The 54,835-nt window shown below is 69.8% G+C and carries 59 protein-coding genes, 4 tRNA genes and 1 pseudogene (2 of these 64 only partly in view); 22 read left to right on the forward strand and 42 right to left on the reverse strand.

The window, feature by feature from the left end:
* The 3 genes in view from AB0937_RS08325 to AB0937_RS08335 are tightly spaced (at most 44 nt apart) and all read left to right on the forward strand, a layout consistent with a single transcriptional unit that may run on beyond the window.
* Positions 1-651: the 3' portion of a hypothetical protein gene (locus AB0937_RS08325; protein ID WP_366710366.1), read on the forward strand. Its footprint begins 321 nt before the window's first position; only the last 651 of its 972 coding nucleotides appear in the window; its start codon lies beyond the left edge, outside the window; the stop codon is at positions 649-651.
* Positions 648-1,154, forward strand: a complete 507-nt coding sequence (locus AB0937_RS08330; protein ID WP_366710368.1) for a Pycsar system effector family protein — start codon at positions 648-650, stop codon at positions 1,152-1,154. The genes AB0937_RS08325 and AB0937_RS08330 overlap by 4 nt, the downstream gene beginning before the upstream one ends.
* A 44-nt stretch (positions 1,155-1,198) precedes the next feature.
* Complete coding sequence (locus AB0937_RS08335; protein WP_366710370.1) at positions 1,199-2,191, forward strand: M48 family metalloprotease; 993 nt, start codon at positions 1,199-1,201, stop codon at positions 2,189-2,191.
* 55 nt (positions 2,192-2,246) lie between these two features.
* Here AB0937_RS08335 and AB0937_RS08340 read toward each other — a convergent pair whose 3' ends face one another.
* From AB0937_RS08340 to AB0937_RS08390, 11 genes are all read right to left on the reverse strand, one after another.
* A complete protein-coding gene (locus AB0937_RS08340) occupies positions 2,247-6,146 on the reverse strand; it encodes a DNA-directed RNA polymerase subunit beta' (protein WP_234849659.1) in 3,900 nt (1,299 codons plus the stop codon).
* A 94-nt stretch (positions 6,147-6,240) separates the two neighbouring features.
* A complete protein-coding gene (gene rpoB, locus AB0937_RS08345; RefSeq protein ID WP_234849660.1) occupies positions 6,241-9,726 on the reverse strand; it encodes a DNA-directed RNA polymerase subunit beta in 3,486 nt (1,161 codons plus the stop codon).
* Between the two features lie 571 nt (positions 9,727-10,297).
* Complete coding sequence (gene rplL, locus AB0937_RS08350) at positions 10,298-10,687, reverse strand: 50S ribosomal protein L7/L12 (RefSeq protein ID WP_033308983.1); 390 nt, start codon at positions 10,685-10,687, stop codon at positions 10,298-10,300.
* A 114-nt stretch (positions 10,688-10,801) separates the two neighbouring features.
* Positions 10,802-11,332 carry a 50S ribosomal protein L10 gene (gene rplJ / locus AB0937_RS08355; RefSeq protein WP_234849661.1) on the reverse strand — a complete coding sequence of 177 codons (531 nt, stop codon included), beginning with the start codon at positions 11,330-11,332 and terminating at the stop codon, positions 10,802-10,804.
* Positions 11,333-11,641: 309 nt separating this feature from the next.
* The gene (locus AB0937_RS08360) at positions 11,642-12,469 is read right to left on the reverse strand and encodes a DUF1396 domain-containing protein (protein WP_366710373.1); all 828 of its coding nucleotides are present in this window, start codon (positions 12,467-12,469) and stop codon (positions 11,642-11,644) included.
* 94 nt (positions 12,470-12,563) lie between these two features.
* Positions 12,564-13,418: a hypothetical protein gene (locus tag AB0937_RS08365; RefSeq protein WP_366710375.1), complete on the reverse strand. Its 855-nt coding sequence runs from the start codon at positions 13,416-13,418 to the stop codon at positions 12,564-12,566.
* A 129-nt stretch (positions 13,419-13,547) separates the two neighbouring features.
* On the reverse strand, positions 13,548-14,273 hold the full coding sequence (gene rplA, locus AB0937_RS08370; RefSeq protein ID WP_366710377.1) for a 50S ribosomal protein L1: 726 nt from the start codon (positions 14,271-14,273) through the stop codon (positions 13,548-13,550).
* Positions 14,274-14,350: 77 nt separating this feature from the next.
* On the reverse strand, positions 14,351-14,785 hold the full coding sequence (gene rplK / locus AB0937_RS08375) for a 50S ribosomal protein L11 (RefSeq protein ID WP_003992325.1): 435 nt from the start codon (positions 14,783-14,785) through the stop codon (positions 14,351-14,353).
* 166 nt (positions 14,786-14,951) lie between these two features.
* The gene (nusG, locus tag AB0937_RS08380; protein WP_366710380.1) at positions 14,952-15,776 is read right to left on the reverse strand and encodes a transcription termination/antitermination protein NusG; all 825 of its coding nucleotides are present in this window, start codon (positions 15,774-15,776) and stop codon (positions 14,952-14,954) included.
* Between the two features lie 80 nt (positions 15,777-15,856).
* The gene (gene secE, locus AB0937_RS08385) at positions 15,857-16,141 is read right to left on the reverse strand and encodes a preprotein translocase subunit SecE (RefSeq protein WP_030839741.1); all 285 of its coding nucleotides are present in this window, start codon (positions 16,139-16,141) and stop codon (positions 15,857-15,859) included.
* A 108-nt stretch (positions 16,142-16,249) separates the two neighbouring features.
* Positions 16,250-16,322: transfer RNA gene (locus AB0937_RS08390), tRNA-Trp, on the reverse strand.
* 307 nt (positions 16,323-16,629) lie between these two features.
* Here AB0937_RS08390 and AB0937_RS08395 point away from each other — a divergent pair.
* Both AB0937_RS08395 and AB0937_RS08400 read left to right on the forward strand, forming a co-directional pair.
* Positions 16,630-17,856 carry a pyridoxal phosphate-dependent aminotransferase gene (locus AB0937_RS08395; protein WP_366710382.1) on the forward strand — a complete coding sequence of 409 codons (1,227 nt, stop codon included), beginning with the start codon at positions 16,630-16,632 and terminating at the stop codon, positions 17,854-17,856.
* A gap of 136 nt (positions 17,857-17,992) precedes the next feature.
* On the forward strand, positions 17,993-19,024 hold the full coding sequence (locus AB0937_RS08400; RefSeq protein WP_366710384.1) for an adenosine deaminase: 1,032 nt from the start codon (positions 17,993-17,995) through the stop codon (positions 19,022-19,024).
* Between the two features lie 117 nt (positions 19,025-19,141).
* Here the strand turns inward: AB0937_RS08400 and AB0937_RS08405 are convergent, their stop codons facing one another.
* From AB0937_RS08405 to AB0937_RS08445, 9 genes are all read right to left on the reverse strand, one after another.
* Positions 19,142-20,197: a UDP-N-acetylmuramate dehydrogenase gene (locus AB0937_RS08405; protein ID WP_366710386.1), complete on the reverse strand. Its 1,056-nt coding sequence runs from the start codon at positions 20,195-20,197 to the stop codon at positions 19,142-19,144.
* Between the two features lie 92 nt (positions 20,198-20,289).
* Positions 20,290-20,670, reverse strand: a complete 381-nt coding sequence (locus AB0937_RS08410; RefSeq protein WP_366710388.1) for a DUF3291 domain-containing protein — start codon at positions 20,668-20,670, stop codon at positions 20,290-20,292.
* 30 nt (positions 20,671-20,700) lie between these two features.
* The gene (locus AB0937_RS08415) at positions 20,701-22,137 is read right to left on the reverse strand and encodes a DHA2 family efflux MFS transporter permease subunit (protein WP_366710389.1); all 1,437 of its coding nucleotides are present in this window, start codon (positions 22,135-22,137) and stop codon (positions 20,701-20,703) included.
* A gap of 91 nt (positions 22,138-22,228) precedes the next feature.
* Positions 22,229-22,783: a helix-turn-helix domain-containing protein gene (locus AB0937_RS08420; protein WP_366710390.1), complete on the reverse strand. Its 555-nt coding sequence runs from the start codon at positions 22,781-22,783 to the stop codon at positions 22,229-22,231.
* 112 nt (positions 22,784-22,895) lie between these two features.
* Complete coding sequence (locus tag AB0937_RS08425; RefSeq protein WP_366710656.1) at positions 22,896-23,324, reverse strand: MaoC family dehydratase; 429 nt, start codon at positions 23,322-23,324, stop codon at positions 22,896-22,898.
* An 8-nt stretch (positions 23,325-23,332) separates the two neighbouring features.
* Complete coding sequence (locus AB0937_RS08430) at positions 23,333-23,785, reverse strand: MaoC family dehydratase N-terminal domain-containing protein (protein WP_366710392.1); 453 nt, start codon at positions 23,783-23,785, stop codon at positions 23,333-23,335.
* A gap of 100 nt (positions 23,786-23,885) precedes the next feature.
* A complete protein-coding gene (gene rpmG, locus AB0937_RS08435; protein WP_003948671.1) occupies positions 23,886-24,050 on the reverse strand; it encodes a 50S ribosomal protein L33 in 165 nt (54 codons plus the stop codon).
* An 88-nt stretch (positions 24,051-24,138) separates the two neighbouring features.
* Positions 24,139-24,211 (reverse strand) — tRNA-Met (locus tag AB0937_RS08440).
* Between the two features lie 45 nt (positions 24,212-24,256).
* Positions 24,257-24,329: transfer RNA gene (locus AB0937_RS08445), tRNA-Thr, on the reverse strand.
* A 348-nt stretch (positions 24,330-24,677) separates the two neighbouring features.
* Here AB0937_RS08445 and AB0937_RS08450 point away from each other — a divergent pair.
* Together AB0937_RS08450 and AB0937_RS08455 are read left to right on the forward strand one after the other, a co-directional pair.
* Positions 24,678-25,937, forward strand: coding sequence for an amidohydrolase family protein (locus AB0937_RS08450; protein ID WP_366710394.1), 1,260 nt, complete (start codon positions 24,678-24,680; stop codon positions 25,935-25,937).
* Positions 25,938-26,151: 214 nt separating this feature from the next.
* Positions 26,152-26,808, forward strand: coding sequence for an NAD(P)H-binding protein (locus AB0937_RS08455; protein ID WP_366710395.1), 657 nt, complete (start codon positions 26,152-26,154; stop codon positions 26,806-26,808).
* Positions 26,809-26,836: 28 nt separating this feature from the next.
* On the opposite strand, the gene AB0937_RS08460 is transcribed toward AB0937_RS08455, so the two are convergent.
* Positions 26,837-27,049 (reverse strand): hypothetical protein, encoded by a 213-nt coding sequence (locus AB0937_RS08460; protein ID WP_053674492.1) that lies wholly within the window; start codon positions 27,047-27,049, stop codon positions 26,837-26,839.
* Positions 27,050-27,116: 67 nt separating this feature from the next.
* Here AB0937_RS08460 and AB0937_RS08465 point away from each other — a divergent pair.
* Positions 27,117-27,500, forward strand: a pseudogene (locus AB0937_RS08465) (MFS transporter); the annotation flags it as partial.
* A 131-nt stretch (positions 27,501-27,631) separates the two neighbouring features.
* On the opposite strand, the gene rox reads toward AB0937_RS08465, so the two are convergent.
* From rox to AB0937_RS08480, 3 genes are all read right to left on the reverse strand, one after another.
* The gene (gene rox / locus AB0937_RS08470; protein ID WP_366710396.1) at positions 27,632-29,083 is read right to left on the reverse strand and encodes a rifampin monooxygenase; all 1,452 of its coding nucleotides are present in this window, start codon (positions 29,081-29,083) and stop codon (positions 27,632-27,634) included.
* Between the two features lie 335 nt (positions 29,084-29,418).
* Positions 29,419-30,246: a hypothetical protein gene (locus AB0937_RS08475; protein WP_366710397.1), complete on the reverse strand. Its 828-nt coding sequence runs from the start codon at positions 30,244-30,246 to the stop codon at positions 29,419-29,421.
* A 254-nt stretch (positions 30,247-30,500) separates the two neighbouring features.
* A tRNA-Tyr gene (locus tag AB0937_RS08480) sits at positions 30,501-30,582 on the reverse strand.
* 219 nt (positions 30,583-30,801) lie between these two features.
* Here AB0937_RS08480 and AB0937_RS08485 point away from each other — a divergent pair.
* Positions 30,802-31,290 carry a YajQ family cyclic di-GMP-binding protein gene (locus tag AB0937_RS08485; RefSeq protein ID WP_033309004.1) on the forward strand — a complete coding sequence of 163 codons (489 nt, stop codon included), beginning with the start codon at positions 30,802-30,804 and terminating at the stop codon, positions 31,288-31,290.
* Positions 31,291-31,309: 19 nt separating this feature from the next.
* On the opposite strand, the gene AB0937_RS08490 is transcribed toward AB0937_RS08485, so the two are convergent.
* Complete coding sequence (locus AB0937_RS08490) at positions 31,310-32,668, reverse strand: tyrosine-type recombinase/integrase (protein ID WP_366710398.1); 1,359 nt, start codon at positions 32,666-32,668, stop codon at positions 31,310-31,312.
* Positions 32,661-33,488: a hypothetical protein gene (locus tag AB0937_RS08495; protein ID WP_366710399.1), complete on the reverse strand. Its 828-nt coding sequence runs from the start codon at positions 33,486-33,488 to the stop codon at positions 32,661-32,663. Before AB0937_RS08495 ends, AB0937_RS08490 begins: the two co-directional genes overlap by 8 nt.
* Positions 33,489-33,589: 101 nt before the next feature.
* Between AB0937_RS08495 and AB0937_RS08500 the strand changes: the two genes are divergently transcribed.
* From AB0937_RS08500 to AB0937_RS08545, 10 genes are all read left to right on the forward strand, one after another.
* Complete coding sequence (locus tag AB0937_RS08500; RefSeq protein ID WP_366710401.1) at positions 33,590-33,817, forward strand: helix-turn-helix domain-containing protein; 228 nt, start codon at positions 33,590-33,592, stop codon at positions 33,815-33,817.
* A 125-nt stretch (positions 33,818-33,942) separates the two neighbouring features.
* Positions 33,943-34,626, forward strand: coding sequence for a hypothetical protein (locus AB0937_RS08505; RefSeq protein WP_366710402.1), 684 nt, complete (start codon positions 33,943-33,945; stop codon positions 34,624-34,626).
* Entirely contained in the window at positions 34,623-35,054 is a 432-nt protein-coding gene (locus AB0937_RS08510) for a DUF2742 domain-containing protein (protein WP_366710403.1), read from the forward strand. The genes AB0937_RS08505 and AB0937_RS08510 overlap by 4 nt, the downstream gene beginning before the upstream one ends.
* Entirely contained in the window at positions 35,051-36,193 is a 1,143-nt protein-coding gene (locus AB0937_RS08515) for an AAA family ATPase (protein WP_366710404.1), read from the forward strand. Before AB0937_RS08510 ends, AB0937_RS08515 begins: the two co-directional genes overlap by 4 nt.
* 155 nt (positions 36,194-36,348) lie before the next feature.
* Positions 36,349-36,546, forward strand: coding sequence for a hypothetical protein (locus AB0937_RS08520; protein WP_366710406.1), 198 nt, complete (start codon positions 36,349-36,351; stop codon positions 36,544-36,546).
* A gap of 67 nt (positions 36,547-36,613) precedes the next feature.
* Positions 36,614-36,991, forward strand: coding sequence for a hypothetical protein (locus tag AB0937_RS08525; RefSeq protein WP_366710408.1), 378 nt, complete (start codon positions 36,614-36,616; stop codon positions 36,989-36,991).
* Positions 36,975-37,403: a helix-turn-helix domain-containing protein gene (locus AB0937_RS08530; protein ID WP_366710409.1), complete on the forward strand. Its 429-nt coding sequence runs from the start codon at positions 36,975-36,977 to the stop codon at positions 37,401-37,403. The genes AB0937_RS08525 and AB0937_RS08530 overlap by 17 nt, the downstream gene beginning before the upstream one ends.
* The gene (locus tag AB0937_RS08535) at positions 37,388-37,735 is read left to right on the forward strand and encodes a hypothetical protein (RefSeq protein ID WP_366710411.1); all 348 of its coding nucleotides are present in this window, start codon (positions 37,388-37,390) and stop codon (positions 37,733-37,735) included. The genes AB0937_RS08530 and AB0937_RS08535 overlap by 16 nt, the downstream gene beginning before the upstream one ends.
* Complete coding sequence (locus AB0937_RS08540) at positions 37,732-38,463, forward strand: hypothetical protein (protein ID WP_366710413.1); 732 nt, start codon at positions 37,732-37,734, stop codon at positions 38,461-38,463. Before AB0937_RS08535 ends, AB0937_RS08540 begins: the two co-directional genes overlap by 4 nt.
* Before the next feature lie 87 nt (positions 38,464-38,550).
* Positions 38,551-39,021, forward strand: coding sequence for a hypothetical protein (locus AB0937_RS08545; protein WP_366710414.1), 471 nt, complete (start codon positions 38,551-38,553; stop codon positions 39,019-39,021).
* Positions 39,022-39,089: 68 nt separating this feature from the next.
* On the opposite strand, the gene AB0937_RS08550 is transcribed toward AB0937_RS08545, so the two are convergent.
* Positions 39,090-39,854 carry a helix-turn-helix transcriptional regulator gene (locus tag AB0937_RS08550; protein WP_366710416.1) on the reverse strand — a complete coding sequence of 255 codons (765 nt, stop codon included), beginning with the start codon at positions 39,852-39,854 and terminating at the stop codon, positions 39,090-39,092.
* A gap of 239 nt (positions 39,855-40,093) precedes the next feature.
* On the opposite strand from AB0937_RS08550, the gene AB0937_RS08555 reads away from it, so the two are divergent.
* Both AB0937_RS08555 and AB0937_RS08560 read left to right on the forward strand, forming a co-directional pair.
* The gene (locus AB0937_RS08555) at positions 40,094-40,405 is read left to right on the forward strand and encodes a hypothetical protein (RefSeq protein ID WP_366710417.1); all 312 of its coding nucleotides are present in this window, start codon (positions 40,094-40,096) and stop codon (positions 40,403-40,405) included.
* Positions 40,406-40,561: 156 nt separating this feature from the next.
* On the forward strand, positions 40,562-41,014 hold the full coding sequence (locus AB0937_RS08560; RefSeq protein WP_366710658.1) for a hypothetical protein: 453 nt from the start codon (positions 40,562-40,564) through the stop codon (positions 41,012-41,014).
* A gap of 328 nt (positions 41,015-41,342) precedes the next feature.
* Here the strand turns inward: AB0937_RS08560 and AB0937_RS08565 are convergent, their stop codons facing one another.
* From AB0937_RS08565 to AB0937_RS08590, 6 genes are all read right to left on the reverse strand, one after another.
* On the reverse strand, positions 41,343-41,705 hold the full coding sequence (locus AB0937_RS08565) for a hypothetical protein (RefSeq protein WP_366710418.1): 363 nt from the start codon (positions 41,703-41,705) through the stop codon (positions 41,343-41,345).
* Positions 41,705-42,211 (reverse strand): hypothetical protein, encoded by a 507-nt coding sequence (locus AB0937_RS08570; protein WP_366710419.1) that lies wholly within the window; start codon positions 42,209-42,211, stop codon positions 41,705-41,707. The genes AB0937_RS08565 and AB0937_RS08570 overlap by 1 nt, the downstream gene beginning before the upstream one ends.
* Positions 42,212-42,223: 12 nt before the next feature.
* Complete coding sequence (locus AB0937_RS08575; RefSeq protein ID WP_366710421.1) at positions 42,224-42,370, reverse strand: hypothetical protein; 147 nt, start codon at positions 42,368-42,370, stop codon at positions 42,224-42,226.
* A complete protein-coding gene (locus AB0937_RS08580; RefSeq protein WP_366710422.1) occupies positions 42,367-43,158 on the reverse strand; it encodes a hypothetical protein in 792 nt (263 codons plus the stop codon). The genes AB0937_RS08575 and AB0937_RS08580 overlap by 4 nt, the downstream gene beginning before the upstream one ends.
* Positions 43,155-43,484 (reverse strand): hypothetical protein, encoded by a 330-nt coding sequence (locus AB0937_RS08585; protein WP_366710423.1) that lies wholly within the window; start codon positions 43,482-43,484, stop codon positions 43,155-43,157. The genes AB0937_RS08580 and AB0937_RS08585 overlap by 4 nt, the downstream gene beginning before the upstream one ends.
* Before the next feature lie 366 nt (positions 43,485-43,850).
* The gene (locus tag AB0937_RS08590) at positions 43,851-44,117 is read right to left on the reverse strand and encodes a GlsB/YeaQ/YmgE family stress response membrane protein (protein ID WP_366710424.1); all 267 of its coding nucleotides are present in this window, start codon (positions 44,115-44,117) and stop codon (positions 43,851-43,853) included.
* A 193-nt stretch (positions 44,118-44,310) separates the two neighbouring features.
* Between AB0937_RS08590 and AB0937_RS08595 the strand changes: the two genes are divergently transcribed.
* The gene (locus AB0937_RS08595; RefSeq protein WP_366710426.1) at positions 44,311-45,567 is read left to right on the forward strand and encodes an APC family permease; all 1,257 of its coding nucleotides are present in this window, start codon (positions 44,311-44,313) and stop codon (positions 45,565-45,567) included.
* 201 nt (positions 45,568-45,768) lie between these two features.
* On the opposite strand, the gene AB0937_RS08600 is transcribed toward AB0937_RS08595, so the two are convergent.
* From AB0937_RS08600 to AB0937_RS08640, 9 genes are all read right to left on the reverse strand, one after another.
* Complete coding sequence (locus AB0937_RS08600) at positions 45,769-46,161, reverse strand: YccF domain-containing protein (protein ID WP_366710427.1); 393 nt, start codon at positions 46,159-46,161, stop codon at positions 45,769-45,771.
* Positions 46,158-47,021, reverse strand: coding sequence for a zinc metalloprotease HtpX (htpX, locus tag AB0937_RS08605; RefSeq protein WP_030839782.1), 864 nt, complete (start codon positions 47,019-47,021; stop codon positions 46,158-46,160). The genes AB0937_RS08600 and htpX overlap by 4 nt, the downstream gene beginning before the upstream one ends.
* Before the next feature lie 278 nt (positions 47,022-47,299).
* Entirely contained in the window at positions 47,300-48,823 is a 1,524-nt protein-coding gene (locus tag AB0937_RS08610) for an NADH-quinone oxidoreductase subunit N (RefSeq protein ID WP_366710428.1), read from the reverse strand.
* Positions 48,820-50,394 (reverse strand): NADH-quinone oxidoreductase subunit M, encoded by a 1,575-nt coding sequence (locus AB0937_RS08615; RefSeq protein WP_366710429.1) that lies wholly within the window; start codon positions 50,392-50,394, stop codon positions 48,820-48,822. The genes AB0937_RS08610 and AB0937_RS08615 overlap by 4 nt, the downstream gene beginning before the upstream one ends.
* A 6-nt stretch (positions 50,395-50,400) precedes the next feature.
* Positions 50,401-52,395 (reverse strand): NADH-quinone oxidoreductase subunit L, encoded by a 1,995-nt coding sequence (locus AB0937_RS08620; RefSeq protein ID WP_366710430.1) that lies wholly within the window; start codon positions 52,393-52,395, stop codon positions 50,401-50,403.
* The gene (nuoK, locus tag AB0937_RS08625; protein ID WP_366710431.1) at positions 52,392-52,790 is read right to left on the reverse strand and encodes an NADH-quinone oxidoreductase subunit NuoK; all 399 of its coding nucleotides are present in this window, start codon (positions 52,788-52,790) and stop codon (positions 52,392-52,394) included. Before nuoK ends, AB0937_RS08620 begins: the two co-directional genes overlap by 4 nt.
* Complete coding sequence (locus tag AB0937_RS08630; protein WP_366710432.1) at positions 52,790-53,473, reverse strand: NADH-quinone oxidoreductase subunit J; 684 nt, start codon at positions 53,471-53,473, stop codon at positions 52,790-52,792. The genes nuoK and AB0937_RS08630 overlap by 1 nt, the downstream gene beginning before the upstream one ends.
* A complete protein-coding gene (locus AB0937_RS08635; RefSeq protein WP_366710433.1) occupies positions 53,470-54,195 on the reverse strand; it encodes a 4Fe-4S binding protein in 726 nt (241 codons plus the stop codon). Before AB0937_RS08635 ends, AB0937_RS08630 begins: the two co-directional genes overlap by 4 nt.
* A 2-nt stretch (positions 54,196-54,197) precedes the next feature.
* Positions 54,198-54,835 carry the 3' portion of a complex I subunit 1 family protein gene (locus AB0937_RS08640; RefSeq protein ID WP_366710434.1) on the reverse strand. The gene runs 331 nt beyond the window's last position, so the window shows 638 of its 969 coding nt (coding positions 332-969); its start codon lies beyond the right edge, outside the window; its stop codon occupies positions 54,198-54,200.

Genomic DNA, 54,835 nt, shown 5'->3' on the forward strand with positions numbered 1-54,835 from the left:
ACCGCCGACATCGGGTGGCGGGTCGCCGGCCCGGCGCGGTTCGTCCGCAGCCAGGAGCGGGACGTACCCGCCCTGCTCACCAGGGAGCTACTGCCGCTGCTGCGGGACGCCGGGCGTAGGCACCCCATCGATGCCAGCGCCGAGGCGGAGCGGGCCGTGCAGCAGGCGGTACGGGAGGCGACCTGGCTCGGCGAGGTCCAGGGCCTGAGCGTCACCTGCTCCATACGCCTGCGCCGCGACGCCACCGAGCGATTCCACCAGGCCCGGCTGCGCACAGCCCAGCACGAGGCGGAGGCCGCGAAGCCCGAGCACGAGGCGACCCTGCTCCGCGAAAGGTACGAGGCCGAACGCAGGGCCGAACAGATCCGCTTTTACGAACTCACCCTGGCCCGGGGCGGAACTGCCGCGCTCGCCCTGCACCTGGCGGCCCACCCCGACGAGACCCCACTCGTCCTGGAACACCTCCAAACAGGCCAGAACCGGTTGCTGGACACGCAGGTGAGCCTGATCAACCAGGCGCTGGAGGACAAGCATCTGGAGGACTACCAGTTGGACGAGCCCCGCAAGCTCGTCGCCGAGCGGATGAAGGCCATCCTGCGTACCACGGACCCGTCCAGACCGCCCGAGCCCGACCCGGGGTCCGGCACATGACCCCCTCGGACGACCCCGAGGTGCGGGCGGGCACCCAGCTGCTCTCCGACCTCAGGAACGAGATCGCCCGTGCCGACGCCAAGGCCACCGTTCTGGTCGGCGCGCTCGGCATCTCGGCGGGCGTGCTGGCCGCGCTCCTGACCAACCGCCACTGGAGTCCGGACCAACTCCCGGGGCCCGCCGCCCTGCTGTGGTGGGCGGGGACGGCTTCCCTGACCGTCGCTCTGTTCGCCCTCCTCCTGGCGGTACTGCCCCGCTACCGGAGAAGCCGCTGGACGCCCGGCCGGCCGCTCACCTACTTCGGCGACATACGGCGAGCCGCACAGGCCGGCCAGCTCGCCGCCGCCCTGGCGGAGACAGGCCGCGACCCCGGCCCCGGTCTGCGGGCCGCCCTCACCGAGACAAGCGGCATCGCCGCCCGCAAGCACTTCTGGATCCGGGCCGGACTGCTCTCGTTCGGCTGCGCGGTCGTCCTGCTGCCCGGCTCGATGCTCCTCACCTGAACGTCACCGCTCTCTGCCCCCGCACAGGAAGGACGGCCCCGCCCATGTCGTACGAGTCCGAGCTACCGCGGACGCCCGGCTCCTCTCCACCCACCTGCGACGACGAGCTCCCTCACCGCCCCGGCCGGGTCCACATCGCCGCCCGCCAACGCGGGGCGGACGCCACCGCTCTCGGCTCGCTGGTGCTGCACCTCCCGCATGGGACGGCCAGTCTGGGCGTCGTCTTCGTCATCTCGTCCGCCGTGAGCCACCTGAGCAATCTGCCGTGGCCGCTTCTCTTCGGAGGTTGGGCCCTCAGCGGAGCCCTGGCCTTCCACCGGCCTTGTGAGCGCCTCATGGCCCGGTGGCTGTTCGGCCTGCGCTACCCCACGCCGGAGGAGGACGAGCGACTGCTGCCCGTCTGGCGCGAGGTGACCGCCCGGGCCGGAGTGGACTCGAGCGGCTATCAGCTGTGGGTGGAGGAAAGCGACGACATCAACGCCCTGGCGGCGGCCGGTCACATCGTCGGTGTGACCAGTCATTCGCTGCGAGTCCTGCCGCCCGCCCAGCTCGGAGGCGTCCTCGCCCACGAACTGGGGCATCACACCCGGGGGCACGCGTGGGCCTCACTGCTGTCCGTCTGGTACGCGCTGCCGGCCCGGCTCGCCTGGCGTCTGCTGATTCTGCTGACCACCGGGCTGGGCCGGCTCCCGACCGGTGCGGCCGCCGTCGTGATCGGCGTGGCCGGCGCGGCCGTGATCGCGCTGGCGACCGCCACGTACGGACTGATCTTCCTGCCCCTGGCCACTCCGTACCTGGTCGCCGCGTTCTCCCGGCGGTCCGAGCTGCGGGCCGACGAGCATGCTGCGGGCCTTGGCTTCGCACCCCAGCTGATGGCGGTGCTGCACCAGGAACGCGACCGGGAGGAATCTCGCCGGGTCACTGCCCCGGGGCGAGCCTTCACAAGAGAGGGAGTGATCGCGCGGCTGCTCGACTCCCACCCCGACGTCCACACTCGGCTGCACCACTTGCAGAGCCATCTGAACAAGCGCCGGTGAAACGCCGAAGGGCGGCCACCCCGCAGGATGACCGCCCTCGACTCAAGCGACTCGCTTACTGGTTGTACGGACCGTAGTCGTAGTCCTCCAGCGGAACGGCCTGGCCGGAGCCCGTGCCGAACGGCGAGTAGTCGATGTCGTCGTAGCCGACGGCCGAGTACATCGCGGCCTTGGCCTCCTCGGTCGGCTCGACCCGGATGTTGCGGTAGCGGGACAGACCCGTACCGGCCGGGATGAGCTTACCGATGATGACGTTCTCCTTGAGGCCGATGAGGCTGTCGGACTTGGCGTTGATCGCCGCGTCCGTCAGGACTCGGGTCGTCTCCTGGAAGGAGGCGGCCGACAGCCAGGACTCCGTCGCCAGCGAGGCCTTGGTGATACCCATGAGCTGCGGACGACCCGAAGCCGGGTGACCGCCCTCCTGGACCACACGACGGTTCTCGTGCTCGAACTTCGAGCGCTCGACCAGCTCACCCGGCAGCAGCTCGGCGTCGCCGGACTCGATGATCGTCACACGGCGCAGCATCTGCCGGATGATGATCTCGATGTGCTTGTCGTGGATCGACACGCCCTGCGAGTTGTAGACCTTCTGGACCTCGCCGACCAGGTGGACCTGGACGGCACGCTGACCCAGGATGCGCAGCACGTCGTGCGGGTTGGTGGCACCCACGGTGAGCTTCTGGCCCACCTCGACGTGCTCGCCCTCGCTGACCAGGAGACGGGCACGCTTCGAGATCGGGAACGCCGTCTCGTCGCTGCCGTCGTCCGGGGTGACGACGATCTTCTTGGTCTTCTCGGTCTCCTCGATCCGCACGCGGCCCTGGGCCTCGGAGATCGGGGCGACACCCTTCGGGGTACGGGCCTCGAAGAGCTCGACGACACGCGGCAGACCCTGGGTGATGTCGTCACCGGCCACACCACCGGTGTGGAAGGTACGCATCGTCAGCTGGGTACCGGGCTCACCGATGGACTGGGCGGCGATGATGCCGACCGCCTCACCGATGTCGACCAGCTTGCCGGTGGCCAGCGAACGGCCGTAGCACATCGCGCAGGTGCCGACGGCGGACTCGCAGGTCAGGACCGAGCGGGTCTTGACCTCCTCGACGCCGCGCTGCACGAGCTCCTCGATGAGGACGTCGCCCAGGTCGGTGCCGGCCGGGGCCAGCACCTGACCGTCGACCACGATGTCCTCGGCGAGGCAGCGCGCGTACACGGACGTCTCGACGTCCTCGGTCTTGACCAGACCACCCTCGGCGTTCCGGTCCGCGATCTTGAGGCGCAGACCGCGCTCGGTGCCGCAGTCCTCCTCGCGAATGATGACGTCCTGGGAGACGTCGACCAGACGACGGGTGAGGTAACCCGAGTCGGCGGTACGCAGAGCGGTGTCCGCCAGACCCTTACGGGCACCGTGCGTGGAGATGAAGTACTCCAGCACGGACAGGCCCTCACGGAAGGACGCCTTGATGGGACGCGGGATCGTCTCGTTCTTCGCGTTCGACACCAGACCACGCATACCGGCGATCTGACGCATCTGCATCATGTTGCCTCGTGCACCCGAGTTCACCATCATGAAGATCGGGTTGGTCTTCGGGAAGTTGTCGTTCATCGCCTCGGCGACCTCGTTGGTCGCCTTGGTCCAGATCGCGATGAGCTCCTGCGTGCGCTCGTCCTTGGTGATCAGACCGCGCTCGTACTGCTTCTGGACCTTCTCGTCCTGCGCCTCGTAGCCGCGGACGATCTCCTTCTTCGCCTCGGGAACGACGACGTCGGAGATGGCCACGGTGACGCCGGAACGGGTCGCCCAGTAGAAGCCGGCCGCCTTCAGGTTGTCGAGCGTCGCCGCCACGATGACCTTCGGGTAGCGCTCGGCGAGGTCGTTGACGATCTCGGAGAGCTGCTTCTTGCCGACCTCGTAGTCGACGAACGGGTAGTCCTCGGGCAGCAGCTCGTTGAAGAGCGCGCGGCCCAGGGTGGTGTTCAGCCGGAAGCTGTCACCCTGCTGCCACTCGGGCTCGCCCTCCTCGCGCGCCGGCGGGGTCCAGCCGCGCGGCGGGATGGTGCCGACCGGGAAGCGGACGTCGATCTTCGACTGGAGCGACAGCTCGCCCGCGTCGAAGGCCATGATCGCCTCGGCGACCGAGGCGAAGGAACGGCCCTCGCCCTTGAGGTCGCGCATCTCGCCGTCGGTGGTGAGGAAGAACAGACCGAGGACCATGTCCTGGGTCGGCATCGTCACCGGACGGCCGTCGGCCGGCTTGAGGATGTTGTTCGAGGACAGCATCAGGATGCGGGCCTCGGCCTGCGCCTCCGCGGACAGCGGCAGGTGCACGGCCATCTGGTCACCGTCGAAGTCCGCGTTGAACGCGGTGCAGACGAGCGGGTGGATCTGGATGGCCTTGCCCTCGACCAGCTGCGGCTCGAATGCCTGGATGCCGAGGCGGTGCAGGGTGGGCGCACGGTTCAGCAGAACCGGGTGCTCCGCGATGACCTCTTCCAGCACGTCGTACACGACCGTGCGGCCGCGCTCGACCATGCGCTTGGCGCTCTTGATGTTCTGCGCGTGGTTCAGGTCGACCAGGCGCTTCATCACGAACGGCTTGAAGAGCTCCAGCGCCATCGCCTTCGGCAGACCGCACTGGTGCAGCTTCAGCTGCGGACCGACGACGATCACGGAACGCGCGGAGTAGTCCACACGCTTACCGAGCAGGTTCTGACGGAAGCGGCCCTGCTTACCCTTCAGCATGTCGCTGAGGGACTTCAGCGGGCGGTTACCGGGACCGGTGACCGGACGGCCACGGCGGCCGTTGTCGAACAGCGCGTCCACGGCCTCCTGGAGCATGCGCTTCTCGTTGTTCACGATGATCTCGGGCGCACCGAGGTCGAGAAGGCGCTTCAGGCGGTTGTTCCGGTTGATCACACGGCGGTACAGGTCGTTCAGGTCGGAGGTCGCGAAGCGGCCACCGTCCAGCTGCACCATGGGGCGGAGGTCCGGCGGGATGACCGGCACGCAGTCGAGCACCATGCCCTTGGGGCTGTTGCTGGTCTGCAGGAACGCGGAGACGACCTTCAGGCGCTTGAGCGCACGGGTCTTCTTCTGGCCCTTGCCGGTGCGGATGATCTCGCGGAGCTTCTCGGCCTCCTCGTCGAGGTCGAAGGACTCCAGGCGCTTCTGCAGCGCCGCGGCACCCATCGAGCCGTCGAAGTACGTGCCGAAGCGGTCACGCAGCTCGCGGTAGAGCAGTTCGTCGCCCTCGAGGTCCTGGACCTTGAGGTTCTTGAAGCGGTTCCACACCTCGTCGAGGCGGTCGATCTCGCGCTGCGCGCGGTCGCGCAGCTGCTTCATCTCGCGCTCGGCACCCTCGCGCACCTTGCGGCGCACGTCGGCCTTGGCGCCCTCGGCCTCCAGCTCGGCCAGGTCGGTCTCGAGCTTCTTGGCGCGGGCCTCCAGGTCGGCGTCGCGGCGCTGCTCGATCTGCTGGCGCTCGACGGAGACGTGGGCCTCCAGCGAGGGCAGGTCGCGCGTACGGCGCTCCTCGTCGACGTACGTGATCATGTACGCCGCGAAGTAGATGACCTTCTCGAGGTCCTTCGGCGCCAGGTCGAGCAGGTAGCCCAGGCGCGACGGAACACCCTTGAAGTACCAGATGTGCGTGACGGGCGCGGCCAGTTCGATGTGGCCCATCCGCTCACGGCGCACCTTGGCGCGCGTGACCTCGACGCCACAGCGCTCACAGATGATGCCCTTGAAGCGGACGCGCTTGTACTTGCCGCAGTAGCACTCCCAGTCCCGGGTCGGACCGAAGATCTTCTCGCAGAAGAGTCCGTCCTTTTCGGGCTTGAGGGTGCGGTAGTTGATGGTCTCGGGCTTCTTGACCTCGCCGTGGCTCCACTGACGGATGTCGTCAGCGGTGGCCAGACCGATCCGGAGCTCGTCGAAGAAGTTGACGTCGAGCACTATGCGTCAATCCCTCTCAGGGTTGTAAGTCATGGGGTCTGATACGGGGGTCCTGGGGCCGGCGGCCTTCATGACGAAGGCCGCCGAACTCCCGTCAGACCTCTTCGACGCTGCTCGGCTCACGCCGCGACAGGTCGATGCCAAGCTCCTCCGCAGCGCGGAAGACGTCCTCGTCGGTGTCGCGCATCTCGATGGACATGCCGTCCGAGGACAGCACCTCCACGTTGAGGCACAGGGACTGCATCTCCTTGATGAGCACCTTGAAGGACTCGGGGATGCCGGGCTCGGGGATGTTCTCGCCCTTGACGATGGCCTCGTAGACCTTCACGCGGCCGGTGACGTCGTCGGACTTGATGGTCAGCAGCTCCTGGAGGGCGTACGCGGCGCCGTAAGCCTCCAGCGCCCACACCTCCATCTCACCGAAGCGCTGGCCACCGAACTGGGCCTTACCACCCAGCGGCTGCTGGGTGATCATCGAGTACGGACCGGTCGACCGGGCGTGCAGCTTGTCGTCGACCAGGTGGTGCAGCTTGAGGATGTACATGTAGCCGACGGAGATCGGCTCCGGGAACGGCTCGCCGGAACGGCCGTCGAACAGCGGCGCCTTACCGGTCGGGAGCACCATGCGCTCGCCGTCGCGGTTCGGGATGGTGTGGTTCAGCAGACCGGCCAGCTCGTCCTCACGCGCACCGTCGAAGACGGGGGTGGCGACGTTCGTGCCCGGGGCGACCTGGTCGGCCTCGATGGCCTGCAGGCGCTGCGCCCAGTCGTCCGCGAGGCCGGAGACGTCCCAGCCGCGGCTGGCGAGCCAGCCGAGGTGGATCTCCAGGACCTGTCCCGGGTTCATTCGGGACGGCACACCCAGCGGGTTGAGGATGATGTCGACCGGGGTGCCGTCCTCCAGGAACGGCATGTCCTCGATCGGCAGGATCTTCGAGATGACGCCCTTGTTGCCGTGACGGCCGGCGAGCTTGTCACCGTCGGTGATCTTGCGCTTCTGCGCGACGTAGACGCGCACCAGCTGGTTCACACCGGGGGGAAGCTCGTCGCCCTCCTCGCGGTCGAAGACGCGGACGCCGATGACCTTGCCGGTCTCGCCGTGCGGCACCTTCAGCGAGGTGTCACGGACCTCACGGGCCTTCTCACCGAAGATCGCGCGCAGCAGGCGCTCCTCGGGGGTCAGCTCGGTCTCACCCTTGGGGGTCACCTTGCCGACGAGGATGTCGCCGGCGATGACCTCGGCACCGATGCGGATGATGCCGCGCTCGTCGAGGTCGGCGAGGACCTCCTCGGAGACGTTCGGGATGTCCCGGGTGATCTCCTCGGGGCCGAGCTTGGTGTCACGGGCGTCGACCTCGTGCTCCTCGATGTGGATCGAGGAGAGGACGTCGTCCTGCACGAGGCGCTGCGACAGGATGATCGCGTCCTCGTAGTTGTGACCCTCCCACGGCATGAACGCCACGAGCAGGTTCTTGCCCAGCGCCATCTCGCCGTTCTGGGTGGCCGGACCGTCGGCCAGGACCTGGCCCTCGATGATCCGGTCGCCCTCGTTGACGATGACCTTCTGGTTGACCGAGGTGCCCTGGTTGGAGCGGGCGAACTTGGCCAGGCGGTACGTGATGTACGTGCCGTCGTCGTTGGCGGTGGTGATGTAGTCCGCGGAGACCTCCTGGACCACACCGGGCTTCTCGGCCTTGACCACGTCGCCGGCGTCGACCGCGGAGCGGTACTCCATGCCGGTGCCGACGAGCGGGGCCTCGGACTTAATCAGCGGCACGGCCTGACGCATCATGTTCGCGCCCATGAGGGCACGGTTGGCGTCGTCGTGCTCGAGGAAGGGGATCATGGCGGTCGCGACCGACACCATCTGGCGCGGCGAGACGTCCATGTAGTCCACGTCCTCGCCACCGACGTAGTCGACCTCGCCGCCCTTGCGGCGGACGAGCACGCGCGCCTCGGCGAAGCGGAGGTCGTCGGTGAGCGGCGCGTTGGCCTGCGCGATGACGAAGCGGTCTTCCTCGTCGGCGGTCAGGTAGTCGACCTCGTCGGTGACCTGGCCCTCGAACACCTTGCGGTAGGGGGTCTCGACGAAACCGAACGCGTTGACCCGGCCGTAGGAGGCGAGCGAGCCGATCAGACCGATGTTCGGGCCTTCGGGCGTCTCGATCGGGCACATGCGGCCGTAGTGCGAGGGGTGCACGTCACGGACCTCGAAGCCGGCCCGCTCACGGGAGAGACCACCCGGGCCAAGGGCCGACAGACGGCGCTTGTGGGTGAGACCCGACAGCGGGTTGTTCTGGTCCATGAACTGCGACAGCTGGCTGGTGCCGAAGAACTCCTTGATGGAGGCGACGACCGGCCGGATGTTGATCAGGGTCTGCGGCGTGATCGCCTCGACGTCCTGGGTCGTCATCCGCTCGCGGACGACTCGCTCCATACGCGCCAGACCCGTACGGACCTGGTTCTGGATGAGCTCGCCGACGCTGCGCAGGCGGCGGTTGCCGAAGTGGTCGATGTCGTCGGTCTCGACGACGATGTTCGTACCGCTGTCGCCGACCGTCTCGGTCTCGCCCGCGTGCAGCTTCACCAGGTACTTGATCGTCGAGATGATGTCCTCGACGGTCAGGATGCCCGCGTCGAGCGGAGCGTCCGCACCCAGCTTCTTGTTGACCTTGTAGCGACCGACCTTGGCCAGGTCGTAGCGCTTGGGGTTGAAGTAGAGGTTCTCGAGCAGCGTCTGCGCGGCCTCACGCGTGGGGGGCTCGCCCGGACGCAGCTTGCGGTAGATGTCGAGCAGCGCGTCGTCCTGGCCCTGGGTGTGGTCCTTCTCCAGGGTGGCGCGCATGGACTCGTACTCGCCGAACTCCTCGAGGATCTGCTCGGTGGTCCAGCCGAGCGCCTTGAGCAGGACGGTGACGGACTGCTTGCGCTTGCGGTCGATGCGCACACCGACCATGTCGCGCTTGTCGATCTCCATCTCCAGCCAGGCACCCCGGGACGGGATGATCTTGGCGGAGAAGATGTCCTTGTCGGACGTCTTGTCGATGGAGGAGTCGAAGTAGACACCGGGCGAACGGACGAGCTGCGACACCACGACACGCTCGGTGCCGTTGATGACGAAGGTGCCCTTGTTCGTCATGAGCGGGAAGTCGCCCATGAAGACCGTCTGGGACTTGATCTCGCCGGTCTCGTTGTTCGTGAACTCGGCGGTGACGAAGAGCGGGGCCGCGTACGTGAAGTCGCGCTCCTTGCACTCGTCGATGGAGTTCTTCGGCGGCTCGAAGCGGTGGTCGCGGAAGGTCAGCGACATCGACCCGCTGAAGTCCTCGATCGGGGAGATCTCCTCGAAGATCTCCTCGAGCCCGGACTTGGTGGGGACGTCCTGACCGTTCTCGAGAGCCTCCTCGACCCGACTCTGCCAAGCGGTGTTGCCGAGGAGCCAGTCGAAGCTCTCGGTCTGCAGCGCGAGCAGGTTCGGAACCTCAAGAGGCTCCTTGATCTTTGCAAAAGAGATGCGCAGCGGGGCAGTGCTGGCGGCGTTGTTCGTATTCGCGGTCGAGGCGTTGCGCGAGGCGGCCAAGAGGGGGTCCTTCCGAGGGCTCGGACTCACTACGCGCGTACCGGCCCCTCTCCCGTACACGGAGACAAGCTGTGCCATGAGGGCCGAAAGGCCAGGTCAGGCATGTCTTGTCATCGATGCTCGGGCGAGGGCAGACCCCTGGTGACGGGCAGGGGACAGCTAACAGGCAGCGCAAAGGGTCAGTGTAGCCACTTGGCACACTGATGTCCAGTGCGGGTTCTGGAACCCGTGTTCACCCTCGTTGTTCCACTCCTGCGACAAGGCGCTGCCCTCAACGCACGTTGATACTGCCCTCTTCGCCGCCGATCCATGCCTCGGATTCGGATCCTGTGGCGACGCGTCCTGAGAATTGCGCGCTGCGTGCGGTTCGTCAAGGCCCCTCTGCCCGATCCGGGGCCGCCCGAAGACACGACGAAGATCACCATACCCCCCGTCACCGGGGCTTCAAGGCAACCGTGGCCCACCCCCGAGAACGCCGAAGAGCGACCACCCGGATGGATGATCGCTCTTCCGCGCTTACGCGTTACACGTCCATCGGGACGTGTCGTGGATCCTGACGGATCCGAGGGTGTTACTTGACCTCGACGGAGGCGCCGGCGCCCTTGAGGGACTCGGCGGCCTTCTCGGCGGCGTCCTTGGCGACCTTCTCGAGAACGGGCTTCGGGGCGCCGTCCACGAGGTCCTTGGCCTCCTTCAGACCCAGGGAGGTCAGCTCACGCACGACCTTGATGACCTGGATCTTCTTGTCGCCGGCACCGGTGAGGATGACGTCGAACTCGTCCTGCTCCTCAGCGGCCTCGGCGGCGGCGCCACCAGCGGCACCACCGGCGACGACGACCGGCGCGGCAGCGGCGGCGGTGACGTCGAACTTCTCCTCGAACGCCTTCACGAACTCGGAGAGCTCGATGAGGGTCATCTCCTCGAACTGCGCGAGCAGGTCTTCCTGGCTGAGCTTCGCCATGATGGCGGTCCTTCCACTAATTCGGCAGGTGCCGGATGTACATGTGAGGCGGGCGTACTACTGGCCCGCGACGGTCGCCGCGTTCAGGCAGCGGCGGCCGGGATGCGAGCCGAGTTACTCGGCACCGCCCTGCTCGTCCTGCTTGGCACGGAGCGCGTCCACGGTGCGGACGAGCTTCGACGGCAGCGCCTGGAAGACGGAGGCAGCCTGGGACTGCTTCGCCTTGAAGGCACCGGCCAGCTTGGAGAGCAGAACCTCGCGGGACTCGAGGTCCGCAAGCTTCTTGATCTCATCGGCGGACAACGCCTTGCCGTCAAGGACGCCGCCCTTGATGACGAGGTTGGGGTTGTCCTTGGCGAAGTCACGGAGACCCTTCGCCGCCTCGACCGGGTCACCGGTCACGAAGGCGACGGCCGACGAACCCGCAAAGAGGTCGTCCAGCGTCGTGATCCCGGCCTCGTTGGCCGCAATCTTGGTCAGCGTGTTCTTCGCCACACGGTACTGAGCGTTCTCACCGAGTGAACGACGCAGCTGCTGGAGCTGCGCGACGGTGAGACCGGTGTACGCGGTAACGACAGCAGCGTTGGAGTTGCGGAACTTGTCCCGCATCTCCTCGACGGCATCGACCTTGTCAGGCCTCGCCATGAGCCTCGGCCTCCTTCCGGGTGATTCGGACCGCGCGGACCCGAAGGAGGACTGGGGAAAACGAAACGCCCCGGCGCAAGCGCACGGGGCGTAGCTCGACCGACTGTACGCACGCACGAGGCGGCGTTCTCCGGGAGCTTCTCCTGTGTCACCTGCGCGGGCCGTCCGCCGTTTCAGCGGATCCTTCGGCCACCGCGCCCTCTGATGAGCGCGCGGTAACGACCAGCGGTCTTTGGCTTCTGTAGGAGAGTACGGGAACGGATCGCCGTCAAGCAAATCCGCCCGTACGGCTGATCAGTGCGGGGCGGTTCAGCCCTGATCCAGCTCCTTGAACATCTCGCTCAGGTCCGCGACGTCCTTGGCCGGCGGGGCCGTGACGGTGACCGGCTTGTTGTAGTCGAGGAAGGTGATGGTCATGTCCATCGGGCCCTTGTCGGCCTGGCCCTTCATGCGGAACTGCTTGGTGCGGTCCTCGCCGTCGACCCACATGTCCATCGTGAACTTGTCGATGCCGAGCTTCTCGTACTGCTTGATGCTCTTCTCGCGCTGCTTGCGGGTCTCCGCCTTCTCGTCCTTGAGCGAGGCGCGCAGGTCGTCCAGGGTGACCGTGCCCGAGTAGTGGGTGGTCTCGACGCCCTCGACCTTCTCGCTGCCGACCTTCTTCACATCCTTGGCGCCCGTGAGGAAGGTGGACTCGGCCGCCGGGTTCTGGTCGGCCTGGGTCGGCGACCCCATCTTGTCGATCTCCTTGGCCGCGTCGGAGCCGGACAGATCGAACTTCAGCCACTTCTTGCCGTCCATCTCCTTGGCCATCTCGGCTCCCCCACCGAGGTACATGGCCTTGTCGACGAGACGGATCTCGACGGATTCGCCGGCGGCCTGATCGGGCGCCTGCATCTTCATGCTCATGGCGATCGCGGGCTTGAGGCGCATGGACGCCTCGCCCTCGACGCGACCCGACTCCGGGACCGTGCCCTTCATGCGGTACTGGAGGGACGTGATGTCCTCCGTGTTCTTCGCCGCCTTGGCGACGGCCGCGGCGGGCGTCATCTCCGGCGACTTCTCGGATCCGCAGCCGACGGCACCGGCGGCGAGAAGCAGGGCGCACGCGCCGGCGGCAGGTATGGATGTCCTCATCGATTCCCCCCAAGGAATACAAGCTCGCTTCACAGCAAGGCGGCGAGCCTATCCCAGAGGGGCACACGTGATCTATCGGAAATCGGCGCAGGGGTCAGGGCGTGCCGGACTGCTTGCGCACCAGATCCTCGAAGTCGCCGGTGTCGGACGCCGGGGGCCGCGTGGCCCGGACCGGCACGCCGTAGTCGGCGTAGTGCGCGGTCTGGGTCATCCGGCCGGTGGCCGTCCGCGCCTTCTCGACCTTCTTGACCAGCAGGTGCCGCCGGTCGATCCAGATGTCGACGGTCTGGGTGGTGACACCCGCCTCGGTGAGCTGCTCGCGCAGGGCGGCGTCGGTGACGTCGGCCGCCGCCACCGTGCCGGACCAGTGCGTCGCGGACCGGCCGTGGACGGTCTCCTCTCCGACCTTCCTGACGTCGCCGGAGGACAGCAGCAGCTTCACGGACTGGTTGGGGGTGGTGCTGCGCATCTGGTCGCCGAGGTGGGCACCGGAGCCGCCGGCGAGGGCCTCGAGGTCTTCGTACGCGTACCGGATCCAGCGCTTGCCGCCGGTCTGCTCGGCGAACTTCTCGCCCAGCCGCGCGTAGTACGCCTCGGGCAGGTAGCGGGCCTCCATCGAGGTGGTGCCGAGCCGGCGCATGGTGTCGGCGACGGTGCCGCCGGTGTATCTGATGGTGAGGGTGCCGGTGAGGCCGTCGCTCCAGCCGAGGGTGCCGTCGGCCGTCATGGACATCAGCGAGCCCATGGTCGTCGTCGACTCGACCCGGGCGGACCGGGCGGACTCGGTGGCGCGCTCGGCGGAGCGCAGTGCGGCGAGGGCCCGGCCGTGCGCGGCGCGGTCGTCCCGGCCGGGGTGGGCGGAGGAGTCCTGGGACGTGCAGGCGGTCACCCCCGTCAATGTGGTCGCCGCGAGCACCACGCCCACGCGGCGCACGGTCGTGCCCTGCATACGTCCCCCCCCGTTCGCATCCGGTTCCCGCACGTTAACCCAGGCCACCGGCGTACGTACCGGAAAAGGGAACGGGCCCCGCACCTGTAAGAGGTGCGGGGCCCGTGACCGGTTGGGTGAGCCTCAGGCTCAGACCGCAGCCGGGTCCTCCTCGACGAGGAGGTTGCGGGTGCGGTTCGGGTCGACCGGAATGCCGGGGCCCATCGTGGTGCTGATGGCGGCCTTCTTGATGTAGCGACCCTTGGCGGCGGACGGCTTCAGACGGAGGATCTCCTCCAGCGCGGCGCCGTAGTTCTCCACCAGCTTGGTGTCGTCGAAGGACGACTTGCCGATGATGAAGTGCAGGTTCGCGTGCTTGTCGACACGGAACTCGATCTTGCCGCCCTTGATCTCGGTGACGGCCTTGGCCACGTCGGGGGTGACGGTGCCGGTCTTCGGGTTCGGCATCAGACCACGCGGACCGAGCACGCGGCCGAGGCGGCCGACCTTGCCCATGAGGTCCGGGGTGGCGACGACGGCGTCGAAGTCCAGACGGCCCTTCGACACCTCGTCGATCAGTTCGTCGGAGCCGACGATGTCGGCGCCCGCGGCCTCCGCGGCCGCAGCACGGTCACCGGTCGCGAAGACCAGGACCCGGGCGGTCTTGCCGGTGCCGTGCGGAAGGTTCACGGTGCCACGGACCATCTGGTCGGCCTTGCGCGGGTCGACACCCAGGCGGAAGGCGACCTCGACGGTGCCGTCGAACTTGGTCGTGGAGGTGTCCTTGGCGAGACGGACGGCCTCGAGCGGGGCGTAGAGCTTCTCCCGGTCGACCTTGGCGTCCGCAGCGCGAAGGGACTTGCTGCGCTTGCTCACTACTGCTCCTGTGGATTCTTAGGAGTCGTGGTCCGGGCCGAGCAGGCCCTGCCACTTCTGCTGATGGAGGTTGGGGCTCAGCCCTCGACCGTGACGCCCATGGAACGGGCGGTGCCGGCGATGATCTTCTCGGCGGCGTCCAGGTCGTTGGCGTTGAGGTCGGGCATCTTGGTCGTGGCGATCTCACGGACCTGGTCACGCGTGATCTTCGCGACCTTGGTCTTGTGCGGCTCGCCGGAGCCCTTCTCGATGCCCGCGGCCTTCAGGATCATCTTCGCGGCCGGCGGCGTCTTGGTGATGAAGGTGAAGGAACGGTCCTCGTAGACCGTGATCTCCACCGGGATCACCCAGCCACGCTGCGACTCGGTCGCGGCGTTGTAGGCCTTGCAGAACTCCATGATGTTCACGCCGTGCTGACCCAGCGCGGGGCCGACCGGCGGGGCCGGGTTGGCGGCACCGGCCTGGATCTGGAGCTTGATGAGCCCCGTGACCTTCTTCTTCTTGGGAGGCATAGCTCTCCGGGTCCTTTCGATTCGGGTCCTGCCCACGCCCGGGGACCACCCGGATGCAGGCATACCGCACAACGATAACGGGTATAGATGCGCGGCTGAAAACCGAGCAGGTCAGGCAAGCGCCGGAGCGATCGCCTGACCTGCGCGGAAGCGGTGAGTCCGGAAGTCAGTTCTTCTGGATCTGGTCGAAGGAGAGCTCGACCGGCGTCTCGCGGCCGAAGATCTCGACGAGGCCCTTGACCTTCTTCGAGTCCGGGTTGATCTCGTTGATGGTCGCCTGCAGCGTGGCGAACGGGCCGTCGGTGACGGTGACCGAGTCGCCGACCTCGAAGTCCAGCACCTGGACCTCGACCTTGCGCTGCGGAGCCGGCTTGCCCTCGGCCTCGGCGGCATCGCGGGCCGCCTTCTCCTCGGCCTCGGGGGCGAGCATCTTGACGATCTCGTCCAGGGTCAGCGGGTACGGGTCGTAGGCGTTGCCCACGAAGCCGGTGACGCCGGGGGTGTTGCGGACGACGCCCCAGGACTCGTTCGTCAGGTCCATGCGGACCAGGACGTAGCCCGGGAGCTTGTTCTGCTTGATCGTCTTGCGGTCGCCGTTCTTGATCTGGACGACCTCTTCCTGCGGCACCTCGGCCTGGAAGATGTAGTCCTCGACGTTCAGCGAGACGGCACGCTGCTCGAGGTTGGTCTTCACGCGGTTCTCGTAGCCGGCGTAGGTGTGGATGACGTACCACTCGCCGGGCAGGACCCGCAGTTCCTCGCGGAGCTTCTCGATCGGGTCGCGGTTGTCCTCGGGCTCTTCCTCGAGTTCTTCCGCGGCCTCTTCGGCGTCCTCGGTCTCCGCCTCGGCGGCGTCGTCCGCGACGGCGTCGGCAGCCTCGACCTCGGCGGAGGCCTCGGTGTCCTCGCTGTCCGCGCCCTCGACGTTGTCGAGCTCGTCCTCGACGGACTCGACCGGCTCGATGGCGTCGTTCACGTTCGGGTCAGACACGGTGGCTGCTTCTTCCTGGATACATAGGGGTGGAACATGCGAAAGGAGCGCCGGGTACCTCGGCGCTCTTCGCGGACTGCTCAGCCGAACACGTACTTCGCGGCGTTGCTGAGCCCATAGTCAATCACGGTGACCAGGCCGATCATGATGACAACGAAGATGATCACCACGGTCGTGTAGGTCGTCAGCTGGTTGCGGGTCGGCCAGACGACCTTGCGCAGCTCTGCGACGATCTGGCGGTAGAAGAGGGCGAGCCGCTTCAGCGGGCCCTTCTTGCCGCGCTTGCCGCCCTTGCGGGTCTTCTTGGACTCCGGCGCCTCGTCCTGGGCATCAGGCATGTCGATGGAGCCCACGGCGTCCGTCACTCGTCCTCACCTGATTCCGGGTCGTGGCCGTGCCGCGCCCGGTCTGAGCCGCACGGCGGTGCATTGCTGTACGTACATGCGCACACATCCTGGCGAAGGTGTGTGTAGCAGGGCCGGAGGGACTTGAACCCCCAACCGCTGGTTTTGGAGACCAGTGCTCTACCAATTGAGCTACGACCCTTTGTGGTGTCCCCCAACGTACCGCATCCATCCGGATGTTTGGTGTGCACCGAACGGGCGCGGCCTGCCGAAGGCCAACGAGGTGAGAGTGTACGTGCTCCGCGGCCGGTCGTCGAACAGAAAGGGCCCGGGGGAGGGCTCGTTGGCGGAAGATCGCCTCGCGGGCGGGGGCCGGACTGACGCGAATCCGCTGAAGATCGCGCAGGCCGAGCGGGCGATCCGCACGGTTGTTCAAGGGTTTGCCCGAGGTTGTTCAGTCTGTGAAACCCCCGTGCCGCGCGCGTTTCCGGTCTGGAACGATGGGGCCCATGAGCGCTGCAACCCCTCCCACCGAGCGCCGGGTCTCCGCCCGAGTCGGCGCGATCTCCGAGTCCGCCACCCTCGCCGTGGACGCCAAGGCCAAGGCCCTCAAGGCCGCCGGGCGGCCGGTGATCGGCTTCGGCGCCGGTGAGCCCGACTTCCCGACCCCGGACTACATCGTCGAGGCCGCGATCGAGGCCTGCAAGAACCCGAAGTTCCACCGCTACACGCCGGCCGGCGGCCTCCCCGAGCTGAAGGCCGCGATCGCCGCGAAGACGCTGCGCGACTCGGGCTACGAGCCGGACGTCTCGGAGATCCTCGTCACCAACGGCGGCAAGCAGGCCATCTACGAGGCCTTCGCCGCAATCCTCGACCCGGGCGACGAGGTCATCGTCCCCGCGCCGTACTGGACGACCTACCCGGAGTCGATCCGGTTGGCCGGGGGTGTCCCGGTGGAGGTCGTCGCCGACGAGACGACCGGCTACCGGGTGACCGTCGAGCAGCTGGAGGCGGCCCGCACGGAGAAGACGAAGGTCGTCCTCTTCGTCTCCCCGTCGAACCCGACCGGCGCGGTCTACAGCGAGACGGAGACCGAGGCGATCGGCCGCTGGGCCGTCGAGCACGGCCTGTGGGTGATGACCGACGAGATCTACGAGCACCTCGTCTACGGCGACGCCTCCGCCGTGTCGCTGCCCGCGGTGCTGCCCGAGCTGCGCGACAAGTGCGTCGTGGTGAACGGTGTCGCGAAGACGTATGCGATGACCGGCTGGCGCGTCGGGTGGATCATCGGCCCGAAGGACGTCGTCAAGGCCGCGACGAACCTCCAGTCGCACGCCACGTCCAACGTGTCCAACGTCGCCCAGGCAGCCGCGCTGGCCGCCGTGTCCGGGAACCTGGACGCCGTGGCGAAGATGCGCGAGGCCTTCGACCGGCGCCGCAAGACCATCGTGCGGATGCTGAACGAGATCGACGGCGTGGTGTGCCCGGAGCCGGAGGGCGCGTTCTACGCGTACCCGTCCGTGAAGGCCCTGGTCGGCAAGGAGATCCGGGGCCGGCGGCCCAAGGACACCGTCGAGCTGGCCGCGCTGATCCTGGAGGAGTCCGAGGTCGCGGTGGTGCCGGGTGAGGCGTTCGGCACGCCCGGTTACCTGCGGCTGTCCTACGCGCTGGGCGACGAGGACCTGGTCGAGGGTGTGAGCCGGATCCAGAAGCTGCTGGCGGAGGCGCGGGACTGACCTGCACCTCACGTGAGGTGGTGGCGGGCCGTTCCCCATGCGGGGAGCGGCCCGCTTTCTCGTGTGCTCGTGCGAGCAAGACCACGTTCGGGGAAACGACTTCCGGGGCAGCCGAGCGGTACGGCAAGATCCTGGGATGGAGCGTGAACGTGATGTCTCTGAGCTGCCGAAAGCCCATCTGCACCTGCACTTCACCGGGTCCATGCGGCCCACGACCGTGCTGGAACTGGCCGACAAGCACGGGGTGCGGCTGCCCGACGCGCTGACCGAGGCGCTGGTCGGCGGGGAGCCGCCGAGACTGCGGGCGACGGACGAACGGGGCTGGTTCCGCTTCCAGCGGCTGTACGACGCGGCGCGCTCGTGCCTGCGGGAGCCGGAGGACATCCAGCGGCTGGTGCGGGAGGCCGCGGAGGAGGATCTGCGGGACGGGTCGGGGTGGCTGGAGATCCAGGTCGACCCGACGTCGTACGCGCCGCGGCTGGGCGGGTTGATCCCGGCGCTGGAGATCATCCTGGACGCGGTGGAGACGACGTCGCGGGAGACCGGGCTCGGGATGCGGGTGCTGGTCGCGGCGAACCGGATGAAGCACCCGCTGGACGCGCGGACGCTGGCGCGGCTGGCGGCGCGGTACGCGGACCGGGGGGTCGTCGGGTTCGGGCTGTCGAACGACGAGCGGCGGGGCATGGCGCGGGACTTCGACCGGGCGTTCGGGATCGCGCGCGAGGCCGGGCTGTTGTCGGCGCCGCACGGCGGTGAGCTGGCCGGGCCGTCGTCGGTGCGGGACTGCCTGGACGACCTTGGGGCGAACCGGGTGGGGCACGGGGTGCGGGCGGCGGAGGATCCGCGGCTGATGAAGCGGCTGGCGGACCGGCAGGTGACGTGCGAGGTGTGTCCGGCGTCGAACGTGGCACTGGGGGTGTACGAGAAGCCGGAGGACGTGCCGCTGCGGACGTTGTTCGAGGCGGGGGTGCCGTTGGCGCTGGGCGCGGACGACCCGTTGCTGTTCGGGTCGCGGCTGGCGGCGCAGTACGAGATCGCGCGGCGGCATCACGGGTTCACGGACGCGGAGCTGGCGGAGGTGGCGCGGCAGTCGGTACGGGGGTCGGCGGCGCCGGAGGATGTGAAGACGAAGCTGCTGGCGGGGGTGGACGACTGGCTGGCCGGCTGACGGATCAGCTCAGCCTGCGGGCAGGCGTGCCGCCAGGGGCGGCACGGGTGGGCGCAGGCGGTACCCCGCTACGCCGGGCTGCGGACCCACCCCGGCCTCAGCCCGGGCGCCGGGTGCCTACAGGCTGACCCCCACCGTCACCGGCTCGTTGACCAGCGTGATGCCGAACGCCTCGTGCACTCCGGCCACGACCTCCCGGGCCAGCGCGAGGAGGTCCTCGGTCGTCGCACTCCCCCGGTTCGTCAGCGCCAGCGTGTGCTTCGTCGAGATGCGCGCCGGCCCCTCGCCGTAGCCCTTCGTGAAGCCCGCCTTGTCGATCAGCCAGGCCGCGGAGGTCTTGGTGCGGCCCTCGCCGGCGGGGTAGGCCGGGGGCTCCGCCTCGTCTCCGAGCCGGTCGCGGACCCGTGCGCGGAACGTCTCGAAGTCCGTGTCCGTGAGGATCGGGTTGGTGAAGAAGGAGCCTGCCGACCAGGTGTCGTGGTCCTCGGGGTCCAGGACCATGCCCTTGCCGGCGCGCAGCTTGAGCACCGTCTCGCGGGCCTGCGCGAGGGGGACGCGGTCGCCCGGTCGCACACCGAGGGCGCGAGCCGTCTCAGCGTAGCGGAGGGGGGCGGAGAGGCCCTCGGCGTCCTCCAGGCAGAAGCGGACGCGCAGGACGACGTAGCGCTCGGGGTCGGACTTGAAGCGGCTGTGCCGGTAGGAGAAGGCGCATTCCTCGTTGGAGAGGGTGACCGTCTCGCCGGTGCGGCGGTCGTAGGCGACGACCTCGGTGATCGTGGCGGAGACCTCCTGGCCGTACGCCCCGACGTTCTGGATGGGCGTCGCCCCCGCCGAGCCCGGGATGCCGGCCAGGCACTCGATGCCGGCCAGGCCCGCCTCGACCGTGCGGGCGACGGCGTCGGTCCATACCTCGCCGGCGGCCAGTTCCAGCGCCGTGCCGTCGAGGGAGAAGCCCCGGGTGGCGATGACGAGGGCGGTGCCGTCGAAGCCCTTGTCTCCGATGACCAGGTTCGAGCCGCCGCCGATGAGCAGCAGCGGGGTGCCCGTCTCGTCGGCTTCGCGGACGGCGGCGATCACTTCGTCGTCGGTCGTGGCGGTGATCAGCCGGGTCGCGGGGCCGCCCAGGCGGAAGGTCGTCAGCGGGGCGAGGGGGGCGTCGTGGAGTTCCTGCACGGGCCCAAGCGTACGAGACGGCACTGACGGGGTCGGGCGCACGTGCGTACGGCCCCGTTCCGCGGGGGAAGGGGCCGCGCGCGTGGTCGTGGTCAGGGCAGGCGGCGGAGCGCCTCGGACCAGGACAGGGGGAGGTCGTCGCTGCTCGCCTGCCAAGTGGTGTAGGCCGAGTCCTTCATCTGCGGGGCCAGCCTCTTGGAGGCCGGGCCGTGTGTGCCCGCGCGGGCGAAGGCGTGCAGGGCGTCCTTGGACTCCCAGGCCGACAGGGTCCAGAAGGTGCGCTTGAGGGGCGCGGCCTTCAGGGTGGCTCCGTAGGCGCCGGGGCTGCGGCGGATCTGACGCCAGACGGCGGGCGTACCGGCGAGGAACTTCAGCGCTCCCCACAGTGTGCGGGTCTCGAAGCGGGAGGCGAAGACGTACACCTCGGTGCCGTGGGGCGGGGTGTTCGGAACGGTCCAGGGAAGGGTGGGCATGCCACGTCTCCTTGCTCGGGTCCGGCGGGGTCAGTGGGTGGCCGTCTCCAGGACCGGTGCCGGTTCGGCCGGGGCGGGCTGCTGTCCGGTGCGCCGCCGGGTCGGTGTCAGCAGGGCGGCGATGCCGGCGAGGGCGACCACCGCGGAGCCCGTGACCAGGGCGGGCCGCATGCCGTCGACGAAGGTCTGGCCGGTCTCGTAACCGCCCTGGGCGGCGAAGATCGAGGCCATGATCGCGATGCCGAGGGCCCCGCCGACCTCGCGCAGGGCGTTGTTGGCGCCGGAGGCGATGCCCTGCTCCGTGGGGCGGACGCTGGACATCACCAGGTGGGATGCGGGGGCGAAGAACAGTGCCATGCCGATGCCGCTGATGATCAGCGCGGGCAGCTGGACCATGTAGGAGGCGTCGACCGTGGCCACCGCCGCCATGTAGCCGAGGCCCAGGGCTTGCAGGAAGAGGCCCGCCGCTACGACCGGGCGGCCGCCGATGCGGTCGGCCAGGATGCCGGCGATCGGGGCGACCAGCATCGGCATGCCGGTCCAGGGCAGCATCCTCAGGCCCGCCTCGGTGGGCGAGTAGCCGAGGACGCCCTGCATGTACTGGCTGAGCAGGAAGATCGAGCCGAACATGCCGAGGAACATCAGCAGGCTCGCCGCGTTGATGCCCGCGAAGGCACGGGAGCGGAACAGGCGCATCGGGAGCATGGGGTTCTTGGCGCGGGTGCTGTAGAGGATGAAGCCGACGAGCAGTGCCCCGCCCGCGAACAGCCCGGTCAGCACGAGGGACGAGGTCCAGCCGTCGGCGGGGCCGCGGACCAGGCCGTAGACGATGCCGAAGAGGCCGCCGCTGGCGAGCAGGGTTCCGGGGACGTCGAGCGGGGCTCCCGTGCCGTGCGACTCGGCGAGGCGGAGGCGGGCGAGCGGCAGCAGGGCCAGGCCGAGCGGGACGTTCAGCCAGAAGATCCACTGCCAGGAGATGTGTTCGGTGAGGCTGCCGCCGACGAGCGGTCCGGAGGCGACGGCAAGCCCGTTGACGGCGCCCCAGATGCCGTAGGCCATGCCTCGCTTGGCAGCGGGCACGGCGGCGGTCAGCAGGGTGAGCGTCAGCGGTATCATCACCGCCGCACCGGCGCCCTGGACGGCGCGGGCGGCGATGAGGGAGTCGATGCCGGGCGCCATCGCGGCGGCGGCGGAGGCGCCGGTGAAGACGGCGAGCCCCACGAGGAACAGCCGGCGGCGGCCGAAGCGGTCGCCGAGGGCCGCGCCGAACATCAGCAGGACGGCGAAGGTGAGCGTGTAGGCGCTCACGGTCCATTCCAGGTCGTGCAGGCCGCCGCCGAGGTCCTCGCGGATGGAGGGCAGGGCGGTGGTGACGACGAGGTTGTCGAGGGCCGCCATGAATCCGGCGACGCTGGTGATGACGAGGGCCCAGGCGGCTCCCCCGCGACGTGCGGTCTGCTGTGACATCGCTCCCCCATGGAGTGTGTGCGAGATCAATTAGTTATTGCTTACTAACTTTTGAGGCCGCGAAAAGGGCCTGTCTCCTGACCCTGCTGTGTCAGCCGTCGGCCTCCGGTGCGCCCAGCCCCGCCCAGACCCGGTGATCGGCCGGGAAACCCATGGCCACCAGGCAGTTGATGAGCATGCCCTGGGCCAGGAAGGTCGTCGTCTCGTGGGCGTCGGCGCCCAGCGGCAGGTGGATGGTGTCCCACAGTCGCATCCAGCCCGCGCGTACGGCTTCGCCGAACTCGCGGTCGCCCTCCTCCTCGGCGGCCGCGACGGCGAGGTACATCTGCATCTGCATCATCAGCCGCTCGGGCTGCTCCGAGATGGCCTCGACGTACGCGGCACCCATGGCATGGCGGGCCTCTTCACCCTCCAGCCCCTCGGCCGCCTCCGCGAACATCCGGATGGTGTCCTCGACGCACCGCTCGGCCGCCGCCAGGAAGATCGCCTTCTTGCCGGGGAAGAGCCGGAAGAGATAGGGCTGCGAGACGCCGACCCGGCGGGCGATCGCCTCGGTCGAGGTGCCGTGGTAACCACCGCGGGCGAACTCGGTCGTCGCGGCCCGGATGACGCTCTCGCGCCGCTCTTCCGCACTCATCCTTGCCATGCGAATGAAGTTAGTGCTCAATCACTAACTATGTCAAGCGGTGGTCCGGCCAGGTCATGCGTAAGGGGCGCACCACCGAGGTGGACGCCCCTTACGTCGTATCGCGGCCGGCTCAGGCCAGTCGCACGACCGCCCTGGACATGCCCAGCACCTTCTGACCGGCGCTGGTCGCCGTCAGGTCCACGCGGACCGTGTTGTCGTCGAGCTTGGCGGCGACCTTGCCGGCCACCTCGATCACGGCGCCCTGGTCGTCGTTCGGGACGACGACCGGCTTGGTGAAGCGGACGCCGTACTCGACGACCGCGCCCGGGTCGCCGGTCCAGTCCGTGACCACCCGGATCGCCTCGGCCATGGTGAACATGCCGTGCGCGATCACGTCCGCCAGGCCGACCTCCTTGGCGAACTTCTCGTTCCAGTGGATCGGGTTGAAGTCACCGGAGGCGCCCGCGTACTGCACGAGGGTGGCGCGGGTGACGGGGAAGGTCTGCGCGGGCAGTTCGGTGCCGACCTCGACGTCGGCGTAGGAGATCTTCGCGGTCATGGGGTCGCTCACGCCTCCTCGGCCGCGCGGGCCACGAGCTTGGTCCAGGCGGTCACGACGTGCTCGCCGGCCTCGTCGTGCACCTCGCCGCGGATGTCCACGATGTCGTTGCCCGCGAGGGACTTGATCGCCTCGATGGTCGAGGTCACCGAGAGCCGGTCGCCGGCGCGGACCGGGCGGCGGTAGGCGAACTTCTGGTCGCCGTGCACGACGCGGCTGTAGTCCAGGCCGAGCTGGGGGTCCTGGACGACCTCGCCCGCGGCCTTGAAGGTGATCGCGAACACGAAGGTCGGCGGGGCGATCACGTCGGGGTGACCGAGTGCCTTGGCGGCCTCCGCGTCCGTGTACGCCGGATTGGTGTCCCCGACCGCCTCGGCGAACTCACGGATCTTCTCCCGGCCCACCTCGTACGGCGCGGTGGGCGGGTACGTCCGCCCCACGAAGGACTGGTCGAGCGCCATGGCCCGGCACCTCCTGGTAGCTCTACTGATCGGTACGGGTACCTCAACGACGCGAGGCCGCCCCCGATCACTCGGGAACGGCCTCGCGTACGAGCCTGATTTATCGCGTCTCGCGGTGCGCGGTGTGCGCGTTGCAACGCGGGCAGTGCTTCTTCATCTCAAGACGGTCCGGGTTGTTACGCCGGTTCTTCTTGGTGATGTAGTTCCGCTCCTTGCACTCCACGCAGGCCAGCGTGATCTTCGGGCGGACGTCGGTGGCAGCCACGTGAGTGCTCCTAAGACGAACGGATGGACTATTAACGCAAGAAAGAGTAGCCGATCGAAGGACCGACCCCGCAATCGGCTACTGTGAGTAGCGGTGACCGGACTTGAACCGGTGACACAGCGATTATGAGCCGCTTGCTCTACCGACTGAGCTACACCGCTTTGATGTGGTCCGGGTCCGCCTTGCGACGGAACCAGTCACACCAGAGCCCCAAAACGGAATCGAACCGTTGACCTTCTCCTTACCATGGAGACGCTCTGCCGACTGAGCTATTGGGGCGAGCGATGAAGACATTACACGCTCGCCCGCCGTTCGCCCAAATCCGTTTCGCGGCCCCCGCCGCGGACGCCCGGACCGTCCTCCCGGCAGCCTCGTGCATGCCTCCCGCCCCATGAGGGAAGTGCCTCCTGCCCCATGAGGGGAGTGCCTCCTGCCCCAACGGGGCACCGCCTGACCCCACGAGGGGGCCACCGTCCGTCCCTTGCGGTGACCACCGGCGGATCCGGGCGGACCACGCCGGTACGACTATTGCGCTCCTCCCGGCGAGGGGCGTGAGGCCGCCCTAGGCTCGTCTCACTCTGCGTGATCACGCGTCCTCCCGCGCGCAGCCCGAGCCCCTGGAGTGCGATGCCCGACAGCCGGCCGCAGCCACCACCGCCCCCGTCGTCCTCGCCGGGTCCGGCAGATCCGTCGTCGCTGCTGCTGTGCGGAGCGCGGCTCACCGACGGCAGGACCGTGGACGTGCGGCTGGGCGGCGGGCGCATCGAGGCGGTCGGCACGGCCGGAAGCCTGCGAGCGGGCGCCACGCGCGCGTGCGGGGCGCGTGTGGACCTCAGCGGCTATCTGCTGCTGCCGGCTCCGGTCGAGCCGCACGCCCACGCCGACACGGCCCTGTCGGCCGACACCGAGGGGCCGGTCTCCTACGAGCCGCAGGACGTGCAGCGCCGGGCGACGGAGGCCGCGCTGCTCCAGCTCGGTCACGGGGCGACGGCGCTGCGGGCGCACGTGCGCGTCGGGGACGTCCAGGGCCTGGGCGCGCTGGCGGCCGTGCTGCAGGCGCGGCGGGCGCTGCGCGGGCTGGTGGAGCTGACGACGGTGGCCATGCCCCGGGTGCTCACCGGGGTGGCCGGCGCGGACGGGCTGGCGATGCTGCGGGACGCGGTGAAGATGGGCGCCACGGTGGTGGGCGGCCGTCCGGACCTCGACCCGGATCCGACGGGGTACGTGGAGGCGGTGCTGGAGACGGCCTCCGAGCACGGCTGCCCCGTCGACCTGCACACGGACGGCGGTGACCCGGCCCGGCTGGCCCGGCTCGCGGCCATGGCGGGCGGACTGCGTCCCGGGGTGACCCTCGGCCCGTGCGGCGACCTCGGCCGGCTGCCCTCCGAGGTGGCCTCGCGGACGGCCGACCAACTCGCGGCGGCCGGGGTGGCCGTGGTGTGCCTGCCGCAGGGCGGCTGCGGCGGCGTGGACCGGCGCGGGGCGGCTCCGGTACGGCTGCTGCGCGCGGCCGGGGTGCGGGTGGCCGCCGGGAGCGGGGCACTGCGGGACGTGTCCAACCCGGTGGGGCGCGGTGACCCGCTGGAGGCGGCGTTCCTGCTGGCCTCTCGCTACGGGCTGCCGCCCGAGGAGGCGTACGACGCGGTGAGCTCCTCGGCGCGGGCGGTGCTGGGGCTGCCGGAGGTGCGGGTGGAGGCGGGCTTCCCGGCCGAGCTGCTCGCGGTGCGCGGGGAACGGCTCGCTGGGGTGCTGTCCCTGGCGTACAGCCGGATCGTCGTGCACCAGGGGCGCGTGGTGGCGCGGACCAGCGCGGTGCGGGAGTACTGCAGTTCGGCGGCGTCGGTCGAGCTGGGGCTGCCGCGGCAGGGACGGGGGGAAGTGGGGTAGAGCCTGCGGCCGGGGCGGAGCCGGGTGTTGTAAGGGTTGCCGCGGCGGGGCGGGGGGAGGTGCCGTAAGGCCTGCGGCGGGGCGGGGCGTCGTAGGGGTTGCTGCGGGGCGGGGGAAGGTGCCGTAAGGCCTGCGGCGGGGCGTCGAAGGGGTTGCCGCGGGGCGGGGCCGAGTCGTGCGGCGTACGGTGCTGTCGAGGCGTACGGTCGAAGGCATGCGCATTGTCATCGCTGGTGGTCATGGTCAGATCGCGTTGCGGCTGGAGCGGCTGCTCGCCGCGCGCGGAGACGAGGTAGCGGGGATCATCCGGAAGGCCGAACAGGCCGACGACCTGCGGCAGGCCGGTGCCGAACCGGTCGTGCTCGACCTCGAGTCGGCGTCCGTGGAGGAGGTCGCGGAGCAGCTCAGGGGTGCCGACGCGGCGGTCTTCGCGGCGGGCGCTGGCCCGGGCAGCGGGGCGGCCCGGAAGGACACAGTGGACAAGGCCGCGGCGGTTCTCTTCGCGGACGCGGCGGTGAGCGCAGGGGTGCGGCGCTTCGTGGTCGTGTCGTCCATGGGCGCCGACCCGCGCCACCAGGGTGACGAGATCTTCGACGTGTATCTGCGCGCCAAGGGCGAGGCGGACGCGTACGTGCGTGGGCTGGACGCCCTGGACTGGACGATCCTGCGCCCCGGGCAGCTCACCGACGACGCCGGCACCGGCCTCGTACGGCTGGAGGCCCACACGGGCCGCGGCCCGATCCCGCGCGACGACGTGGCCGCCGTACTGGCGGAGCTGGTGGACACCCCGGCCACGGCCGGACTCACGCTGGAGCTGATCAGCGGGTCGGCGCCGGTGTCCGTGGCCGTCAAGTCGGTGGCGGGGAACTGAGGTTCGCTGTCGGCCGCTCGAGCGCGTCCTAGAACAGGGGCAGTTGGCCGGGGAAGTCCGGGACCGTGTAGCCGTCCAAGGACGGTTGTTCCGGGCCGGGGCGTGCCTGGCGGCGGGAACCCGGGCACGAGGTGAGTTCGCCGTGCTCGCGGGCGCCGGGCGGGTCGTGGCGCGCGTACCGCCCGGCGACGACGGCGATCTCGCGGCGGCACTCGGGGCAGAGTCTGCGGCGGGAGGACATGGGGTCAGTGTGCCGCGTGGACGGGCCCGCCATGCCTCTCCCCTGCGGGGCTGTCCCGTTTCCACGGATCTGCCTCGCGGTCAACTCCCCCAAGTACCGGCCGCCGGCGCGTGTCGTCGAGGTCGGCATGGCCAGGACCACCCGGGTCGAGTTCGAACTGCGCCCCGGCGCACGAGTGCGGGGCACGGTGCGCGCAGGGGACGCACAGCTGGATGACGCGCGGGTGACGCTGGTGGACGCGGCGGGCAACGTGGTCGCCACGACCCGCACTTGCCTCGATGGTTTTGATGGTTTTGATGGCTTCGATGGTGCCTACGCCTTTTCCGACCTGCTCACCGGTGCGTACACGGTCATCGCGACCGGCTACCCGCCCCGGGCGACGCCGCTGACCGTCCCGGGTGCCGGCGTGGACGACCACGGCATCGAACTGGCCCACGCCGACGGCGAGTAGACGGCCTGTGGGGTGAGGCGCCGGTGCGGGAGCGCAGCTCGGCCGGGTCGAGGGCGGTGAGCTCGGGGCGGCGGCGCACGCGGGGGTCGGGCTGCTCGCGTGCCCCACCCCACCGGCCGTACGCAGCCCGTTCAGCCGGTTGCGGCTCCGAACCACCTCGGCAGCCTGTCGAGCAGATCCCGCTGGTCGTCGCCGACCCAGGCCACGTGCCCGTCCGGTCGCAGCAGCACCGCCGGCACGTCGAGTTCCTCGCTGACGTCGGGTTCCTCGCTGACGTCGACGACATGGCCGATTCGGTCCGACCAGCCCGCCACCGACAGCCGGCCGCCGGTCCGGTCGAGCAGCAGTCCGCGCCCGTCGCGCATCCGCTCGTAGAGGCGGCCCCGCTTCAAGCGCACGTCCCGCAGTCGCCGGCCTAGGAGTTCGTGACCCTCACCGCAGTCGTAGCGGACGTCGATCGCGGTGACCTTCTCGATCAGGTACCGGTTCACCTCCTCGAAGTCCATCAGCTCCGCCAGCAGCCGCCGCACGGCCTGCGGTCCCGGCTCGGGCGCCAGCAGGTGCATCTGCGCCCGGGTGTTGTCCAGGACGGAGGCGGCCACCGGGTGGCGTTCGGAGTGGTAACTGTCCAGCAGGCCCTCCGGTGCCCGGCCGCGCAGTTCCGCGGCCAGCTTCCAGCCGAGGTTGAACGCGTCCTGGATTCCGAGGTTGAGCCCCTGCCCGCCGGTCGGCGGGTGGATGTGCGCGGCGTCGCCGGCCAGCAGTACACGGCCCGTGCGGTAACGCTCGGCCTGCCGAGTGGCGTCGCCGAAGCGGGAGAGCCAGCGCGGGGAGTGCACGCCGAAGTCGGTGCCGGCGTACTTCCGCAGCTGCCGCCTGAACTCGTCGAGGGTCGGCGGGACCGTCCGGTCCTCGGCCACCCCCTCGGCGGGCACGATGACGCGGTGCACCCCGTCCCGCACCGGCATGGCGCCGAACCGGAAGTGGGTCTTGCGGACCTCCGCCGTCACGGCCGCCAGTTCCTCCGGCGACGCGGCCACCGCCATCTCGCCCATCAGCGTCTCCACCCTGGAGGGCTCACCGGGGAAACCGACGCCGAGCAGCTCGCGCACCGTGCTGCGGCCGCCGTCGCACCCCACGAGGTAGCGGGCGCGCAACCGTGCGCCGTCCGCCAGTTCGGCCGTCACACCGTCCTCGTCCTGGCTCAGCCCGACCAGTTCGCAGCCGCGCCGGACCTCGGCGCCGAGTTCGGTGGCGTGCTCGGCGAGCAGACGGTCGGTGACGGGCTGCGGGATGCCGAGGACGTACCCGTGCGCGGTGTCCAGCCGGTCGGGTGACGGCTTGACGAGGCCGGCGAAGAAGCCGCCGAGCGGGTGCTTGCGGCCCTCGGCGAGGAAGCGCTCCAGAAGACCGCGCTGGTCGAGCACCTCGATGCTGCGCACGTGGAGGCCGAGCGCACGCACGTACGCGGCCGGTTCGGCCTCCCTCTCCAGCACGCGCACATGACGCACGCCGTGCAGCCGCAGCTCCCCGGCCAGCATCATTCCGGTCGGACCGCCGCCGGCAATGACCACATCGATCAAGGAAGACCCCGTTTTCGCCCGTTTCTGACTTCGGAGCGAAGATTCTGCGGCACTACGGGGGTCTTGCCGCAAGGTCCCCCTTGCGCTATACGTTGAGAGTGGCAAGGAGCTGATGAGTCCTTGCCTTTCCTATTGGCGCCACGCCGTTTCTTCTCTGACGTCTTTCTCGCGCCGCCGACGCCTCTTTCTCACTGCGCATCGGGTCGGGATCCTTTATCCGCCAGGCTTTGGCCCCTCTTCGTGACGCCGAGCCCCGCTGTGGATGTAACGGCAGGTCAGGACGTCCGGGGTCCTGGGAAGACGGGGCGCGGGATCCCGACCCGCCGCTGTTTACGTCAGCTCACGTCGACGTAGTCGGCTGCGCTGGTGGCGACGCCGGTCGTGGAATTGCCGTAATAGACCCAGCGGTACGAGCCGTCGACCGAGGCGGTGACCGTGGTCTTCAGGCCCCCGGTGCTGCTGGTGGTGGTCTTCTTCACCGTCTTGAACGTGTCGCTGCCCTTGGCGCGGAATTGGAGGCTCACCGTACGGCCGCTGTAGCCGTCGTACTTCTTGGTGCTCCAGTTCGCCCGGGTCAGCTTGCCCGTGACGGTGATCGTCTTACCCTTGGTGACCGGCTCCGGCGAGGCATTGGTGGTTGCCTTGGCCGCGCGCTTGAGCTGGGCGGTCGTGGACCGCGTCTCCAGTTCGCCGGTCTTGAGGCCGCCGTCGGCCTTCCACAGCTTCAGTGAGACGCCGACCTTCCAGGTCGTGGCGTCGCTGTTGGAGTCGACGTGCTCCTGGCTCGGGTGCGGGTCGATGTAGAGGGTTCCCTCGCAGCGAGCGTGCTTGGAGTCGGTCTCGTAGCAGGTGTAGCTGCCCGGCTGGATGAAGTTCTCACCGGTGTCGGCCGCGGTCTTGATGCTGCCCCGGTAGAGGAAGGGGTACGCGTCGTAGCGGGAGGGGTCGGCGGTGCTGTAGCCGGAGGGCAGTGCGATGGCGAAGCTGATCGACGGCTCCACCACCTTCGACGTGCCGACGACGATCGGCTTGCCGTTGTTGATGACGATGTCCGACACGGTGATACCGGTGTCCGCCGCTTGAGCCGTCGGCGCATTCAGCACCGAGAGCCCCAGCGCCCCCACGAGCGTGGCCACCGCAACGGTTCGTCTGCCTGTTTTCATTGCACCTCTTCAGGAGGATGGCGTTACGAGAGGCGGCAGCCTAACTGACGCGTTCATGCCCTCTACCTGGTCGGCTGAGTGATCATGCTCACTGGGGGGCGTGCGCCGCTCGGGGGGGGCGGGGCTCGGGCAGCAGGAGGTGGGGCGCGTGGGGCTGCGTCCACGCCCGGCCCCTCGCGGAAGGACCAGGACGGGGCAACGAAAAACCCCCTCCGACCAGGTGACTACCTGATGAGAGGGGGTCTTCCCCAGTGTGGCGGCGCCAGGATTCGAACCTGGGAAGGCTGAGCCGGCAGATTTACAGTCTGCTCCCTTTGGCCGCTCGGGCACACCGCCGGGGTCGCTGCCCTTCGAGCCGCTTTTCCGCGGCTCTCCGTGGCAACGACGTAAACAATACCTGATGCCGAGGGGTGCTTCGCCACCCGATTGATCGGCGCTCCGGCGGCCGGGGGTGGCTAGGCTGGTCCGGATGCGGCCCATGCCCGAAGGGGCCCTGCGGCCGTCCGCATACGCCGGTACGCACGATACGCACCCTGATACAAGGAGCCACAGGACATGGCCGACTCCAGTTTCGACATCGTCTCGAAGGTCGAGCGGCAGGAGGTCGACAACGCACTCAACCAGGCCGCCAAGGAGATCTCGCAGCGCTACGACTTCAAGGGCGTGGGTGCCTCGATCTCGTGGTCCGGTGAGCAGATCCTCATGGAGGCGAACTCCGAGGACCGGGTGAAGGCCATCCTCGACGTCTTCCAGTCCAAGCTGATCAAGCGGGGCATCTCGCTGAAGGCCCTGGACGCGGGCGAGCCCCAGCTCTCCGGCAAGGAGTACAAGATCTTCTCGTCGATCAAGGAGGGCATCTCCCAGGAGAACGCGAAGAAGGTGGCGAAGACCATCCGTGACGAGGGCCCCAAGGGCGTGAAGGCTCAGGTGCAGGGCGAGGAGCTGCGGGTCAGCTCCAAGAGCCGTGACGATCTGCAGGCCGTCATCACCCTGCTGAAGGGCAAGGACTTCGACTTCGCGATGCAGTTCGTGAACTACCGGTGACCTGAGTCGCTGACCTGCACTATCCGGAAATGATCTCGGCGCGAGGGCACAACGCGGGCACATCGCCGAGGACGGCCTCCACGGCTGCCCGTGTCGTGTCCTCGTCGTCGGGCCACAGATGGGTGTAGATGTCGAGCGTGATCGACGGCTTCGAGTGGCCCAGTCGCCGCTGAACCGTCTTCACGCTCTCGCGGTTCTTGATCAGCGCTGAGGCGTAGAAGTGGCGCAGGTCGTGCATGCTCGCCCCGTCCGGCACGCGCACGGGTGCGGGCTCCTGACCTTCCGGCCGGCCCCGCTGCACCCATGCCGCGTACGCCTCGGCGTAGGCCTTGCCGAGGGCCTCGTTCGCCCGCTCCTCCATGCGCGCCCAGACGTGGGACCAGCTGGCGCGCTTGATGACGTCGCTGCGGTCGGTCGTGAACAGCAGGTGCGCCTTCCGGCGGCGCGGCTTGCGCGGATCCGTCCGGTCCTCGATGTCCACCGCAGTCGCCGGGTACTGCTGGAGGTGCGCGGCCAGGGCGTCGACCGCGAGGCCGACCAGCGGCACCGTGCGGTAGCTCTCATGGGTCTTGGGCTCGCCCAGGTACGGCTCAGGCGTCTCGTCCTCGGCAGCGTCCGTGTCCTTGTCCGGCACGATGAGCTGTTGGCGCACCGTCACCTCGCGGCGCAGGAAGTCGATGCAGTCGACCTCCAAGCCGAACACCTCGCCCTGCCGCAGGCCGGAAGCCACGGCCAGCAGGATCATGGCCCGGTACCGGGGCGGGGCCGCCTCGATCAGAGCGCGCACCGCCTCCCTGTGCAGGGGCACGATCTCCGGGCGCCGCACCTCGGGCAACTTGATGCCGGCGCACGGGTTCACCGCGATCGTGCGGTCCCGGACGGCCGTGTGCATCACAGTCACGAGGTAGGCGAACGTGATCCGCAGGGTGGAAGGGGCGAGGACCTGCGACCGGTCCTTGACCCAGGCCTGAACCTCCGACGGACGGATGGACACGATGGGCCGATCCCCGAACGTCGGGTAGATGTGAATCCGTAGGGCCCGCTCGACACGTGAGGCGGTGCCGCTGCGGTGCACCGCCGAGGACCGCCAGCGCTCGGCGACCGCGCGGAAGCTCTCCTTGCCGGCCGCCGGGTCGACGTACACGCCGCGGGCGAGGTCGGCCTCAATCGTGGCCGCGCGCGTGTCGGCCTGGCTGCGCTTGGCGAAGTTCTCCTTCTGCTGCTTCCCCGCCGCGTCGTACCAACGGACCTGCCAGCGCTTGCCCTTGCCGTGGTCACTGCTGGGCACCAGGACGCGCGTCTTGCTGGAGTGCTCGGCGCAGGGTTCGGCGCCCTGCTTCGGGCGGGAGAGGTGCCACCGGTCGTAGACGTTAGCCATCGGAGTCCCCCTGCTCAAACGCTTCCCAGTCGAGGCTCTCGGGCTCGCCGCGCTTCTCCTCGTAAGCACGGATGGCCGGCGCAAGTTCTTCGATCAGGGCTCGGGTGATGTGCCCTCGCGCGGCTTGCAAGGCCCGAGGCGAGTCCGGCAGATCAGGCCGCTCGCCTAGTCGTGCCTCCCGTTCTGCGACCAGGCCGCGTCCCCACAGTTCGCGAGCCGCATAGGCGACGTAATGGGCTGTGGTGCCGAGCTTCTTCGCAGCCTTGGCCTCGGCCTCGTCAGGCGGAGCCACATGCTTCGCGAGCGCCCCATGCGGCCACCGCTCGGCGCTTCGACTCGCCCAAGCTGCGACAGCCTCGATCACGTCGTCGGCTGACGGCCGGTTCGCAAGGTGCCACCGGCCCGGGCCGTGACGCATCGCCCCTGGCTCATCCCAGCCACCCCTGATCGCTCGCCACAGCTCCTCTGGGAAGACAGCAGTGGCATCAGTCAGCCAGGTGGTTCGATCAGGGAGCAGTTCGCGAAGCGGCTTGCCGTACAGCAGCGGGAGCAGCAGGAGTTCCACGGCGCTCAGGGAGCGACGACCCAACTCCGTCTGACCCACCGTCGTGCGGTGCCACGTCAGGCCCAACTGCTGAGCCTGCTGGGCAACCTGCTCGGTCGTCCTCTTCTCACTCTTACGGATCTCGGCGAGACGTTGGCCAAGCGCCACGGAGAACGAGGGAGCTTGGTCAAGCATGTGCGCCCAGAGATCCGCCGCATCCTTCCGTGCCGTGGAACCGTCACGCGGAGTGGATTCGTGACTCTCTTCGCTCTCCATGAAGCGAGCGTATCCACATCACTGTTCGCTTGACAAGTAGACGCGGGATTGAAGAGTATGAAGCGAGAGACGACGCAATGTCGCTCGCTTCAACCGGAGGCATGATGCCCGCGAGTCCTGAGCTCACGCTCCCGACAGACCCGGACGCCCTGCTCACGCCGAAGCAGGTCAGCGCACTGACTCAGCTGGATGAGCAGACCCTCGCCAACATGCGCTGGCGGAAGACGGGCCCGACCTACCTGAAGTTCGGCGACGGCCGTAGCGCGCCCGTTCGCTACCGCCGGCGAGACGTCCTCGCCTGGTTCGAGTCCAGCGCCATCGCCGCATGAAAGCGGCCCCCAGCAGGTGCGCCAACACCTCGCGCCGGGGGCCTATCCGATCCCAGAAACGCCAAAGGCCCGGCGTAGACCTCTCACAGCCGACCGGGCCCCCGACAGAAACGGATGTGCCCAGTATGCAGCAGCACGCCATGATCCCGCCCGTCGCCCTCGGCACGAACGGCCACCTCCCGGCCATCGTCGCCCAGGCCGCCGAGCCCGCTGGCCTGCTCACCGTGCCGCAGCAGACCCTCTCGTACGACGAGGGCCTCGGCGCCCACCGCACGGCCCCGATCGAGTCGGCCATGCGGGACATCGACGACGAGCACACCCCCGACGAGAACGCGGCCGTGCCGCTGCTCGGCGCCGAGGTCGTCGTCACCAACTGGAAGCCCTCGGAGCCCTTGCAGGAAGACGGGATGTTCCGGCCCGGCACGGCGGTGGAGGGTCGGTTCACCCAGCTGTGGCTGATGTACGGCACGTCGACCGGCACGGTGTCCCCGGCGAAGGCGCGGGAGATCGCGCGGGAGATGCGCGACTTCGCGGCCCGGCTGGAGGTGCTGTGCGACGTGGCCGACGAGATCGCCACGGACGACTACGAGGCCGACGTCGACGCCCACCTCGACGCGGTCGCCGCCGAGTACCCGGACTGCCCGCGGTGCCGGAACAAGATGGACCTCCCCGGCAAGTCCCGGGCCACCCCGGACCGTGAGATCGAGATCTGCGGACCGTGCTGCTCCGACGAGGCCATGAGGGAGGCGGCCGGCCTTCCGTGGCCCGCCGTCTCCGAGTGGCCCGTGGCCCGCGAGGCCGGCGCGTGACCGGCCGCTCCGCCCGTACCCGCCTGGCCAACACGGCCGGGCGGGTACGCCTGCACGCCGTCCCGCCGAACGCCACGGCAGGGCAGATCACTCACATGCGGGCGTGCGCTCAGGTGGAGGCGCTCCGGGTGGGTGACTGGCCCGAGTACGGCAGCGTCGAATGGCTTCAGCTTCCGTCGGACGACCCGCGGGTGTACGTCGCCACGCTGGAGGCCGCCGAGCTGCACCGCATGCACGTCGAACGGATCTACTCCGACGCGCAGACGCAGGCCCTGAACGTCCTTCAGACGGCCGCCGAAGTCCGTGCCGCTCACGCGGGGACGATGCGCACCCGGCCGCCGCACAAGCTCACGCCGACGCCGGGGTGGCCGCCGATCGCGGTCCCCGGCCAGCCCGGCAAGTACCTGACCATGGAGACCAGCGCGTGACTTCGTACGCCGTGCCCCCGCCGCCTGCCCATGTGCGTGCCCCTCTTGGGCACGGCACGGGGTCGGGGGCGCCCGTCGCTCCAGCCGACGGCATCGACTGGAGCGACGTTCAGCCGGGCGACACCGCGCCGCCCGCTGCGCCGGCCGCCGACGCCCTGCCCTCGTTCAAGACGGGCGGGGCGTTCTTCCAGGACGTTCCGGAGATCCCGCCGGCCGTCTGGGGGCACGGCGGTGACGTCCTGTGGGCCGAGGGCGAAGCGCTGCTCATCGCCGCTCCACAGGGTGTGGGTAAGACCACGGTTGCCCACCAACTGGTCCGCGCTCGCCTCGGGCTTCAGGGTGACGTCCTCGGCTTCCCCGTCGTACCGGGGCGCCGCGTGCTGCTGCTCGCCATGGACCGCCCCTCGCAGACCCGCCGTGCCGGACACCGCATCTTCGCCGCGGACGACCCCGCGTACCTCAATGACCACCTGGTCGTGTGGGAGGGGCCGCCGCCGTACGACCTCGCCCAGCGCACGGACATCCTCGCCGCGATGTGCGACCGGGTCGGGGCCGACACCGTGGTCCTCGACTCGCTGAAGGACGCCGCGGTCGGGCTCTCCGACGATGCCGTGGGCGCCGGGTACAACCGCGCCCGACAGAAGGCCCTCGCCGCCGGCGTCCAGGTGCTGGAGCTGCACCACGTCGTCAAGCGTGGCTCCAACGGCGCCGCCCCGAACACGATGGCCGACATCTACGGGTCGACGTGGATCACCTCGGGCGCGGGTTCCGTGGTCCTGCTGTGGGGTGAAGCGGGCGACCCGGTCGTGTCGTTCCGCCACCTCAAGCAGCCCATGGACGAGGTGGGGCCACTCCAGCTCGTCCACGACCACGGCGCAGGGACGACCCGCGTCCGGCACGCGGCGGATCTGCTGGAGATGGCCCGCCTCGGGGGCGTGCACGGCGTTACGGCCGCTGCCGCCGCTGAAGCCGTCTTCGAGACCAAGAAGCCCACCGCCGCTCAGCGGGAGAAGGCTCGGCGCCGTCTGGACAAGCTGGTCACCTCTGGCCACCTCGTACGGGTCGAGCCCGCAGCGCCGGGTGATCCCGCCCGGTACTACCAGGCTCACGCCGACCCTCACGCAGCGAAATCGCCGTGACCCCCCACGCCACCCTCACGACCCCTCACGCTGCGGGAAATCTCGCAGCTCACAGCCTCACGCAGCCCCTCACGCACCCTCACGCGCCGGACCCTCACGATCCCCACCCCCCTTATAGGGGGGATCCGTGAGGTCCCTGAGCCTCAGGAGCACCGATGGCCGACCCCACGTCCCACGTCGAGCAGCAGATACAGGCCCGCATCGCCGCCGCCAAGGTGCGCGTCCAGGCCGCCCAGAAGCGCCGCGACGACCTCGCCGCAGCACGACGCCGCGGCCTCGCCCGACGCCACGCACAGAAGCTCCGCAACCAGGCCGCCAGACGAGACCAGCAAGACCCCCCAGACAACCCCTGACCGGCCCGCGTATCCGGTTCCGCTGCCCCCGCGCGTGACGCCCGCGCACATGTACGAGGAGAACCCCATGCCCGACGCCCCGACCCGCAGGCCCCACTACCCCGGCCGTGACCAGCTGGACGCCGCGAATACGCGCTTCCGTCGCGCGGTCGCCCGTCTCTACCGCGAGGCCGGCCGCCACGATCCGAAGCTGATGCCCGAGGTGGAGCGGATCGTGAGGGAGGCCGCCGAGACGCTCGGCAGGCTCGCCGCCGATGCCGAGGCCGCCGAGAGCACCAGCGCCCGCCATCAGGCCGCGTTGAAGGCGCAGGAGGACAAGATCAGGGCGCAGCTGCGGCCCGCCGCCCGCCGCGGTGACCCTCGCGCGGCCGGCATCCTCGCCCGGCTGGACCAGCGGCCGTCTGGCCGCCGCACCTCGGCTCCCGACGATGACGACGCCGCCTAACCCGGCCGTCTCCCGTCTGCTGCGGCGGGACGGGTCGGTCGTGATTCCGCCCGAACTGGCCGGCGAAGTGTTGCGCACGCTCGTCGTCGGAGCCGCGACCCAGGCCCGGACGAACGGCGCCGTGATCGGCCCGGGCGCCCGCCGACTCCTGCACCAGCTGTACGAGGCTGCGCAGCAGGCACACGCCCGCGACCGTGCCGACGTCGGAAGCCGCACCGCCGATCACCCCACCGTAGAGATCACGGTCGCAGAGGCCGCGCTCCTCATGGGGTGCCGGCCCCGATGGATACGGACGCTCCTGGAGTCCGGACGCCTCCGGGGCCGGCGCGTGAACAGCCGTCTGTGGCTCGTCGATCGGGCCAGCCTCGACCACTACCGCACCACGGGAGGCACCGCATGCAGGACAGCGTGATCAGTCGCCGCGTCTGGCCCGGCGTACCGCGCGCCCGCTGCTGCGTGTGCGGGGCCGATCGCGGCCTTCACCGTCTGGTCCTGCCCCTGCCCCACGGGCACGTCTGCACGGCCTGCCTGGACGCCGCGGTACGGCTCGTCGCCCCTGCGGCCTCCAGCAGCGTCAACAAGTGCTCAGGCCCGCACGAGGCAGGCGACCGGCAGCAGTTCGACGTGACCGCGGTGTGGCCTCTGGCCGCCGCTCTCGACGCCCGGCAGCCCACGATCCGGGCTTGCCCGAGCCACCTGACCGAAGCCCTTGAGACCCTCGCCCGTGCCCTGGAGGCATCGTGACCACGCTCTTCGCCAACTCGGCGATCTCGTCCGCGCTGGAGACCCTGAACGGGGCCGCCGCCGAGCTGCGCTCCCTCACCGCTCGCCACGAAGCCGCGGTAACCCAGTTCCGTGACCAGCTGGCCAATGACCGCGATCTGGCCGAGGAGGGCCGCACCAACCGCCTGCGCGAGCGCACTACGGACCTGTCCGAGCAGGCCATGACGGCGCTGCGTGGCCTGCGTGCCCGCGTCCGGGCCGCCGAGGCCGACGTCATCCGCACCGTGGAGGCTGCATGGCCCGAGCCGGCGCCCGGAGTGGAGGGCATGCTCGGACGTCAGGCCGCGTGGGCGCGGTCCCGGTCGCTGCTGGAGGCCGGCGTCGCCGTGAGTCAGATGATCGAGGAGACGACCGACCTGGAAACCCTGTTCGCCCTGCACGACGAACTGCCCACATGGGTGCGGGCACGCGGCGGGAACAGCGAGACCGTGGACCAGGTCCGCGCGCGTATCGAGCAGCACACGGCCCGTCTGGCGTCCGAGAGGGGCCCGGTGAACCTGACGGCCAAGTACGAGGCGCGCGCGGCCGTGGCTGGCCTTACCCCGCTCCTGGACCATGCGGAGACCATGCTCAGCGGACAGCGACCCGCGGAGACAGGTCTCGGGGCCGCGGTGGCCGCCCGGATGGCGCAGCAGGAGGCGCAGCTCGCCCAGGGCCCGATCCTCGGTCCGGACGGCACTACCTTCTGACCCTGTCGCACACGCACCGTCGCAGCGCCGAGCCTGAACCTCGGCGTCCGCGGGGCCAAACGGGTCATCGGCGTGCAGGGTAGGAACATGAGAGAACTACCCGAAGATGATCAGCCGAGCGGTCAGGGTCTGGTACCTGCCGAGGACGACGCCGCAGCAGCAGATGCGGGCGACCTGAACGACCCCACCAACCCCATGGCTGTCGCATTCGCCTTCTACAACTCCGTCACGGCCGACGACGGGCCGAACCTCAACGCGTTGCGCCAACTCTGCACCCCGGAGTCCTGGGACGCGTGGGGGGACTTCACGCAAGCGCGGGAGATGATCGGCAACCGAGGGCTGGCGACCCGTGCCGACGCCCCAGCCACCGGCGAACCCGACGTGCGATACGCCAAGGTCGTCTCACTGGACGAACCAGGCCAAACGGTCACATCGGATGGTGATGTGCTGGTGAGCGCACACATCATCACGATGCAATGGCGCCCGTCAGACGGGTACTGGCGAGTGCACGGGTTCGGTGACTACATCCGGCCCGAGGATCTACCTCCCGCGCAGTAGCCAGCTCAGCCTCCAGCGCCCGGCGCCTCCATCGAGGGCCGGGCGTTGCCGTGTCGTCGTGATCGGGCCTACTCGGGCGGGCGGTTGTACGAGGCCAGCGTGCCCTTGTCCGTGGACGAGTCCAGGAGCCGCAGCTCCCATGGGCCGGTGTTCACGTCGAACTCCTTGCCGAAGCCCACCCACTTCCCGGCCATGCGCCGGCCGGTGGGTTCGGCGAGCATCTGGAGCGCGCCGAAGTACCGGGCGCCGCGGTAGTAACCCTCACTGGCCGTCTGCTCGGTCCAGGTGCCGGTGACCGTGCTGCCGTCCACCTGGAGGTCGAGCGTGAGCGGGCTGTCCGGGTTCAGCGACGCGCCGGGCAGGCTGCGCCCGGTGAGCCGGTTGCCGTGTTGGAGCAGGACGACGTGGTGCTTGCCGGTGAAGACCTGGTTCCCGCGCCCGCTGGAGACGTACTCGTAGGTGCTGAGCCAGATTCCCGAGTAGTTCCCGCGGGGTGCCGTCTGTGGGGTCGGTGAGCCGTTGGCGACGGGCACGCCCAGGGGTGAGTCCTGGAGGTCGTGGCCGCCGTGCCCGTCGTCGGCGATGCGGGCGAGGGTGACCGGGGGAAAGCCGAGGGCCTCGATGGGCAGGCCCGTGACGGCTTCGAGGGCGCGCGCGTACACCGGGCGGGGAGCGGTGGTGGTGCCCGACTCCCAGCGCTGAACGAGCCGCTTGGAGGCGTCGTTCGGGGCGCCCGCCTGGTCGCCTGCCTGTCGGATCGCGCGGGCGAATTCGTCTTGGGACATGAGCAGGCCCATGCGGACCGCTCGGAGGGTTCCGTTTGGAGTGGCCATGCGTTCGACGGTAGCCCGATCACGCTCGGAATGACACCGGAATGACGCCCCGCATGTCGCCGCTATGACGCCCCCTGTGTCGTCGCGCGCCCTGAGTAACCACGCGAACGTGATCCGTGACACAGCGCCCCGGCGACCGCGCGAACGGCCCCGGGGCTGGCCGACTGCAAGGAGTCGACGTGACGCACCGTATCGCCGCAGCACCCCAGCCGTCAGGATCGCCCAGAGCCTTACTCGAAGTGCCCACCAGCGTGGTAGCCGCCCTGCTTCTGCCGGCCGCCGCGGACGCGACCGAGGACCAACTACGCGGCGCCCGCTGCGTCTGGTGCGAGGACGGACCATTGAACGCCGAGACGGCCGTAGACCTCGGCGAACAGAAGTCACCCGCAGGCAGCTGGTTCCCTCGCGCCTGCCAGCGCTGCGCAGCCGCCTGGGCACACCGCAGCCTCTTCGAGCACGCCCCGATGTGCGAGCAGTGCACCGACGACGCGGCCCGCTGCGAGACCGGGCGGGTGCTGTACCGGCTGATCCGCCAGGGGCCCCGCCCGTAACCCGAAGACTCCCCGCCCGGCCGGTGAATCCTGCGAAGAACCCCGGCCCGGGCGGGGCCATCCCCATCCGCTACAAGCGAAGGAGATCACGTGAGCGTACCTCCGAACCCCGGCCCCGGCCCGACGCCTCCCGACGCACTGCCCGGGCTCGCCCGCATGCTCATCACCGACGAGCGGTTCGCCAGCGTCCGCGGCACGGTGATGGACGCCAACCCGGACATGTCCGAGGAGTTGGCCGGCCGCATCGTCGACGAGGCCCTCAAGTTCGTTGCGGCGTGCGCGAAGAATCCCGGCGTCGGCCTGGCCCCGTCGCGCATCGTGGACGAGGGCTGGCACTCCCTGATCCTGCACACGGCGATGTACGCCGAGTTGTGCGAGTCCCTCGGCGGCTTCGTGCACCACTTCCCGGGCTACGACCCCACCAACTACGACCCGCCGATCCTGGACCGGACCCGCGAGAAGATCGCGGAACTCGGTTGGGAGGCGGATGCGGAGCTGTGGGGGCCGCCGTCGGACGAGACGCTGGTGTCGGTGGCTGCGAAGTGCCAGCACGCCCCGGAGTGCACGATCGTCGTGCAGCCGAAGCCGAAGAAGCCCGGCGTGGCATAGCCTGCCCGTGAAGGGAGGCGCCGTGTCCGAATGGATTGACCCGCGGTACTCGGAGATGGTCGCAGCGTGGAAGCGTGCGCAGCAGCCGGAATCCCGTGACCCGCAGCCAAGGCCCGTGCGGGGGTTCGTCATCCCGCCGAAGCCTGACCAGCAGTAGCCCGCGAGACGGGCACAGAACGAGCAACGGCCCCCGGGGATCGAGCACCGGGGGCCGTTGCCATGGGCGGGCACTACAACCGTAGTGAAGTGGGCTACTGGTGCGGGCAGTTCTGCACCCACCAGCCGCACTTCGCGCAATAGTCGTACGCGGCGGCGAGGAGTCGACGGATCATCGCGCGTTCACCTCCCCCTGAACCATGTGAATGTGCGTGTGGTTCGGTCGGTCGGGAGGCGCCGACTTGTAGATCAACATCCCCTTCTGGGTTTCAGAAGGGGTGACTTCTACGAGTTCGTGACCTGCACATTCACGGCAGGAGGGGCGGTCCGGTTGCGGTGGGGGAGTGGCGGACGAATCGGACACCCGGCGGCGGGCGGACCACCACACGGCGACCACTGCGGCCACCCAGACCGCGAGCACACCGGCCTCCACCGCGAGGGCGAACAAGACGGCCAGGGCGCCGCCGCCCAGGGCGACCAGGACCACGGCCCCGGCCACCCGCGAGGGCTCCTCGACCTCGTCCCGGGCCGCCATCACAGCGCCCCGTAGACCGTGCCGCCGAGCCAGTTGGCGGCCTGCGCGAGGGGCACCGCGGCGAACCCGGCGACGCCGGCGGACGTGCCGAGGGTGATGCCGCACCAGGCGCCGCGCTTGATGTCGCCGCCGCGGCTGGACTTCTTCGCCGAGACGACCACGCACACGGTGAGCACCAGGACGATGGTCACGCCGGGGCCGGTGAGGGGCAGGAACGTCCCGCGCGCGGCCAGTTGGCCGACGTTGCCTCCGACGCCCCAGACGAGGGCCGCGTCGCCGAGCCAGTTGGAGATGCCGAGGACGGCGCTGGACGCGGTGCCGATCAGGCCGCCGACGCCGAGGGTGGTCAGGCAGCCGTAGGACCAGGACAGCAGGAACGGCAGCAGCTCGGCGGCGTGCCGGGCGGGGTCCTTTGTGAGGGCCTTACGTCCGGGCCACCACGTGAACAGCTGGTGGGCGAGCAGGCACAGGCCGATGGTGACGCCGCCATAGGTGACGTAGTTCATGGGTGGTGTCCTTCAGCGGTACACGGCCACGCCGAGCGCGGCGAGGGTGAGGATCAGGGCGCACGTGCCGCTCACGGGGGGCACGGTGCGGGTGTCGACCAAGGCGAGGCCGACGAGGGCCGCGAGGGCGGCGAGCGCGAAGCAGGCGGCGGGGATCACGAGCCGTCCCGGGCGGTGCGCAGCAGGCGCCGGCCGTAGCCGTCGGAGACGCCGAGCCGGTTGCCGATCTCGGTTCCGGTGAGTTCCGGTTCGGCCTGGAGCCAGTTCCGCACGGTGGCTACGCGCCGCTCGAAGGTGGTGTTCGCGGTGTCCTCGGAGACGATGTCGGCCGCGCCGGTTCCGCTCGGCGGAACTGCGGGCGGAACTGGTTCCGTTGCCGGTTCCGCCGGGGCCTCCCCGATGGCTTTGCGTACAGCCGCGAAGTGATCGCCGAGCAGGTCAGGGCCGGTTCCGGCCGCAGTTCCGCCTGTTCCGCCCGCGAGTTCCGCCAAGGGCGTCCAGGGGCCGAGTACAGGCCCGACGGGGACCACGTCGACCGGCGCGGGCTCACGCTCCACGGTGATCGGTTCCGCCGGGTCCGGGGCCGGTTCCGCCACGGCCGGAACTGGTTCCGCCGCCGGTTCCGCCGGGAGCTCGGAGAGCCGATGGACGCGCCACAGGACGAGCGGGGCGACCGCCGACACGGCGACGACGAGCGGCACCGACACGGGCAGTAGGCCGACCTCGACGAGGTGGGAAGCGGCGTTCACTGCGATCAGGGTGAGGACGACCGCGAGGACGTCACGGCGAGCGCGCAGGGCGGCGAGGGCGTACACGTCCAGGGCCGCGGGCACGCCGGCCGCGACGTACGTGCCGAAGCCGCACGCGCGGGCCAGCTCGTACTCAGCGGAGGCGAGGACGATGAGCACGGCCGCCGTGGCGACCCAGAGCAGGGGGTCCCGCTTCACTGGCCCTCCCCAGCGGGGAGGGTGATGGCCTCTGACCAGCTCTTGCCAGCGGCAAGGGCGGCCTGCGCCTGGTTGACGGTGACGTAGCCCGCCACCGGGTGCTTGGCCAGCTGCTCGCGCAGGTAGGCGGTCGTCCACTCGACGTCCATCAGCGGCTCGTCGTCCAGGACGGAGCGGAGGGCGACCACCACATGGGTGACGCGGTCGTTCAACAAACGGTCGTGTGCCTCGGCACCGCCGGTGGTCGCCGGGTGGGGGATGTCGAGTGCTTCGAGGACGGCCGCGAGCAACTCGCGCACGGGCCCGTCCGGGGTACGGTCCTGCATGGGTCTGGACTCCTTGATCAGGAAGGGTCTGGATCAAGGCGCCGTTCGGTGGGTGAGATCACCGGGCGGCGCCGCTCTGTCTGCGGAGGCAGACGAGCGGAGTCGGGGGCCCGCGTGGGGCAGCGGGCACACTGAGGGCACACGAGGCCCAAATACGCTGAGATGAAGCGGGAATAGCAGAGAGTAGTTTCTGCACGTCAACCCCCCTTTCAGGGTTAACGTGCAGGTCAGACGATCAGGCGGACGGTACGTGAACTACCGGTAGGTCCGGTCACCCGGGCTGCCGCCCGCACGGATACGGGAAGGGTGGGCACCACCGGTGCCCGCCCTTCGTTTCGTCTGCCGGGCGGCGTCGGGGACGCGCGGTCAGTCGCGCGAGTTGCCGAACAGGAGGCGGTAGGCGATCAGGAGGACGAGCGATCCGCCGATCGCCGCCGCCCACGTCGCACCGTCGTAGAAGCTCTTGCTGATCGGGTGATCCATCCAGCGGGCCGATATCCAGCCGCCGATGAATGCGCCCGCGATGCCGATCAGGGTCGTGCCGATGAGACCGCCCGGGTCGCGCCCCGGCAGCAGGAACTTCGCGATGGCCCCGGCCAGCAATCCCAGAATGATCCAGCTGATGATGGTCATGCCGTGAACCTGCCCTTTCACGCTGTGCCCGCACTGTCCCGGCCGTGTGATCTTGCTTTCGGCGGGCCGGGGCCGTGCGTCGTACGTCCTGCGTCCCCGGCGCGGCCTCATCGCCACGCACGTTCACGCCGTGTTGGTGGGGAGGACGTTCCGTCCGCATCCGCCGGTTGCACGGATCAGTAGGGTGCGACGCATGACAGCCTCCGGTCCCAACCTGCTCCGCACCCTCGGCGTGGGCGATGCCGTCGTCATCGGACTCGGCTCGATGGTGGGAGCCGGGATCTTCGCCGCTCTCGCGCCGGCCGCGCACGCCGCCGGCACCGGGCTGCTTCTCGGGCTCGCCGTGGCCGCCGTGGTCGCGTACTGCAACGCCATGTCGTCGGCACGCCTCGCCGCCTTGTACCCGGCCTCGGGCGGCACGTACGTGTACGGGAGGGAACGGCTCGGGCGGTTCTGGGGGTATCTCGCCGGCTGGTCGTTCGTGGTCGGGAAGACGGCCTCCTGTGCGGCGATGGCGCTCACCGTGGGGACGTACGTCTGGCCGGAGCAGGCGCACGCGGTGGCGGTGGCGGCCGTGGTGGCGCTGACCGCTGTGAATTATGGCGGTGTCCAGAAGTCGGCGTGGCTGACGCGGCTGATCGTGGCGCTGGTCCTGGCTGTACTCGCTTCCGTGGTGGTGGTGTGTCTGACGTCGGGTGAGGCCGATGCCGGGCGGCTGGACATCGGGGCCTCGGGCGGGGCGGACGGGGTCTTGCAGGCGGCCGGTCTGCTGTTCTTCGCCTTCGCCGGGTACGCCCGGATCGCGACCCTCGGCGAGGAGGTGCGGGATCCGGCACGCACCATTCCGCGCGCGATTCCGCTGGCGCTGGGGATCTCGCTGGTGGTCTACGTGTGTGTGGCGGTGGCTGTCCTTTCCGTACTGGGGCCGGTTGCTCTCGGGGACGCGCCGGCGCCGCTGGCCGACGCGGTGCGTGCGGCGGGGGCGCCCTGGCTGGTGCCGGTGGTGCGGACCGGTGCGGCGGTGGCCGCACTGGGCTCGCTGCTCGCGCTGATCCTGGGGGTGTCGCGGACCACGCTCGCCATGGCACGGGACCGGCATCTCCCGGCGGTGCTGGCCGCCGTGCATCCGCGGTTCCAGGTGCCTCACCGGGCTGAGCTGGCCGTGGGTGCGGTGGTCGCGGTCCTGGCCGCCACGGTGGACGTCCGGGGTGCGATCGGGTTCTCCTCCTTCGGTGTGCTGGCGTATTACGCCGTGGCCAATGCGTCGGCCTGGACGCTGTCTTCGGCGCCGGCGGCACGGGTGGTGCCTGCGGTGGGGCTCGCCGGGTGCGTGGTGCTGGCGTTCTCGCTGCCCGGGGTGTCGGTGGTGGTGGGCGCGGGGGTGCTGGCGGTCGGGGCGGTCGCGTACGCGGTGCGGCGGTGGATGCAGGCCGGGGCAGGGAAGGGCTAGGGCGGGCGGCCTGCTGGCTGGACGGGTGGCCGGGGGCGCGGAGTGCGTTTTCTCGTGGGCGTGTTGTGGGGCGTGTCCGTCACTCGGGGCGGCAACTGCTCGGTCGCGGTCATGGGTTCATGATGCAGGCCGCCGCCGACAGCCGGGCCGGCCTGTGGATAACCCTGTCCTGTGGACTGACGAAGTGTCGGCGTCCCTCCGTCAGCGCACCGCGAACGGCTCGTCCGTCCGCACGATGTCGCGGCCGAGCGGGAACAGCGAGACCGGGATGAGCTTGAAGTTGGCGATGCCCAGCGGGATACCGATGATCGTGAGGCACAGGGCGATGCCGGTGGTGATGTGGCCGAGGGCGAGCCACCAGCCCGCCAGCACCAGCCACAGCACGTTCCCCACGCAGGACGGCGCGCCCGCGTCATGGCGCTCGATCGTCGTGTACCCGAAGGGCCAGAGGGCGTAGACCCCGATCCGGAAGGCCGCGATGCCGAACGGGATGCCGATGATGGTGATGCAGAGCAGCAGGCCCGCGAGCATGTAGGCGAGGAACAGCCAGAAGCCGCTCAGGACGAGCCATATGACGTTGAGTATGGTCCTCACTGGTTCCCACCTGCCATCTTCTCGAGCCGGGCGATCCGTTCCGCCATCGGCGGGTGCGTGGAGAACATCTTCGAGAGTCCCTGGCCGGGCCGGAACGGGTTCGCGATCATCATGTGGCTGGCGGTCTCGATCCGCGGTTCGGGCGGCAGCGGGAGCTGCTTCGTGCCGAGTTCGAGCTTGCGCAGGGCGCTGGCCAGGGCGAGCGGGTCTCCGGTGAGCTGGGCGCCGGAGGCGTCCGCCTGGTACTCGCGGGAGCGGCTGATGGCGAGTTGGATGAGTGAGGCGGCGAGCGGACCCAAGATCATGATCAGCAGCATGCCGAGCAGACCGGGCCCGTCGTCGTCGTCCGAGCGTCCGATGGGGATCAGCCAGGCGAAGTTGACCAGGAACATGATGACGGAGGCGAGGGCACCGGCGACCGAAGAGATGAGGATGTCGCGGTTGTAGACATGGCTGAGTTCGTGACCGATGACGCCGCGCAGCTCCCGCTCGTCCAGCAGTCGCAGAATGCCGTCGGTGCAGCACACGGCGGCGTTGCGCGGGTTGCGGCCCGTGGCGAAGGCGTTGGGTGCCTCCGTCGGGGAGATGTACAGGCGCGGCATGGGCTGGCGGGCCTGGGTGGAGAGCTCACGGACCATGCGGTAGAGCGCAGGGGCCTCGAACTCGCTGACCGGGCGGGCACGCATCGCGCGCAGTGCCAGTTTGTCGCTGTTCCAGTACGCGTACGCGTTGGTGGCCAGTGCTACCAGGACGGCGATGACGAGCCCCATGCGGCCGAAGAAGCTGCCGATGACGATGATGAGTGCGGACAGTCCTCCCAGGAGGATCGCTGTCCTGAGCCCGTTGTGCCGGCGGTGCACGGTACGCCCTCCTAGTGGTGCGGCAGGGGACCCTTGCTTGCTGTGTCTGCGGTGCCACTGGTGCCGCGTCGTCACGTCCAGTGGACCCTCCCGTACTGGTCAACGCCAGGCGAGAGGCTCGAGTTCCCTGGTGCGTGCGGCGGCCGGTGTGGGCCGTCCGGGTGACGGCACCGGGCGACGGCACGCGCGCGTGGGGGCGAGTGCCCGCACGCGCGCGGTGTAAGCGACCGGTGTGAACGGCCGGATCCTTCGAGGGTCGGCTGTGCCCGGAACGAGTTTCAGAAGAGTCCGGTGTCGGTGAAGCGCAGGACCAGCTGGGGTGCGCCGGACAGGGCGATGCCGAGGACACCGGTCACAGCGATCGCGGCGGTGACCGGGCCGGGGACGCGATGCTTCTCGGGTTCCCCCTCGGGTGCGCGGAACAGCAGGGCCGTCCACTGGAGGTAGTAGAACAGCGCGACGACGACGTTGACGGCCATGACCACGGCCAGCCAGCCGAGGCCGGCGTCGACGGCCGCGGAGAAGACGGTGACCTTGGCGAACAGACCGATGATGCCCGGTGGCAGCCCGGCGAGGCAGAGCAGGAAGAACGCCAGGAGCAGCGCGGACAGGGGGCTGGAGGCGTACAGGCCGCGGTAGTCGGCGACTCGGTTGAGGACCTTCGTGCGGCCGACGAGCGCGGCCACGGCGAAGGCGCCGAGGTTCACGGCGCCGTACATGAGCGCGTAGGCGACGGTCGAGCCGATCGACTTCTCGGCGTCCCCGGAGTACGCGGCGGCGGCGATCGGCACCAGGAGGTAGCCGGCCTGGCCGACGGAGGACCAGGCGAGCAGGCGTACCGCGCTGTACGCGCGCGTGGCCTGCTGGCGCAGGGCTCCGGCGTTGCCCACGGTCATGGTGAGCGCGGCCAGGGCTGCCAGGGCGGGGCCCCAGACGTCGGCGTACGAGGGGAGGGCCACGACCGTGACGAGGATGAGGCCGCTGAAGCCGACCGCCTTGCCGATGACCGACAGGTAGGCCGCGATCGGCAGGGGCGCCCCTACGTAGGTGTCGGGCACCCAGAAGTGGAAGGGCACGGCGGCCGTCTTGAAGGCGAAGCCGACGAGGGTGAGGACCACGCCGGTCTGGGCGAGGGTGTGGAACTGCGCGTCGACGTCCTGGATGCGGTCGGCGACCTGGGTGAGGTAGAGGGTGCCCGTGGTGGCGTACACGAAGCTGATGCCCATCAGGCTGACCGCGGTCGCGGTGACCGAGGACAGGAAGAACTTCAGGGCCGCTTCTGAGGACTTCCGGTCGCCGTACCTGAGGCCGACCAGCGCGAAGGCGGGCAGCGAGGCGACCTCCAGGGCGACGATCAGGGTCGCGAGGTCGCGGGAGGCCGGCAGCAGGGCGGCGCCGGCCGCGGAGGACAGCAGCAGGAACCAGTACTCGCCCTCGGGAAGGTCCTTGCGGGCGTCCTTCAGGGCGGTGACCGACAGGAGGGCGGCGAGCAGGGCGCCGCCGAGAACCAGGAACTGGATGACCAGCGTGAAGCGGTCGGCCGTGTAACTGCACACGGTGGCGTCGCCGGTCAGGCAGAAGGTGTTGCGGTCGCCGTCGAGGAGGGGCAGCAGCATCGCCGTGGCGGCGGCCAGTCCCGCCACCGACGTCCAGCCGAGCAGGGCCTTGCGGTGCTCGGCGACAAACAGGTCGGCGACCAGGACGACGAGTCCGACGACCGCCGCGATGGTGGGCGGAGCGATGGCGAGCCAGTCGACGGACTGGACCAGCGAGGCCGCCAGGGGCTGGGCCGGGGAGCTCATCGGGTGCCTCCTGCAAGCATCTGCTGGACGGCCGGGTCGCTCAGGCCGAGGAGGGCCCTGGGCCACAGACCCGCGACGACGGTGAGGGCGACGAGCGGGGTCCACGCCGCGAACTCGTAGGAGCGGACGTCGGTGAGTTTCGGTGCGTCCTGGGGCAGTGCTCCCATGCAGACCCGGCGGACCACGATCAGCAGGTACGCGGCGGTCAGCAGCGTGCCGAACGCGCCGATCGCCATGAACGTGAGGAAGGCCGCACGGTTGAGGCCTTCGGCGGGCCGGAACGCGCCGAACAGGGCCAGCATCTCGCCCCAGAAACCGGCCAGGCCCGGCAGGCCGAGCGAGGCGACGGCGGCGAACGCGAGCAGACCGCCCAGGCGCGGGGCCTTGCCGTAGAGGGCGGCGCCGGTCTCCTCGGCGAGGGTGTCGAGGTCGGTGGTGCCGGTGCGGTCCTTCACGGCGCCGACCAGGAAGAAGAGCAGGCCGGTGATGAGGCCGTGGGCGATGTTGGCGAACAGGGCGCCGTTCACGCCGGTCGGGGTCATCGTGGCGATGCCGAGCAGGACGAAGCCCATGTGGCCGACGGACGAGTAGGCGATGAGGCGCTTGAGGTCGCCCTTCGCCCCTTGCTTGGCGAGGGCCAGGCAGGCCAGGGAGCCGTAGATGATGCCGACGACGGCCAGGGCGGCGAGGTAGGGCGCGAAGGTACGGAAACCGTCCGGCGCGATGGGGAGCAGGATCCGGACGAATCCGTACGTACCCATCTTGAGCAGCACGCCGGCCAGGAGGACCGAGCCGACGGTGGGCGCGGCGGTGTGGGCATCGGGCAGCCAGCTGTGCAGCGGCCACATCGGCGTTTTCACCGCGAGCCCGATCCCGATCGCCAGAACGGCGATGACCTGCACGGATGCGGTGAGTGACCGGCCGTTGTCAGTGGCGAGTGCCATCATGTCGAACGTGCCCGCCTTGATCCCGATCAGGAGCAGGCCGAGCAGCATGACCACGGATCCGAGCAGCGTGTAGAGGATGAATCGCCAGGCGGCCCGGCTCCGGTCCTCGCCGCCCCAGCGGGCGATGAGGAAGTACATCGGGATGAGGACCATCTCGAAGGCGAGGAAGAACAGCAGCAGGTCGAGGACGGCGAAGGTCGCGAGCGTGCCGCCCTCGAGGACGAGCAGCAGGGCCACGAAGGCCTTCGGGCTCGGGCCTTCGGGCATCTTGAAGTACGAGTAGAGCGCGCAGAGGAAGGTCAGCAGCGCGGTCAGGACCAGAAGGGGGAGAGAGATGCCGTCGACGCCGAGGTGGATGCGCACGTCGAGTGCGGGGATCCAGCTGATGTCCGTGCCGGCCTGCATCTTCGACGGCTGGTCGTGGTCGAAGCCGAGCGCGAGGACGATCGCCGCGGCGAGGACCGCGCCCGTGACGGTGACGCCGTGCCGGAGCACGGCCTGCTCGGGTGACTTCCCCTTCAGTCCGGGCGGGGCGGGCAGGAGAGCCGCGACGGCGCCGAGGAGCGGGCCGACGACGACGAATGCCAGAAGGAACTGCATCACGGACTCGTTGATATCGATCACGCCTGCTCACGCTCCCGTGGCGACGAGGACGGCGGCGACCGCGAGGACGACGGTGCCGGCGAGCAGCGCGCTCACATAGGTCTGGACGTTGCCGGTCTGGGCACGCCGTACGGCGGCGCCGAGCCAGCGGGGCAGCGCACCCGCACCGCGGACGTAGGTCTCGACGACCTCGCGGTCGAGGAACCGGACGAGGCTCGCTCCGGCCTGGACCGGGCGGACGAAGAGGACCGTGTACACGGCGTCCAGGTGGAAACCGGCGGCCGCGTGGCGGTGCAGGGGGCCGAGCAGCAGCCGGCCCGGGTCGGCGGGGTCGGGGGCGTAGGCGATGTCGCCGTAGGCCGGCTCGTGGGTGGTGATGGCTTCCGCCTCGACCCGGGCGGCGTCGCCCTCGGGGTGGGCCGCGACGGCACCCAGGGGGACACGGGCCGCGAGGGCGGTGGTGTGCCGCCAGGCCGCGTAGGTGACGATGCCGCCGACCAGCGCCAGCCCCGTGCCGAGCACGGAGGTGGTCAGGGTGGGGCCGAGGTCGCGGCCGTCGAACCAGTCGGGCAGCAGGCGAAAAGCGAATCCGCCGAGGGCCAGGGACGGGACGGCGAGGACCCACAGCACGACGGTCATCGTCAGCGGCTGCCTGCCGTGGTCGGGGGCTTCGGTGCCCCGGCCCCGGAAGGCGAGCAGCCACAGGCGCATCGCGTAGGCGGCGGTGAGCACGGCCGTGAGCAGGCCGGCGACGAGGACGACCCAGCCCGCGGCGGCGGGGGCGCGTTCGGTGTGTCCGGTGACGACGTGCTCGGCGACGCCGAGGACGGCCTCCTTGGAGAAGAAGCCGCTGAACGGCGGGATCGCGGCGAGCGCGAGCAACGCCACGGTCATCGTCCAGTAGGCGTCGGGGATGCGGTCGCGCAGGTTCCGCATGCGGGACATGGCGGCGAGCGAGTTGGTGCCGGCGGCGTGGATGATCACGCCGGCCGCGAGGAACAGCAGCGCCTTGAAGGCGCCGTGGGACAGGAGGTGGAAGACGGCGGCACCACGGTCGCCGACGGAGAGGGCGCCGGTCATGTAGCCGAGCTGGCCGATCGTCGAGTAGGCGAGGACGCGCTTGATGTCGTCCTGGGCGAGCGCGGCGAGCGCCGAGCCGGTCATCGTGACGGCGGCCATGACGGCGAGGACGACCATCGCGGCCTGCGAAGCCTCGAAGACCGGGAGGAGACGGGCGATGAAGTAGACACCGGCGGCGACCATCGTCGCGGCGTGGATCAGCGCGGAGACGGGGGTCGGGCCCGCCATCGCGTCGGGCAGCCAGGTGTGCAGCGGGAACTGCGCCGACTTGCCCGCCACGCCAGCCAGGAGCAGCAGGGCGATCAGCGTCGGGTGGTCGAGCCCGCCGCTCGCGACGGTGCCCAGGATCCGGGTGATGCGGAACGATCCGGCGTCGGTGGCCAGGGCGAACAGGCCGATGAGGAAGGGGACGTCGCCGAGCTTGGTGACCAGGAAGGCCTTGAGGGAGGCGGCGCGGGCCTCGGGGGTCTCCCAGTAGTGGCCGACCAGGAAGTAGGAGCAGATGCCCATGACCTCCCAGCCGACCAGCAGCACGATCAGGTCGCCGGAGTAGACGACCAGGAACATCGCGGAGGTGAACAGCGAGACGAGGGCGGCGTAGGAGGGGTAGCGCGGGTCCTCGCGCAGGTAGCCCGTCGAGTAGATCTGCACGCAGGAGGCGACCAGGCCGACCAGCACGGCGACGAGGGCGGCGAAGCCGTCGACGTGCAGGGCGAGTTCGATCGGGACCGAGCCGGTGGGGGTGAGTTCCGTGGCCGAGTCGACGGCGGCGCCGCCGCCCTGGCGTACGGCGACCAGCGCGGCGAGCACCAGGGAAGTGAGCGTCGGGAGGACGGCGAGCGGGCGGACGAAGCCGGGTGCCGTGCGGCCCAGCAGCAGGCCGGCGGCGGCGCCGAGGAACGGGAGGAGGGGGACGAGGACGGCGAGGGTGGTCGTGGTCACGCGGTGGCCTCAGCCTTCTGGGCCTCGTCGGACTGCTCGGCCGTGAGGGCGTCGTGGTCGGGGCCGTCGGGGTCGTGCTGTTCGGCGGTGTCGCGGAGCTTGTCGATGTCCGCGGTGCCGCGGTTGCGGTGGACGGCGAGGACGATCGCCAGGCCGATGCCGATCTCCGCGGCGGCGATGGCGATGGTGAACAGGGTCAGGGCCTGGCCGGAGTGCAGGGTCTCCTCGGCGGCCCTGCTGAGCCAGACGTCGAAGGCGACCAGGTTGAGGTTGACGGCGTTGAGCATCAGCTCGACCGACATCAGGACCAGGATCGCGTTACGGCGGGCGAGGACGCCGTACAGGCCCGTGCAGAAGAGGAGGGCGGAGAGGACGGCGGGGTAGGCGAGGTGCATCAGCGGGCCCCTTCCTGCTCGGAACTCCCTGAACTCTCCGTGACCGTTCGGGAACTCCTGGTGGCGGCCGGGGCGTTCACGGGGGGAGAGCTCGACTCCGCCTTCGCCTTGCGGGACAGGACGATGGCGCCGACCAGGGCGGCGAGAAGGAGGACGGAGAGAGCCTCGAAGGGGAGCACCCAGTTCTGGAAGAGGCTCGCGCCGGTGGCCTCGGTGGAGCCGGCGGCGGGGCCGTCCAGGTCGATCCAGGTCGTACGGAAGGCGTCGACGACGACCCAGACCAGGGCGGCGGCAGCGGCGACGGCCACGGTGAGGGCGGCCCAGCGGTTGCCGGAATCGGCGTCCGGGGAGCGACCGATGGGGGCTCTGGTGAGCATGAGACCGAACAGGAGGAGGACGACGACGGAACCGACGTAGATGAGGACCTGTACCCAGGCGATGAACTCGGCGGTGAGCAGGAGGTACTCGACGGCAAGACCGCCGAGGGTGACCACCAGCCACAGGGCGGCGTGCACCAGCTGCTTGGTCGTGACGGTGACGAGGGCCGCGCCGAAGGTCACCAGACCGACGAGGAGAAAGGCGATCTCGACGCCGGTCGGGGAGAGGAAACCGTGGGTTTCCGAGGCGGCCCCGGTGGTGTGACCGGTCGCGAGGTAGGCGGCACTGCTTGCGGCGAGGGTCATTGCGTCCCCTCCTGCCCCGGCTTCGGGCGGCCGGGCCTCGGACGACCTTGCTCAGGACGATCCGACTCCGGGCTATCCGATTCCGGACGATCCGGCTCCGGCTGGTCGGTCTGCTGCTTCGAGTCGCCCTGAAGCCGAGTGGGCTGTTCGGCGGCGCGGGCCTGCTCGTCGGCGTGGAGGCCGGTGGCAGGCGGGGCCTGCTGGGCGGCCAGCTTGTCGGCGGCCTTGCGGGCGGCGGCGAGTTCCTTCGGCTCCTCCGCGCCGGGGTCGAGAGCCGGCGGGGCCGGGACGGTCCACATCCACTCGCGGAGCTTGTCGCGCTCGTGGGTGAGGTCGCGGATGTCGGTCTCGGCGTACTCGAACTCGGGAGACCAGAACAGAGCGTCGAAAGGACAGACCTCGATGCAGATACCGCAGTACATGCACAGCGAGAAGTCGATGGCGAAGCGGTCGAGGACGTTGCGGCTGCGCTCGCGGCCGCCCGGGGCCGCAGGCGGGACCGTCTCCTTGTGGGAGTCGATGTAGATGCACCAGTCCGGACACTCGCGGGCGCACAGCATGCAGACCGTGCAGTTCTCCTCGAACAGGCCGATCACACCGCGGGTGCGGGGCGGGAGGTCGGGCTGGGCGTCCGGGTACTGCGCGGTGACGGACTTCTTCGTCATCGTGCGGAGGGTGACGGCCAGGCCCTTGGCGAGGCCACTGCCGGGAAGGGGGGCCATGGTTACTGGATCACCACCTTGACGATGCCGGTGAGGGCGATCTGAGCGAGGGAGAGGGGGACGAGGAGGGTCCAGGACAGCTTCTGGAGCTGGTCCTCGCGCAGACGCGGGTAGGTGACGCGCAGCCAGATGACGAGGAAGGCGAGGACTGCGGTCTTCAGCAGGGTCCAGACCCAGCCGAGACCGTCGGCACCCCAGGGGCCGTGCCAGCCGCCGAGGAAGAGGACGGTGGTCAGACCGCACAGGACGACGATTCCGGCGTACTCGGCCAGGAGGAAGAGAGCGAAGCGGAGGCCGGTGTACTCGGTGTACGCGCCGAAGATGATCTCCGAGTCGGCGACGGGCATGTCGAAGGGAGGGCGCTGGAGTTCGGCGAGGCCGGCCACGAAGAAGACGATCGCGCCGACGATCTGCCAGGGCAGCCACCACCACTCGAAGGCGTCGAGGATGCCGGGGAGGGAGACGGTGCCGGCCGCCATCGCCACCGAGGCGGCCGTCAGGAGCATCGGCAGTTCGTAGGCGAGGAGCTGGGCGGCGGTACGCAGGCCACCGAGCAGGGAGAACTTGTTCGCGGACGCCCAGCCGGCCATGAGCGAGCCGAGGACGCCGACGCCCATGACGGCCAGGACGAAGAAGACGC

Origin of the sequence: Streptomyces sp. NPDC047880 (assembly GCF_040706515.1) — a bacterium.
Taxonomy (GTDB): domain Bacteria; phylum Actinomycetota; class Actinomycetes; order Streptomycetales; family Streptomycetaceae; genus Streptomyces.

Excerpts from the sequence above, each read along its gene's own strand:
- AB0937_RS08330 (WP_366710368.1), top strand. The coding sequence starts at position 648 with ATGACCCCCTCGGACGACCCCGAGGTGCGGGCGGGCACCCAGCTGCTC.
- AB0937_RS08335 (WP_366710370.1), top strand. The coding sequence starts at position 1,199 with ATGTCGTACGAGTCCGAGCTACCGCGGACGCCCGGCTCCTCTCCACCC.
- rplL (WP_033308983.1), bottom strand. The coding sequence starts at position 10,687 with ATGGCGAAGCTCAGCCAGGAAGACCTGCTCGCGCAGTTCGAGGAGATG.
- rplJ (WP_234849661.1), bottom strand. The coding sequence starts at position 11,332 with ATGGCGAGGCCTGACAAGGTCGATGCCGTCGAGGAGATGCGGGACAAG.
- AB0937_RS08360 (WP_366710373.1), bottom strand. The coding sequence starts at position 12,469 with ATGAGGACATCCATACCTGCCGCCGGCGCGTGCGCCCTGCTTCTCGCC.
- AB0937_RS08365 (WP_366710375.1), bottom strand. The coding sequence starts at position 13,418 with ATGCAGGGCACGACCGTGCGCCGCGTGGGCGTGGTGCTCGCGGCGACC.
- rplK (WP_003992325.1), bottom strand. The coding sequence starts at position 14,785 with ATGCCTCCCAAGAAGAAGAAGGTCACGGGGCTCATCAAGCTCCAGATC.
- AB0937_RS08395 (WP_366710382.1), top strand. The coding sequence starts at position 16,630 with ATGAGCGCTGCAACCCCTCCCACCGAGCGCCGGGTCTCCGCCCGAGTC.
- AB0937_RS08400 (WP_366710384.1), top strand. The coding sequence starts at position 17,993 with ATGGAGCGTGAACGTGATGTCTCTGAGCTGCCGAAAGCCCATCTGCAC.
- AB0937_RS08410 (WP_366710388.1), bottom strand. The coding sequence starts at position 20,670 with ATGCCCACCCTTCCCTGGACCGTTCCGAACACCCCGCCCCACGGCACC.
- AB0937_RS08415 (WP_366710389.1), bottom strand. The coding sequence starts at position 22,137 with ATGTCACAGCAGACCGCACGTCGCGGGGGAGCCGCCTGGGCCCTCGTC.
- AB0937_RS08420 (WP_366710390.1), bottom strand. The coding sequence starts at position 22,783 with ATGGCAAGGATGAGTGCGGAAGAGCGGCGCGAGAGCGTCATCCGGGCC.
- AB0937_RS08425 (WP_366710656.1), bottom strand. The coding sequence starts at position 23,324 with ATGACCGCGAAGATCTCCTACGCCGACGTCGAGGTCGGCACCGAACTG.
- AB0937_RS08430 (WP_366710392.1), bottom strand. The coding sequence starts at position 23,785 with ATGGCGCTCGACCAGTCCTTCGTGGGGCGGACGTACCCGCCCACCGCG.
- AB0937_RS08450 (WP_366710394.1), top strand. The coding sequence starts at position 24,678 with ATGCCCGACAGCCGGCCGCAGCCACCACCGCCCCCGTCGTCCTCGCCG.
- AB0937_RS08455 (WP_366710395.1), top strand. The coding sequence starts at position 26,152 with ATGCGCATTGTCATCGCTGGTGGTCATGGTCAGATCGCGTTGCGGCTG.
- AB0937_RS08460 (WP_053674492.1), bottom strand. The coding sequence starts at position 27,049 with ATGTCCTCCCGCCGCAGACTCTGCCCCGAGTGCCGCCGCGAGATCGCC.
- AB0937_RS08475 (WP_366710397.1), bottom strand. The coding sequence starts at position 30,246 with ATGAAAACAGGCAGACGAACCGTTGCGGTGGCCACGCTCGTGGGGGCG.
- AB0937_RS08485 (WP_033309004.1), top strand. The coding sequence starts at position 30,802 with ATGGCCGACTCCAGTTTCGACATCGTCTCGAAGGTCGAGCGGCAGGAG.
- AB0937_RS08490 (WP_366710398.1), bottom strand. The coding sequence starts at position 32,668 with ATGGCTAACGTCTACGACCGGTGGCACCTCTCCCGCCCGAAGCAGGGC.
- AB0937_RS08495 (WP_366710399.1), bottom strand. The coding sequence starts at position 33,488 with ATGGAGAGCGAAGAGAGTCACGAATCCACTCCGCGTGACGGTTCCACG.
- AB0937_RS08500 (WP_366710401.1), top strand. The coding sequence starts at position 33,590 with ATGATGCCCGCGAGTCCTGAGCTCACGCTCCCGACAGACCCGGACGCC.
- AB0937_RS08505 (WP_366710402.1), top strand. The coding sequence starts at position 33,943 with ATGCAGCAGCACGCCATGATCCCGCCCGTCGCCCTCGGCACGAACGGC.
- AB0937_RS08520 (WP_366710406.1), top strand. The coding sequence starts at position 36,349 with ATGGCCGACCCCACGTCCCACGTCGAGCAGCAGATACAGGCCCGCATC.
- AB0937_RS08525 (WP_366710408.1), top strand. The coding sequence starts at position 36,614 with ATGCCCGACGCCCCGACCCGCAGGCCCCACTACCCCGGCCGTGACCAG.
- AB0937_RS08530 (WP_366710409.1), top strand. The coding sequence starts at position 36,975 with ATGACGACGCCGCCTAACCCGGCCGTCTCCCGTCTGCTGCGGCGGGAC.
- AB0937_RS08535 (WP_366710411.1), top strand. The coding sequence starts at position 37,388 with ATGCAGGACAGCGTGATCAGTCGCCGCGTCTGGCCCGGCGTACCGCGC.
- AB0937_RS08545 (WP_366710414.1), top strand. The coding sequence starts at position 38,551 with ATGAGAGAACTACCCGAAGATGATCAGCCGAGCGGTCAGGGTCTGGTA.
- AB0937_RS08550 (WP_366710416.1), bottom strand. The coding sequence starts at position 39,854 with ATGGCCACTCCAAACGGAACCCTCCGAGCGGTCCGCATGGGCCTGCTC.
- AB0937_RS08560 (WP_366710658.1), top strand. The coding sequence starts at position 40,562 with ATGCTCATCACCGACGAGCGGTTCGCCAGCGTCCGCGGCACGGTGATG.
- AB0937_RS08565 (WP_366710418.1), bottom strand. The coding sequence starts at position 41,705 with ATGGCGGCCCGGGACGAGGTCGAGGAGCCCTCGCGGGTGGCCGGGGCC.
- AB0937_RS08570 (WP_366710419.1), bottom strand. The coding sequence starts at position 42,211 with ATGAACTACGTCACCTATGGCGGCGTCACCATCGGCCTGTGCCTGCTC.
- AB0937_RS08585 (WP_366710423.1), bottom strand. The coding sequence starts at position 43,484 with ATGCAGGACCGTACCCCGGACGGGCCCGTGCGCGAGTTGCTCGCGGCC.
- AB0937_RS08590 (WP_366710424.1), bottom strand. The coding sequence starts at position 44,117 with ATGACCATCATCAGCTGGATCATTCTGGGATTGCTGGCCGGGGCCATC.
- AB0937_RS08595 (WP_366710426.1), top strand. The coding sequence starts at position 44,311 with ATGACAGCCTCCGGTCCCAACCTGCTCCGCACCCTCGGCGTGGGCGAT.
- AB0937_RS08610 (WP_366710428.1), bottom strand. The coding sequence starts at position 48,823 with ATGAGCTCCCCGGCCCAGCCCCTGGCGGCCTCGCTGGTCCAGTCCGTC.
- nuoK (WP_366710431.1), bottom strand. The coding sequence starts at position 52,790 with ATGCACCTCGCCTACCCCGCCGTCCTCTCCGCCCTCCTCTTCTGCACG.
- AB0937_RS08630 (WP_366710432.1), bottom strand. The coding sequence starts at position 53,473 with ATGACCCTCGCCGCAAGCAGTGCCGCCTACCTCGCGACCGGTCACACC.
- AB0937_RS08635 (WP_366710433.1), bottom strand. The coding sequence starts at position 54,195 with ATGGCCCCCCTTCCCGGCAGTGGCCTCGCCAAGGGCCTGGCCGTCACC.